The 47060-nt window shown below is 43.8% G+C and carries 35 protein-coding genes; 16 read left to right on the forward strand and 19 right to left on the reverse strand.

What is annotated here, in order from left to right; all coding sequences use genetic code 11:
* Positions 1-60 precede the first annotated feature (60 nt).
* From BY457_RS17540 to BY457_RS17555, 3 genes are all read right to left on the reverse strand, one after another.
* On the reverse strand, positions 61-468 hold the full coding sequence (locus tag BY457_RS17540; protein ID WP_258176787.1) for a polysaccharide deacetylase family protein: 408 nt from the start codon (positions 466-468) through the stop codon (positions 61-63).
* A gap of 44 nt (positions 469-512) precedes the next feature.
* Complete coding sequence (locus BY457_RS17545; RefSeq protein WP_106154634.1) at positions 513-2384, reverse strand: ATP-binding response regulator; 1872 nt, start codon at positions 2382-2384, stop codon at positions 513-515.
* Positions 2385-3230: 846 nt separating this feature from the next.
* On the reverse strand, positions 3231-3836 hold the full coding sequence (locus BY457_RS17555) for a riboflavin synthase (RefSeq protein ID WP_106154636.1): 606 nt from the start codon (positions 3834-3836) through the stop codon (positions 3231-3233).
* A 305-nt stretch (positions 3837-4141) separates the two neighbouring features.
* Here BY457_RS17555 and BY457_RS17560 point away from each other — a divergent pair, with 305 nt between their 5' ends.
* Genes BY457_RS17560 through BY457_RS17570 form a run of 3 tightly spaced genes read left to right on the forward strand, consistent with a single transcriptional unit; the run spans position 4142 to position 7963 of the window.
* A complete protein-coding gene (locus BY457_RS17560) occupies positions 4142-4549 on the forward strand; it encodes an OsmC family protein (protein ID WP_106154637.1) in 408 nt (135 codons plus the stop codon).
* An 18-nt stretch (positions 4550-4567) separates the two neighbouring features.
* Entirely contained in the window at positions 4568-5578 is a 1011-nt protein-coding gene (locus BY457_RS17565; RefSeq protein ID WP_106154638.1) for an NAD-dependent epimerase/dehydratase family protein, read from the forward strand.
* Between the two features lie 3 nt (positions 5579-5581).
* Entirely contained in the window at positions 5582-7963 is a 2382-nt protein-coding gene (locus BY457_RS17570; protein WP_106154639.1) for a penicillin-binding protein 1A, read from the forward strand.
* 72 nt (positions 7964-8035) lie between these two features.
* Here the strand turns inward: BY457_RS17570 and BY457_RS17575 are convergent, their stop codons facing one another.
* From BY457_RS17575 to BY457_RS17585, 3 genes are all read right to left on the reverse strand, one after another.
* Positions 8036-8386, reverse strand: a complete 351-nt coding sequence (locus BY457_RS17575) for an MmcQ/YjbR family DNA-binding protein (protein ID WP_106154640.1) — start codon at positions 8384-8386, stop codon at positions 8036-8038.
* A gap of 237 nt (positions 8387-8623) precedes the next feature.
* Complete coding sequence (locus tag BY457_RS17580; protein WP_106154641.1) at positions 8624-8992, reverse strand: YraN family protein; 369 nt, start codon at positions 8990-8992, stop codon at positions 8624-8626.
* A 347-nt stretch (positions 8993-9339) separates the two neighbouring features.
* Positions 9340-10251 (reverse strand): S66 peptidase family protein, encoded by a 912-nt coding sequence (locus BY457_RS17585; protein WP_106154642.1) that lies wholly within the window; start codon positions 10249-10251, stop codon positions 9340-9342.
* A gap of 161 nt (positions 10252-10412) precedes the next feature.
* Here BY457_RS17585 and metG point away from each other — a divergent pair, with 161 nt between their 5' ends.
* Complete coding sequence (metG, locus tag BY457_RS17590) at positions 10413-12446, forward strand: methionine--tRNA ligase (protein WP_106154643.1); 2034 nt, start codon at positions 10413-10415, stop codon at positions 12444-12446.
* Positions 12447-12491: 45 nt separating this feature from the next.
* On the opposite strand, the gene BY457_RS17595 is transcribed toward metG, so the two are convergent.
* Entirely contained in the window at positions 12492-13457 is a 966-nt protein-coding gene (locus BY457_RS17595; protein ID WP_106154644.1) for an HU domain-containing protein, read from the reverse strand.
* Positions 13458-13936: 479 nt separating this feature from the next.
* Here BY457_RS17595 and galE point away from each other — a divergent pair, with 479 nt between their 5' ends.
* Positions 13937-14965, forward strand: a complete 1029-nt coding sequence (gene galE / locus BY457_RS17600) for a UDP-glucose 4-epimerase GalE (protein WP_106154645.1) — start codon at positions 13937-13939, stop codon at positions 14963-14965.
* A gap of 2 nt (positions 14966-14967) precedes the next feature.
* On the forward strand, positions 14968-16023 hold the full coding sequence (rfbB, locus tag BY457_RS17605) for a dTDP-glucose 4,6-dehydratase (protein ID WP_106154646.1): 1056 nt from the start codon (positions 14968-14970) through the stop codon (positions 16021-16023).
* 64 nt (positions 16024-16087) lie between these two features.
* Here the strand turns inward: rfbB and glmS are convergent, their stop codons facing one another.
* The 11 genes from glmS to BY457_RS17660 form a co-directional block, all read right to left on the reverse strand.
* A complete protein-coding gene (gene glmS / locus BY457_RS17610) occupies positions 16088-17926 on the reverse strand; it encodes a glutamine--fructose-6-phosphate transaminase (isomerizing) (RefSeq protein ID WP_106154647.1) in 1839 nt (612 codons plus the stop codon).
* A 38-nt stretch (positions 17927-17964) separates the two neighbouring features.
* Complete coding sequence (locus BY457_RS17615; RefSeq protein WP_106154648.1) at positions 17965-19950, reverse strand: DUF4954 family protein; 1986 nt, start codon at positions 19948-19950, stop codon at positions 17965-17967.
* A gap of 214 nt (positions 19951-20164) precedes the next feature.
* Positions 20165-20617 carry a V-type ATP synthase subunit K gene (locus tag BY457_RS17620; RefSeq protein ID WP_106154649.1) on the reverse strand — a complete coding sequence of 151 codons (453 nt, stop codon included), beginning with the start codon at positions 20615-20617 and terminating at the stop codon, positions 20165-20167.
* Positions 20618-20655: 38 nt separating this feature from the next.
* Positions 20656-22482: a V-type ATP synthase subunit I gene (locus BY457_RS17625; RefSeq protein ID WP_106154650.1), complete on the reverse strand. Its 1827-nt coding sequence runs from the start codon at positions 22480-22482 to the stop codon at positions 20656-20658.
* The gene (locus BY457_RS17630) at positions 22479-23081 is read right to left on the reverse strand and encodes a V-type ATP synthase subunit D (RefSeq protein ID WP_106154651.1); all 603 of its coding nucleotides are present in this window, start codon (positions 23079-23081) and stop codon (positions 22479-22481) included. The genes BY457_RS17625 and BY457_RS17630 overlap by 4 nt, the downstream gene beginning before the upstream one ends.
* A gap of 99 nt (positions 23082-23180) precedes the next feature.
* Positions 23181-24500, reverse strand: coding sequence for a V-type ATP synthase subunit B (locus BY457_RS17635; protein WP_106154652.1), 1320 nt, complete (start codon positions 24498-24500; stop codon positions 23181-23183).
* Positions 24501-24596: 96 nt separating this feature from the next.
* Positions 24597-26390 (reverse strand): V-type ATP synthase subunit A, encoded by a 1794-nt coding sequence (locus BY457_RS17640; RefSeq protein WP_106154653.1) that lies wholly within the window; start codon positions 26388-26390, stop codon positions 24597-24599.
* Entirely contained in the window at positions 26374-27237 is an 864-nt protein-coding gene (locus BY457_RS17645) for a DUF2764 family protein (protein WP_106154654.1), read from the reverse strand. The genes BY457_RS17640 and BY457_RS17645 overlap by 17 nt, the downstream gene beginning before the upstream one ends.
* Before the next feature lie 2 nt (positions 27238-27239).
* Complete coding sequence (locus BY457_RS17650) at positions 27240-27851, reverse strand: V-type ATP synthase subunit E (RefSeq protein ID WP_106154655.1); 612 nt, start codon at positions 27849-27851, stop codon at positions 27240-27242.
* Positions 27852-28209: 358 nt separating this feature from the next.
* Entirely contained in the window at positions 28210-29670 is a 1461-nt protein-coding gene (locus BY457_RS17655) for a DUF4270 family protein (RefSeq protein ID WP_106154656.1), read from the reverse strand.
* 40 nt (positions 29671-29710) lie between these two features.
* Positions 29711-30511, reverse strand: coding sequence for a glycogen/starch synthase (locus tag BY457_RS17660; protein ID WP_106154657.1), 801 nt, complete (start codon positions 30509-30511; stop codon positions 29711-29713).
* A 452-nt stretch (positions 30512-30963) separates the two neighbouring features.
* On the opposite strand from BY457_RS17660, the gene panC reads away from it, so the two are divergent.
* The 3 genes from panC to radA all read left to right on the forward strand — a co-directional run bounded on the left by panC (position 30964) and on the right by radA (position 33831).
* Positions 30964-31818, forward strand: coding sequence for a pantoate--beta-alanine ligase (gene panC / locus BY457_RS17665; RefSeq protein WP_106154658.1), 855 nt, complete (start codon positions 30964-30966; stop codon positions 31816-31818).
* 197 nt (positions 31819-32015) lie between these two features.
* Positions 32016-32366 carry an aspartate 1-decarboxylase gene (gene panD / locus BY457_RS17670; RefSeq protein WP_106154659.1) on the forward strand — a complete coding sequence of 117 codons (351 nt, stop codon included), beginning with the start codon at positions 32016-32018 and terminating at the stop codon, positions 32364-32366.
* 94 nt (positions 32367-32460) lie between these two features.
* Positions 32461-33831, forward strand: a complete 1371-nt coding sequence (radA, locus tag BY457_RS17675; protein ID WP_106154660.1) for a DNA repair protein RadA — start codon at positions 32461-32463, stop codon at positions 33829-33831.
* Here radA and BY457_RS17680 read toward each other — a convergent pair.
* A complete protein-coding gene (locus tag BY457_RS17680) occupies positions 33828-36179 on the reverse strand; it encodes a transglycosylase domain-containing protein (RefSeq protein ID WP_106154661.1) in 2352 nt (783 codons plus the stop codon). The genes radA and BY457_RS17680 overlap by 4 nt on opposite strands.
* 719 nt (positions 36180-36898) lie before the next feature.
* On the opposite strand from BY457_RS17680, the gene topA reads away from it, so the two are divergent.
* From topA to porN, 7 genes are all read left to right on the forward strand, one after another.
* Complete coding sequence (gene topA / locus BY457_RS17685; protein WP_106154662.1) at positions 36899-39334, forward strand: type I DNA topoisomerase; 2436 nt, start codon at positions 36899-36901, stop codon at positions 39332-39334.
* A gap of 110 nt (positions 39335-39444) precedes the next feature.
* Positions 39445-40614, forward strand: coding sequence for an arginase family protein (locus BY457_RS17690; protein WP_106154663.1), 1170 nt, complete (start codon positions 39445-39447; stop codon positions 40612-40614).
* A gap of 234 nt (positions 40615-40848) precedes the next feature.
* A complete protein-coding gene (locus tag BY457_RS17695; RefSeq protein WP_106154664.1) occupies positions 40849-41919 on the forward strand; it encodes a PorP/SprF family type IX secretion system membrane protein in 1071 nt (356 codons plus the stop codon).
* A gap of 33 nt (positions 41920-41952) precedes the next feature.
* Entirely contained in the window at positions 41953-43281 is a 1329-nt protein-coding gene (gene porK, locus BY457_RS17700; RefSeq protein WP_106154665.1) for a type IX secretion system lipoprotein PorK/GldK, read from the forward strand.
* Between the two features lie 31 nt (positions 43282-43312).
* Positions 43313-44293, forward strand: a complete 981-nt coding sequence (gene porL / locus BY457_RS17705) for a type IX secretion system motor protein PorL/GldL (RefSeq protein ID WP_106154666.1) — start codon at positions 43313-43315, stop codon at positions 44291-44293.
* Positions 44294-44329: 36 nt separating this feature from the next.
* Positions 44330-45883, forward strand: a complete 1554-nt coding sequence (gene porM, locus BY457_RS17710; RefSeq protein WP_106154667.1) for a type IX secretion system motor protein PorM/GldM — start codon at positions 44330-44332, stop codon at positions 45881-45883.
* A 27-nt stretch (positions 45884-45910) separates the two neighbouring features.
* Entirely contained in the window at positions 45911-46813 is a 903-nt protein-coding gene (gene porN / locus BY457_RS17715; RefSeq protein ID WP_106154668.1) for a type IX secretion system ring protein PorN/GldN, read from the forward strand.
* Positions 46814-47060: the final 247 nt, after the last annotated feature.

Here is a 47060-nt window from a genome sequence, read left to right on the forward strand (position 1 = left end):
ATCCACATCACACCTGCCGAAAATTTCAAAGAACTTTTGCCGCAATTTATTGATAAAAAATTACTCCAGGAATAAGGTTTTGCTGGGGTGGATACCCTTAACTTTGTAAAACCACGGGTGATGCATGGTGTTGACAATGCCGGAAATGAGAAATATGGTAACGGGAACATGGTGTTTCTTCAGGATGGGAAATATCCCGAAGTTTTCGGCCCATCCGTCATCAAATGTGAGAACCAAAGCCCGTTCAGGGAGTTTAACTTCCTTGCTTTTAATCGATTCGAAGTATGTGGAAAGAGGAATGATGTTGTATCGTCTTTTCAGGGCAGTGATGGCTTTGTCGAAAAACTGCGACTCCGGTCGATGAAACATCAGGATGGTGGTTTTTTTTCTTTGAAGGGTATGTCTGATAACCCACGAAATCCCCATTGATCGGAGCCCCGGAGTCAGCAACTTACTTGTAAATGTCATAAATGCGACTGTTGATTTTGTCGGTAAAGATACTTCTTTTCTCGTCAGACCTCGTTGTTGAGCGGGAAAGAAACTTTAACGGAAGTCCCCTCGCCCCGGGTGGAGGAGAGTTCTATGGTGCCATTGAGCAGTAAAGCGATGCCCCGCGCGTTGGTAAGTCCAATGCCGGCGCCGTCATAAACACGGGTATTGGATTCCACGACTTTGCAGAATTTTCTGAATACCAAATCTGTTTTATCGTCAGAAATCCCGATGCCACTATCGGAGACAATTATTTCGAAATGATGATCCGTACTTCGGCACAACAATGTGACTCCTCCTTTGTCTGTAAACTTAAAGGCATTGTCGAGCAGGTATCGGATCATGCGTTTCAAAAGTGCAGGATCACTGTAAATGGTCATGTCACAATCATCCGACAATGTCCTGAAAAAAAGATCCGGCTTTTGTTTCCGACGAAATGATTCAAATTCCTGTTTAAGTTCCAGCAGGGCATCCTGAATTTTGAATTGACTCATCCTCACAGGGGCTTGCTCTTTTTCCAGCTGGGCGAATAGTAGCGTATCTTCTATAAATCTTACCAGTTGATTGCTGTTTTGAGCAATGTGCGAAAAGAAATCTTCCCGCTCCCTCTCAGTCGATGCGGGATCGGCCATTAGTTCCGAAAATCCCACAATGGCCATTAAGGGTGTTCGAACTTCATGACTCAGATTCTCTAGAAATGAGGATTTTAGACTGTCGGATTCCAGTGCCCGCTCTTTTTCACGGCTTAGTTTGTTTTGAGCTGACTTTAAGTCATTGAATGACTTCTGAAGTTCCTCCATCATTTTGTTGAAGTGGTCTCCCAACTCCTGCATTTCATCCTTTGTTTGTATGTTCGCTCTGGTATCTAAATCCCCATCAGCCGCTCGTCTGAACTTTCGAAGCAGGTATTTTACCGGTGATGTTACGTTTTTGCTGAAATAGAGTGCCAGCAGGATGGTAATGATAAAGCCTGATAGAAAAACTATGCCAAGATGAAACATGAGTTTGTTGGCATCGGTGAAAATCTCTTTTCTGGATACAGAAAGAACCACCGACCATCCATTTCGAAGTTGGCTCACTGAGTGTATAAAATTCTTACTGCCGGGGTGGGGCAGAAGTCTGCTGTCCGTGTTTTCAGGTAGCTGTTTGATGAGTTCAAGGGTCTCGTCAGGCAGAGGCTGACCCCCTGAGGATGAATAAACCAATTCATTTTTTTCATTCAAAAGAATCAGACATCCGGTATTGAAATTAAAAATGCTGTCGAGGTGATCCTCCAGTTCATGATAAAGAAAATCAGATCCCAGACATCCGATCAAGGTGGAATCCACATAAACGGCGCGTGAGTAACTGATGACTTCCATATTCCAGGTTTGCCAGTAGTAGGGGAGCGTCCATATTTCTCCCTGCGTTAGGGCCCGTGTCCACCAATTCATGGAAGGGTGAAAAAGATCTTTTTCCTGAATGCTGTATTCTTTGCTTCGGTGATAAACACCATTTCCCTTTTTGTCAAAGAAGCTGATGGTATGCCTTCCCTCAAAGTCTTCCGTGTTAAAAACAATCCACAAACTCATTGGGCGCATAAGGTGGAGGATTTCCCGTAGTTGCGGAGTGATTTTTTGTTTGTATCTATTTAGGGAAGCATCGTCCCTGAAGTCGGTTGATTTGTCGAAAGTACTTCTGATAACGGCCTCCAGAGCCATGGAAACTTCTTCAATGTGGGTGAATTGTTTTTCCACATCTGATGAGGCCAGCCGTGTAATTTGCTTCATGTGGGCCAGTGCATCATTATTGGCTTGTTGACGCGCAAAAAATATTCCCGGAACACCGGTAAGAAGCATCGCTGATGCCGTCAGTAAAAGCATCAATATGAGAAGTTTCTTTCTGAATCCGTACATTGGCACTATTTTGTTTTTAGTTAGGGGACGAATCTCTAATTTAATGCATTTTGTTTAAAAAAACTAATGATATTTAATGCCAGAAAGAAAAATCCGGGTTGCCTGGTGTGCTTAATAAGAAAGCGTCAAGTGCAAGCCTAACGCAGCAATTGGCGTTTTCTTTCAAGCACTTTATTATTGATGGAATGGTTTTAACTTTCTGCAATAAATTGTTAGAATTTTAGAATTTAGAAGTTAGTGACCAACGGGGAGAATTTTAAGAGGCAGAAGAAAAAATATTGACCCAAAAGCCATTTTTCAACATTCTGAAGAAAGTTTTGCCTGATAAGCAAAAATCTAACTGTATGCTATAATGTTTTGATATAAGACGACTTACAATTCAAGCTAGATAAAAGAAAAACCGTATGACATTGACATTCTGAATTCTATAAAAAATATTGGAACAGGTTCATATTACGTGTGGATGATTAGAGATTGCTTCGGGCTGAGCCCTCGCACTGTCAACGCCACGCTGCAGAGAAGAGGGGAAAAGGGGGCGGCGCTGCCGCCCCCTTTTCCCCTCTCTTTTGTCCAGTGCATTGTCATTGCGAGGGCAACGTCCGAAGCAATCTTAATCGTAAATGAGCAATTTGCTGGCAGCGTAACGATGCAAGTTGGACTTTATAGACAAACACTATTTAGTGCCTGTCTATAAACTAAGTAAATTCTGTTTTTAGAGCTGTTTCTGGTCAGAAAGTGCCAGTTGCAAGACTTGCGAAGTCCGAAAATACGGAGTTTACTCATCGTAAATGAGTAATTTTCGGATGAGCGTAACGCAGCAAATGGTACTTTATGGACAGAAACTACTTAGTCTCTGAAATGCAGTAATCTGCTGATGTATTTCCCAATGATATCAAACTCCAGATTTACCACACTTCCTTCCTTAATCTGGTGGAAGTTGGTGAATTCGTAAGTGTAAGGAATGATGGCCACCGAAAAGCGGTCGTCTTTACTGTTAACCACTGTCAGGCTTACTCCGTTTACGGTAACAGATCCTTTTTCAACCGTCATGTAACCTTGTCCTGCTTTCTCTTTATCCACATCGTACTGAAAAGTAAAATACCAGCTGCCATCTGCCTCTTTAACTTCCACACATTTTGCTGTCTGATCTACATGACCTTGCACGATGTGACCGTCCAGTCTGCCATTCATGGGCATGCTGCGCTCCAGATTCACTTTATCTCCGGGTTTCAGATGACCAAGGTTCGACTTTTCCAGCGTTTCACTGATGGCCGTTACGGTATAGGTATCTTCTTCTTTCTTTACAACCGTCAGACAAACACCGTTGTGAGAAATACTCTGGTCTATTTTAAGTTCATCGGTAAACGAACATTTTAATGTGAGATGCACATTTCCTTTTTCTTTTTCTACTGCTGTAACCGTGGCAGCTTCTTCAACTATTCCTGAAAACATAATATTCTTTTTAAATTTATTGAAACAGATATTGTCATGCGTTGTTTTGATATCAAATGAAATGCTAAATTAGAAACAATTTTTTCAGAACCCTAACCCGAACTATTCATAAATTATCTATTACGATGCCCAACCTTCTGCGAAATATGGACATTCTCAATAAAAATGATTTGAAAATAATTCACTATTTCCTTCATCATTTTTATTTGCGATTGTCACTATTTCTTGATGTTTGAACATCTCATCACGATTTTTCATGAATAGATCAGGCTAAATCGTTTAATCAGATTCGAAAAAAAGAACTTATGGATGTTACCGTAAAAAGCCGATACCTCGGTAATCTGAGGGTGGAAAGCACACATCTTCAGTCAGGAAATAAAATTATTACTGATGCTCCGGTGGACAACCGGGGCAAGGGAGAGGCTTTTTCTCCCACCGACCTTCTCGCAACTTCCCTTGGGAGTTGTATCACTACGATCATGGGAATAAAAGCGATGGACAATGGAATCGACATTGAAGGAACGGAGGTGGAAATTACTAAAATAATGGCCAGTGATCCCCGGCGGGTGGCAGAAGTAGTGGTGAAATTCTTTTTCCCGGACAAGGGGTATTCCGAAGAAGACAAGAAACTTATTGAAAGCGTGGCAGGGATAAGCCCGGTTCCCTTAAGTCTTTCCACCAATTTGAAACAGACTATTCACTTTCACTGGTAAAAAACTACCTTTGTTTTTATGATACTACTTACAGGAGCTACAGGACTGGTTGGTTCACACATCTTATACAGTCTAACAAAACAGGGTGAGCAGGTAAGAGCTACCTGTCGCCGGCAAAGCACCATCGGAGAGGTTGAGAAACTTTTTCGGTTTTATGAAAAGGGCGGCGCTGATGAATTGTTGCGACAAGTGGAATGGGTGGAGGCGGATCTTACCGATTATTATTCGCTTGAAGAAGCCCTGGAGGGAGTTCAATACGTAATTCATGCGGCGGCGATGGTCTCTTTTAATCCTAAAGAGGCACGGAAAATGCTTAAGGTCAATGCGGATGGAACGGCCAATCTTGTCAACGCATGTATTGAAAATAAAATTGAGAAATTTTGTTTTGTCAGCTCTATTTCTTCTTTGGGGCGTCATCCCGAGGGAAAGGAAGTGGATGAGCAGGTGGAGTGGCAGCCGGATGATAACCGTTCTGCTTATTCGCACAGTAAATTTCGTGCCGAGATGGAGGTGTGGAGAGCTTCCAAGGAGGGATTGCCTGTGATTATTGTTAATCCTTCAGTAATTATAGGACCGGTGGATTGGAAACGAAGCAGTGGCCGTCTGTTTTATTCCGTTCGTAAAGGAATGCCGTTTTACACTACCGGGGTAACCGGCTTTGTGGATGTTCGTGATGTGGCCGAAGCAGTTTCTTTACTCATCAGGAGCGATGTGGTTAATGAACGCTTTATTCTCAATGGGGAGAATATGAGCTTTAAAGATTTTTTCTCTCTGGTGGCACGGGCCTTAAATAAGCGTGCTCCTTTCCTTAAAGCTGGTTATGTTCTTACCGAAATGGGATGGCGAATCAATCATACACTTTGTGCTATTTTCGGGAAAGCTCCGGCCATTACTAAAGATACTGCCCGGGCTGCGCACAGCAGGGCTTATTATTCTAACCGTAAGTTTTCTGAAAAATTCAATTTTTCTTTTCGCACCGTTGACACTTCTGTAAAGGATACTGCCCGGTGGTTTCTTGAAAAAAAATGATAAATGAAGAAGAAAAATAATTCCGGCGGAAAGCGGGAGCAGGCAAAAAGTTCCGGCCGATTGCAGATAAAGGTTTTAAAATTTTTCCTTAAGCTGTTTCTGGCAGGAATTGCCTTTTTGGCCGTCTTTCTGTCATTGGTTTACATCGGTTTGTTTGGCCGCATTCCGGCAGAGGAGGAGTTGGCTAAAATAAAGAATTTTGATGCCTCCGAAGTGTATTCTGCCGATGGAAAGATGATCGGTAAGTATTATATTGAAAACCGACGGAATATTGAAAACAGCAATATTTCCGAGCACGTAATCAATGCTTTAGTGGCCACTGAAGACAGCCGGTTTTTTGAACACAAAGGGCTCGATTACATAAGTATGGGGAGAGTTTTGGTGCATTCTGTTCTTATGGGCGACAAGGCCCAGGGAGGTGGCAGTACCATTAGTCAGCAGCTTGCTAAAAACTTGTATCCCAGAAGAGATTACAAATTTTTGTCGCTGCCGGTGAACAAAGCGCGGGAAATGTTTACGGCAGCTCGTCTGGAGGGAATATACACCAAGGCTGAAATCCTGAATCTTTATCTGAATACTGTTCCCTTTGGGGAAAACATTTATGGTATTGAAGTTGCAGCCAATCGTTTTTTTAACAAATCTTCCTCCCGGTTGAAACCGCATGAGGCTGCAACCATTATCGGAATGTTGGCTGCCAATACATTATACAATCCCCGTCTTCATCCCGACCGCAGTATCGAGCGGCGAAATATTGTGCTTGACAGAATGGTAACTCAGGGGTTCTTAACTGAGCAGCAGGGCCGGGAATACCGGGAACTTCCATTGGGACTCAACTACCGCGTTTTGGATAAAAACAATGGCCCTGCACCTTATTTTATGGAGGTTGTGCGCCGAAGTGCTGAGAAAAAACTGGAAGAACTTTACGGGGATTCAATTAATCTTTACAGAGATGGCTTGCGAATCTATACCACTTTGAATGCGCAGTTGCAGGAATTTGCCAATGAGGCTGTTCAAAATCAAATGGTTCGTTTACAACAGGATTTTAACCGCCATTGGAAAAACAGAAATCCCTGGGAGGGGCATCCCGAAATTTATGTTACCGCTCTCAAGAATTCTTCCAGATATCAGGCCTTGAAAAAGCAAGGAAAGAACGAAGCGGAAATCATGGATGTCATGGAGACTCCGGTTAGTACGGTTATTCTTGAGGATGGAGAAGAGAGGACAATTAAGATGTCTCCTGCTGATTCAGTTGCCTGGGCCATCAGTCAGTTGCATGCAGGTTTTTTGGCAGTGAATCCTTCTGATGGTGCAATTTTGGCCTGGGTGGGAGGCACAAATTTCAAGTTTTTCCCGTATGATCATGTGTTGTCCAGGCGACAGGTGGGAAGTACTTTTAAGCCTTTTGTGTATGCGACTGCCATTGAAGAGGGCTATGAGCCTTGTGATTATATCAGTAATGAAAGACGTGTTTACCGGCAGTATGATGATTGGTCGCCCTCCAACAGTGATGGGGAACATGATGGTTTTTACTCCCTGCAGGGGGCACTGATTAATTCAGTAAATACGGTAGCGGCTGAATTAGGCGTGGAGACCGGACCTCATGATGTTATAGAGCTTGCTCATGATGCAGGTATCGATAGTGATATGCCTAATGTGCCGTCCGTGGCTCTGGGAACAGCCAATCTTTCATTATTTGAAATGATCAGGGCTTATACAGCATTTGCGAATTATGGAAACGGGATAGAACTGCAAAGTCTTTTGCGTATTGAAGATGCTGAGGGGAAGCTTCTTTATGAAGCAAAACCAGCTGAATTGCGCGATGCAGCTTTTGAGGAGAGAACTGCCCGGTATATGGTGCATATGTTGCAAGGGGTTGTTGAGCGTGGAACGGCTCGTTCTTTAAGAAGTGTTTATGGTTTAAAAACCGATCTTGCAGGGAAAACAGGAACCACCCAGGACAATGCTGATGGTTGGTTTATCGGGTTTTCTCCCGGCCTGGTAGCGGGTGCCTGGGTGGGGGCCGAAAGCCCCGGAATCAGATTTCGTACCACATCGATGGGACAGGGGGCTTATACCGCCCTGCCTGTTTTTGGACGATTTATGCAAAAGGTGGAGAACTCTTCGCTTTCGGTGGGTATTGGCAGACGGAGTTTCTATCCTCTGCCGGAAGAGTTGCTGGCTGAAGTGGATTGTCCCGATTTCTCTGAGGAAGATCCGGATATGAACTTTTTTGAACGCTTATTTGGCGGTGACAGGGATAAAAAAGAAAAAGATAAAGAAGAAGCAGCTTCAACAGATAGTACGGATGTGAAAAATGATGGGAGGAAGGATAAGAGCAAGTCGCTTCTCGACCGTATGAAAGATATCTTTCGGAAAAAGGAATAGCAGATTTTCAGGCCGAAGCAGCCGGCATCTCCGAGCCGGCTGCCTGCACCTGCTGCCTGATCGTTGTCGAAGTCAGCGGTCGATGCTTTCTCGTTCTTTCCTGGTCATACCTTTCACTACCAGGTCATACGAATCTTTGGTCCATTGGCGTATTAAATCATCGCTGACCGAACCATCCACTTCAATGGTGTTCCAGTGTTTTTTACTCATGTGATATCCGGGTCTTACTGCCGGGTGTTGTTCTCTCAACTCTATGGCCTTAGCCGGGTCGCATTTGAGATTTATCCAAAACGGCCCTTCCAGATCGGTTAGTGCAAACATTTTCTTTCCCACCTTAAAAACCAGTGATGTCTCGTCGAAGGGGAGGTCCTCGGAGGTCGCCGGTAGCGAAAGACAATACTCTCTGAATTCTTCAATATTCATGTAACCTGGTCTTTTTTTAAGTTTTCGTCCTGAGATGTTCAAGTACCAATAAATACGGGCAACCGCAAAGGAAATTGATGAAGGGGATAATAATTTATTCTCAGGTCAATTTTATTGAGGACGCCTGTATTTAGCCGGTAGTTGAATATTGTAATAGATAATTTATGAATAATTCAGATTAGGTCTGATTTATCGTTAAAGTCAATCAGGTTCGTTGTTGTCTGCAGGCACTGCAAGTTACGGTGTGGAGTGGAAGGCATCCACGATGTGTTCCATTTCCCACTCCTCATCTTTTTTATTGGGTAACCAACAAATCAGGTCAAACCGGGTTTCACAATCCAGTTCATTTTGCATGATGTAGGCTTCTGCGGCGTAAATAATCGCATTTATTTTTGTGGGTGTAAGGCTGTCTCTGGGGTGCTCGTGAATATCAGAGTCTCTTGTGCGCACCTCTACAATAACCAGTTGATCATCATCCCATGCAATGATGTCAATCTCTTTATGGTCGTAGCGGAAATTGCGTGCAGCCAGGCGGTAGCCATTGTCCAGCAGGTAGGCTGCTGCTTTATCTTCTCCTTTTTGTCCCAGTTTGTTGTGTCGGGCCATTGGTTTTTTTTGTTTTGGTGAATATGTTAAATTCTTGATAAACCTTAAGGGGGAACTCCGGTTTTAAACTTTGATTTTCCCTGAAACGAACTGATTCTCCGGCTTGTTTTTGGACTATATAGTTTCTGACCATAAACAGGCCTAAAAATAAATTTCTCCGACTTTTATAGACGGACTCTATATAGTCTGTCTATAAACTAAGTAAGTTTCTCAAGTTTGCTGTGTCTGTTAAGAAGGTTCCGTTTGCAAGGCTTGCCATTAGCGGAAATGCGGAATTTACTTGAGTAAATGAGCAATTTCCGCTAATGGCGTAACGCAGTAAACGGGACTTTATGGACAGAAACCATTTAAGATCGGATAAGCATGCCTCCTTCTCTATTAACCTGAATGTGGGTCTGAACACCCATCAGCAGGGGCTCATTAAGGTCTGCATGTCCTGTGGGGAAATCAAATATTACGGGGTAATCATAGTGTTGAACAGTTTCCATGATTATTTCATTTGCTGATAAACCAAAAGGTGTTGGTTTGTCGTTCATCTCGGTGAGCTGGCCGACAACCAGTCCGGAGAGGTTTTTAAGTTTTCCGGCCAGTTTCAAGTGTTGCATCATTCTGTCCAGATGGTAAAGTTGTTCTCCTACCTCTTCGATAAACAGAATTTTTCCATGCGGATCAAAATCATATTTTGTCCCTGTCAGTGTTGAAAGCAATGACAGATTACCCCCGGTAAGTAATCCACCTGCTGTTCCCCATCTGTTTAAGGGATGGGGTGGAGTGTTGATGGCAAAATCTTTTCCGCTTAGCAACTCCAAAAGGTGTCGGAAATCCTGTTGATTTTTGTCATTCGGTTGAAGGTTTACCGGCATTGGGCCATGTATGGATGCTACATTGTAAATGTTTTGCAGGGCTGCATGAAAAACGGTAATGTCGCTAAACCCTACAATCCACCTGGGTTTCCGGGGCATGGCAGAGAAATCCAGTCTTTCAATGATTCTGGAAGTTCCGTATCCGCCCCTGCAACACCATATTACATCAACTTCAGGATCATTCAGGAACGCCTGCATATCTGTTATTCGTTGTTCGTCCGTTCCTGAAAATTGGTGGTATTCGCAGGAGGCATATTTCCCTCTGCGGCTTCTGTGCCCGTTGGCTTCCAGAAATTTTTCGGCATCTTCCACCACTTTCAGATCGGTTTTTCCGGCAGGGGAAACCAGGCCGAAAAGAGCTCCTTTTTTTATGAAGGGAGGTATGGCAATTGACATATCTTACTGCTTTGTATATAAGTTTTTAACATCTTTGGTTATCTTTGTGAAGATAAATAAATCCCTTCAAAAGTACTTGCTGTTGTCCGGATTTTTGGAGAAAGTTACGATATAATATATTTGTTTTCAAGAAAATACACATACCAGAGATTGGAGAAATTATGAGTAATTTTAAACGAACACTTGTTACAACTGCCCTGCCGTATGCCAACGGCCCCGTTCATGTGGGTCATTTGGCCGGTGTTTATGTGCCTGCCGATATTTATGTGAGATACCTGAGGATGAAGGGTGAGGATGTATTGCATATCGGGGGTTCAGATGAGCACGGCGTTCCCATTACGCTTAAAGCCAGAAAGGAAGGGGTTACACCGCAGGATATTGTGGACAAGTATCACAATCTGATAAAGGACTCGTTTGAGAAATTCGGTATCAGTTTCGATATCTATTCGCGGACTACCAGTGAAATGCATCATAAAACAGCTTCCGAATTTTTTAAGAAGTTATACGACAACGGCGCTTTTGTGGAAAAGGAGACCGATCAGTATTATGATGAGGAGGCCAAACAGTTTCTTGCCGACCGTTACATCACAGGTACCTGTCCACATTGTAACAGCACCGGTGCTTATGGTGATCAGTGCGAGAGTTGCGGAACTTCTTTGAATGCTACCGACCTGGTAAACCCCAAGTCAATGATTTCCGGGAGTACCCCGGTAATGCGTAAAACCAAACACTGGTATCTTCCGCTTGATCAGCACCAGAAATTTTTGGAGAAATGGATTCTGGAAGACCATAAAGAGTGGAAACCCAATGTTTATGGTCAGTGTAAGTCATGGCTCGATTTGGGGTTACAACCCCGCGCCGTTAGCCGCGACCTTGACTGGGGAGTTCCTGTGCCGGTTGAAGGCGGTGAAGGAAAAGTGCTTTATGTGTGGTTCGATGCTCCAATCGGTTACATCTCTGCTACCCGTGAGTTAACACCCGACTGGGAAAAATACTGGAAAGATCCTGAAACACGGCTGATTCATTTTATCGGCAAGGACAATATTGTATTTCACTGTATTGTGTTTCCTTCTATGCTGAAAGCCGAAGGTTCTTTTAATCTTCCCGATAATGTACCGGCCAATGAGTTCCTGAATCTGGAAGGAGATAAGATTTCCACTTCCCGAAACTGGGCAGTATGGCTGCATGAGTATCTGGTTGATTTTAAAGACAAGCAGGATGTTTTACGTTATGTTTTAACGGCCAATGCTCCGGAAACCAAAGACAACGACTTTACCTGGAGGGATTTTCAGGCACGCAACAACAATGAATTGGTCGCCATCCTGGGGAATTTTGTGAACAGGGCGGTGGTACTTACCCATAAATATTATGATGGTCAGGTGCCTCTGATTGGCGAAACAGAGCCTTTCGACGTGGAGACGCTGGAGGAGATTCCTGCTTTGGTTACCCGGATCGAGAAGAGTCTGGATGCTTTTAAATTCCGCGAAGCTGTTCGGGAGGCAATGAATCTGGCTCGACTGGGAAATAAGTACCTGGCAGATACTGAGCCTTGGAAGCTTCAGAAAACAAATCCGGAGCGGGTAAAAACCATCATGAATATTGCTTTGCAAATCACAGCGAATCTGGCATTGGTTATGGAGCCTTTCCTGCCTTTTACTGCTCGCAAAATGCGTGAAATGCTCGCTATGGAGGATTTGTCATGGGACAGATGCGGAAAAACAGAATTGTTGAAACCTGCTCATAAAATTAATGAGGCTGAATTGTTGTTTGAGAAAATAGAAGATGCCCAGATTCAGGCCCAACTGGAACGTCTGGCAAAGACCAAAACCAGTAATGAGGCCGAAAATAAGGAAGCAGTACCCGCTAAAGCAGATATCACCTTCGATGATTTTACCAAAATGGACATACGGGTGGGTACGATTCTTGAAGCTGAGAAAGTGGCTAAAACCAAGAAGTTGCTGAAGATTAAAGTGGATACCGGAATAGATAAACGAACCGTTGTTTCGGGCATCGCTGAGTTTTTTGAACCTGAAAACATCGTAGGACGTCAGGTCTCTATTCTTGTAAATCTGGCAGCCCGAAAAATTAAGGGTATTGAGTCTCAGGGAATGATTCTGATGGCTGAAGATGCCGATGGCAGGTTGGATTTTGTAGCTCCCGGAACAAAAATAAAACCGGGATCGGAAGTAAGATAAAGACCAAAAAAAAGCCGCTTGCAAGCGGCTTTTTTTTGGTCTTTTTTATTCGGCTAATAGCCAGACATTTTTATAGGCGTCATCCTTGCGGAGAGCAAAAAGTTTTCGGGTTGCTTCTTCCCTGTCAGCAAACGAAAAGAGTGCTATCCGGTAGCGACCATTGGGGGAGTCCAGAATTTCCGCCTCTGCAAAGCCGTCTTTTTTAAATGCTTCCAGAGTTTGATCTGCTGGTGATTTGTACTTGAAGCTCGCCGCAATTAAATGAAAAGGTTTTGCATCCCCGGGGAATGTTTCTATCTGTTTGGCCTCCTGTGTCTGCTTGGTATTTGTTTCCTCAAACACCTCAGGGGCGGCTGTTGTTGTGCCTGTAATTCTAGTTGTTTCATTGCTTTTGGCCGATTCTGCGTTATCGGCCATTAATGAAATCATATTCGAAGTGTCCATTCGATGATGTTCAGGCATGTCAAGCTTAGGCGAGAAAAGCAACAGCCCTGCAATCATTGCAGCCACGGAAGTCCAGTAACGGGGAGAGCGACTTTGTAACAGTCGGCGCACAGGTTCTTCCTGCTTGCGTGTATCTGAGTGATTTCCTGTCAGTGGTTCAAAGTGGAAATCTCCCAGACCGAACGCTGAAGGTAACAGCTGGTTCCGCTCTATCGGGTTGAACTGCAGATTTCCTAAGGCATCCTTCCGAAAAGATCCAATGCCTTTTAATACCATTGTTTCTCCTTCATCAATCCGTGCCTGAAGATCGCTTACAAATTCACGGATAATTGTCGAGCCTTCATCCCAGGACTTTTGTTCCCGCTGGATGAGGTGATTGGTGAGAAGTCCATCGTTGTGAGACAAACTGCGGTTAAAGCCAATTTCTTTTTCCGGTGGCATGAAATGATTCCGCTCGTCCAAAATAGTGGCTGATTTGTAGTTGGCTACAAATCCTCCAAGACCCGGCACGATAACGCAGTCGTGCAGGCATAATAAATCCGATATGTGCTTTTCAATGTTCGCCATATTGCAAATTTAATGAATTTATACGCTAAGTGCCTACTTTTGTTTTAAACAGCTGTTAATAATCTGTTGAAAACTGTGGGCTTTTGATTAAAGTAGAAGGATGTATGCTTTTGGTGATGGCCCTTCAGCCTGTGTTTATGTTTTTAAAAGGCCGAAGGTCTTTAAGGGGGAATTGTACCCTCCTCTCTCTCATTATTGGTCGCGTCGCGACCAATAATGAGAGAGGGCGTGGGGGATACCTTAAACCCCAGGACGTTGCCCTGGGCTATTGCTATCAGGCTTTCAGCCTGTTTCCATTTTACCTGTCTTATTTATAAGGTAGGATAGAACATAAAATTGGAACAAAATAAAAAAAGGTACAATGAGCCTTTTGTGTTTAGAGGACAAAACATTTCTTACAAAATTAAATGTCGTCAATTGAATTGGTTTTGTTAATTTTACCTGCTTAAAGGAACCATAAAATAAAGAAAGGGAATCTTATGAGCAAAAAGGTTTTAGTAACCGGAGGAACCGGTTACATCGGCTCTCACACTGTAGTAGAGCTTCAGAATGAAGGTTTTGAAGTGATTATTGTGGACGATTTGTCCAACTCCAATATCGAAGTGCTTGATGCAATTGAGAAAATATCCGGGCAACGTCCTCAATTCGAGAAATTCAACCTGGCAGAGAGGGAGAAGACTGATGCTTTTTTTGAAAAATATAATCATATAGATGCCATTATTCATTTTGCAGCATTTAAGGCAGTTGGTGAGTCGGTGGAGAAACCATTGGAGTATTATCGGAACAACCTGGTATCTCTTATGAATCTGCTTGAAAATATGAAGAGGCACAATGTCCCGAGTCTGGTCTTTAGTTCCAGCTGTACGGTTTACGGACAACCGGATCAGTTGCCTGTTACAGAATCTACTCCACGCAAACCGGCAGAGTCACCCTATGGAAATACCAAAGCTGTGTCCGAAGATATCATGCGCGATTTCAGTCATGCCGCCGAAGGGCTTAACTGTATTGCCCTGCGCTATTTTAATCCCATTGGAGCACATCCTTCGGCATTGATTGGAGAATTTCCCGTTGGAGTTCCTAATAATCTGGTGCCTTTTATTACCCAGACGGCTGCAGGGTTAAGGGATGAATTGAAAATTTTCGGAGAGGATTATGATACTCCTGATGGGACTGCCATTCGCGATTATATTAATGTGGTGGACCTGGCAAAGGCTCACGTGGTTGCAATTAACCGTCTGATGGAGAAAAAGAATAAAGCTGCATACGAATTCTTTAATGTGGGTACCGGTAATGGTTATTCGGTAATGCAATTGGTGAAAACCTTTATGGAGGTAAACGGGGTAGAGGTAAAATACCAGATTACCGACCGCAGAGCAGGTGATATTGAAAAAATCTGGGCCGACACAACGCTTGCCAATGAAGAGCTGGGTTGGAAAGCAGAAAAAACGCTAGAGGAAACACTGGCAAGTGCCTGGGCCTGGGAGAAAAACGTCAGAAACATCAAATAGCTATGGAAAAAACCATTTTAATCACCGGAGGAGCCGGCTTTATCGGTTCTCATGTTGTTCGGCTTATGGTAAACAAATATCCCGGTTATAAGATCGTGAACCTGGATGCATTGACCTATGCCGGAAATTTGGAAAACCTCAAGGATGTTGAGTCAAAGTCGAACTATGCGTTTGTCAAGGCGGATATTACCAATGAGGCAGCTGTGAAAGAGGTCTTTGAGCAATACCAGCCTGACGGGGTTATTCATTTGGCTGCTGAATCGCATGTGGATCGATCTATAAGTGATCCGCTTGCCTTTATCAGGTCTAATGTGATGGGAACCGTGAATCTGCTTAATGCGGCCCGCGCTGCATGGGGAGACTATACCGAAGGCAAGCGTTTTTATCACATCTCTACGGATGAGGTTTACGGATCATTGGGGGCTACCGGATTTTTTACGGAAGAGACCGCCTATGACCCCAGAAGTCCCTATTCAGCATCAAAAGCCAGTAGTGACCATATGGTGCGTGCGTGGCATCATACCTATAATCTTCCGGTGGTTATTTCCAACTGCTCCAACAACTACGGGCCCAATCAGTTCCCCGAAAAACTGATTCCTCTGGCCATTAACAATATCAAACACAAAAAAGCGATTCCCATTTACGGAAAAGGGGAAAATGTTCGTGACTGGCTTTTTGTGGAGGATCACGCTGCAGCAATTGATTTGATTTTTCACAAAGGAGTTAACGGTGATACCTACAACATCGGAGGAAATAATGAGTGGACAAACATTGATCTGATTCGTAAGTTATGTGAGGTCATGGACAATGCTCTTGGGCGCGAAAAAGGTGAGTCTGAAAAGCTCATTACCTATGTAAAGGACAGGGCAGGGCACGATAAACGGTATGCCATTGACTCGGGAAAACTGATGAGTGAATTGGGATGGAAACCGTCATTGCAATTTGAAGAGGGCATTGAGAAAACCGTTGACTGGTATCTGAAGAATGAGGAGTGGCTGAACAATGTGCTTTCGGGTGATTATGCCAACTATTATTCGCAACAATACGATAATCGTTAATTCAGATTTTCTTGAAGACAAAAAAAGAGACGGTGCTTATGGGCCGTCTCTTTTTTTGAATCTACTATTCTACAGTTACCGATTTGGCAAGATTTCGGGGCTGATCCACATTACAACCTCTCATCACTGCTATCTGATAGGAGATGATCTGCAGGGGCACAACAGCCAGTAAAGGCGATAATGCCCTATGGCAACCGGGAATCTCAATCACGTCATCGGCAATTTTGCGGATGGTTTTTTCACCTTCGGTAACGATGGCAACGACCTTGCCGTTTCGGGCTTTAACCTCCTGAATGTTGCTGATAATCTTTTCATAGGAGTCATCCTTAATGGCCAAAACAAAAACAGGCATGTTTTCGTCAATCAGTGCAATTGGGCCATGTTTCATTTCAGCAGCCGGATACCCTTCGGCGTGGATGTAGGAAATTTCTTTTAGCTTGAGTGCCCCCTCCAACGCAACAGGATATAATACCCCTCGTCCCAAATAGAGCGCATTGGTTACATTGGTGTATTTGTTGGCCACATCTTTGATGAATCCTTCGTGCTTCAAAATTTCACGCATTTTTTCAGGAACCTGAGTCAATGCTTTTACCATTTGCACATAGTCACTGTCTGCAATGTGTTTCTTTCGGTGGCCCAGCAGGAATGCCATCATGGTAAGTACCGTTATCTGAGCAGTGAAGGCTTTTGTGGAGGCTACTCCGATTTCAATGCCTGCGTGGGTATAAACTCCTGCGTCAGTTTCCCTTGAAATCGAGGAGCCTGCAACATTGCAAATGCCCAAAATGGTGGCTTCCGACTGCTCTCTCACCATGCGAATGGCAGCCAGTGTATCAGCAGTTTCTCCACTCTGAGATATGGCAATTACCACATCGTCATCATAGATCAATGGTTTTCGATACCTGAATTCAGATGCATATTCTACTTCAACCGGAACACGGGCATATTCTTCGAAAAGATATTCACTTACAAGACCGGCATGCCAGGATGTACCGCAGGCAAGAATAATAATTCGTCGTGCTTCTATTAGTTTGGGCAGCACATCGAATATACCTCCCAGGAAAATTTTACTGTGATCCATGGATATTCGGCCGCGGAAGGTGTCTTCAATGGAAGTGGGCTGATCATGGATCTCTTTGAGCATGAAATGTTCATAATCGCCTTTGTCGATCTGTTCAATGCTCAGTTCAATCTTTTGAACCTGTGGCGTTTTTATGTCGTTTTTCAGGTTTTTCAGATCGAAATGATCATGGTCCATTACCGCGACTTCCTCATCATTCAGAAATACTACCTGGTCGGTGTATTCGATGATTGGGGTGGCATCAGAAGCCATGAAATATTCATTTTCACCGATTCCGATAACCAAAGGACTACCTTTGCGTGCAGCAATCAGACGTCCGGGTTCATCGGCACAGTAAATAACCAGTCCGTATGCTCCTACCACTTTTGTCAGTGCAAGGCGAACTGCCAGTTCTGCTGACACTTCCTGCTCGAGGTATATGTTCTCTATAAGATTGGCTAAAACTTCGGTGTCAGTTTCGCTTTTAAAGCTATAACCTCTGTTGGTAAGTTCTTTTTTGAGGTGACTGTAGTTCTCAATTATTCCGTTGTGTACCAGAATAAATTTTCCGTTCTCCGACTGGTGAGGGTGAGCATTTGTGTCATTGGGTTCACCGTGTGTGGCCCATCTGGTATGGCCGATCCCGATAGATCCTGAAATTTCTTGTCCTTTTACCAAACCTTCCAGATCCTTTACTTTTCCTTTGCACTTGTAAAGATGAGTTTGTTCATTCATCAGTGCTATCCCTGCCGAGTCGTATCCTCTGTACTCAAGTCTCTTCAGACCTTTAATCAATATCGGATAGGCGGTTCTTTCTCCTACATAAGCTACAATTCCACACATACTTTACTGGTTCTTGGTTGTTTAGGTGTTGTGAACTATTATATTTGATTTATTTTTTCTCTTATTTGGGTTGCCAGTTGCTGCTTTTTCTCAATATGGTCGAAAATGTCACGCACTGCGGGATGCTTTTCAAAGGCACCTCTGACCTGTTCAAAGTCGGTATGCCGTACATCATCTTCTCCGTCCATTCCAAAGCCGGTTTGAGCTTTCAGCGTAAATTCCTTGCGGGCATCTGTCAGCATCATCTCATCAAGAGAAACAACAGCATTTTTCCATTGATTGATGAAATCCAGCAATGCCTCCTTTTCAATGTTTTTAAGGTCAATTCCCATTTCTTCCCGGAATATTTTGACACTCCAGTTCCATACCCAACTGTAATAATTCTGATGCCATTTTTTATAGATGGCCTGTAGGTCATCGAATGCATTGAGAACGCCTGATTCAATTTTTTCAATCAGCAAAATTACTTCTTCTTTGGGTACCACCAGGCCGGCCATGTCCACCCAGTCTCCCGAGCCTTCTTCGGTGTCGGGTTTCAGCGTGTCCTGAATCTCCTTGATGTTTTGAAAATCACCTTTTTCCAGCTTCTTGAGCAATCCGTTTCCCAGGAACTTCAGAATGCCGATGTTGTACATGTTAATGCCCCGATCCAGTGCTTTGTCTTCAATTTTCACACTGTTGTACATAAAATACTCGGAGGTAATTCCTGAAGTCTTTTTGAGTGTCTGAAGGGTGTGTTTTCCCTTAATCATTTTCTCTACTGAGTAGGGACTGAGCAGATTGAAGGTGATAAAGTCGAGCTGGTGAGAATCTTTTCGCTTGTCACGTCCCGGCCATTTTCGCGCATCTCTCATTGTCCCGACACTGCGAAGGTTTACACCGGGGGCAAGATAACTTTCGTCATGATTCTCTATCAAATAGGAGAAGGGAAAGTTGGAGGTGTCCGGGTTGCGGTAATGACGGCCCATTACTAATGAAAAAGGACCAATCTTGGCGGGCCACAGGAGGTACGAATCGCTGGTTGTTTTACTTCCGCGTTCCACAACACCCTGGTGTACGGGCCCAAGCTTATACATGTGATTGCTCTGGTTCGATCCGCTTCCGGCGTTTAGAAATGAGTAATAACCGGCAATCAGTAAGGTTGATTTATGGTGCGAAACGGTGTAGGGACCTGCAAAAATGGAGCAGGCTTCCCCGTGAAATCCCTGACAGTTGGCGAAAAAGACCGAGTTCTCAGCCGAATAGTGTTTCCCAAGGCTACAGCCCTGCCCGATAAAACATTTGGAAATAAGGGTGGCGTCGGTAACTTCTGCCCCGCTGGTAGCAATGAAATCTTCGGCGATAACCCCGGGGCCGAAATAGGAGGGATGCTCCATCGAACTGTTGATGGTTCCGTTCACCAGTCTGTAAATGCCCTCAACAGTGGCACCCGGTCCTATGTTTACATTCAGAATGGTTCGTGAGTTGATAATCTTTGCATTTTCCGCAACGGTTCCTCTGTCCGATTTTATATTATGACAGTATTGTTCCACCATCCCGGTGAGTTTCTCAATAAGGGCAGGTCTGTGGCGATAAAAAGCCATCAGATAGGCCGTGTGTGCAGACAATTCATTGAAGATGGGAACTTCTCGCCCTCCCGCTTCATTCAAAACTGCCACTTTCTGCCCGTTTCCGAAGGTTGATTCGCCTTCAGTGGTGAGGGCATCCACATTTTCGATTACCACATTATTCCCGATGTTGTAATTGGCAATCTGATTTCTTACCTGGCTGATGTAAACATTGTTCCCGATGTTGGTATTGTGGATGGTAGCATAGGAGATGCCTGCATGTTTAACCACGCCTCCGGGGAAATTAAATTCCCGGTTAAAAGTTCCCAGCCGGTTTTTTCCGCTAAAATTGGTGTGCCGAATAAAGGAGGGGTTAAAACCATCCCTGACAAGGATGTCGGACCAATTTGCACAGTAGCAACCCTGTGCTTCCAGTTTTGTTATTTCTTCAGGTTGCAGGTTTCTGTATTCTGCCATAGTGTGGTGTTTAGTCAGGATATTTTACTGATTAATAAATGTTGTCAGAGGTTTATACAAAACAGATTCATGCTGCTTTGGCTATCTATTCGGGCTTTTTCACATCAACTTTTTGGTGTGTTTTATATGTGCGAATTTATGAAGAAAATGTCATAAATGCATAAAAAAAGCCTGAACCAAATATGGCCCAGGCTTTTGCTTGTTTTATTTTCATCTACAAAGTACCGCTAATCATAAAGGTGGCAGCAAATGCCAAAATTGCATACAATTCGGGGAATACGGCAAGTACCAGGGTACTTCCGAATACATCGTGTCCCGAACCGATTCCTGCAATGCCATTGGCGCAAACCTGTCCCTGACGAATTCCTGACAACAAACCTACCACACCCATGGCAATTCCTGCTCCTAAAACAGCAGCACCCTGAACGGCAGTGATGTCAGGACCTAATACACCCGTTCCCGAGATAACGAAGTATCCCGCAAAACCATAAAGTCCCTGCGTTCCCGGAAGGGCACTCAGGACCAGGTAGTTTCCGAATGCATCACTGTTCTTTTTCATTGCGCCCAAAGCGGCATTTCCACCATACGATACACCGTACGCACTGCCGGCTCCTGCCAGCGCAATCATAATACCAATGCCTATATAGGCCAACACAATTGGAGTCATATTATTCTAATTTAAAGGTTATTACTTTTAGTCTTAATTTACTGTACTTTTGAAAAAGGTTTGTATTCTTTGCCTCCTCCGATAAAACCTGCGTTTTTGTAAAATTCAACGAACGTCAGACGTAAGGGGTGTACAAATGATCCCAGCCCCGACATAAAGATGTTAATGCCGTGTCCGACCAGCAGGATAACCAGGGTTACCAAAATTCCCACGACCGGAACGTCCGGGGCCATGTCAAAGGCAAGCTGATTGAATACCTGCCCCAAAATGGCACTTGCCAGTCCTAACGCAAAAAGACGGATGTAGGACAATAAATCTCCGACAACACCAGTGACCATGTTGTAAGTGTCCCACAGACCGGCACCGATATTTACAAAAACGTTGCGCTTGGGATGGTTAAATACCAGAATCCCCATGGCCGACAAAACCACAAAGCCCAGGTGAAGGGTCCCGAAAAACAGTTCCTCGCCCGGGTTTTGCTGATCAAGGAGGTAAAATACTCCTGATGAAACGATGAGTGTAAACCATCCCCAGGTTGCCAGTGAGTAGCCTATCCCGTGCTGAATAATCTGGTTGATCCCCTTCAGAATCATACCAAAGAGAATCTGAACAGCACCGAAAATTAACGCCAGGTTGAACATCTGATCGTTGTCCAGAAACATACTTTTGGCATCGGCCATGAATGCCGGAGGATTTTCAATCAGGTTCATACCAAAGAAAGTACCGGTTATGGCACCGAACAACACCGTAGCCAATCCCAGAAACTGTACAAGTGATAAAATGGGCCGCATCTTTTTATCGGCTTTGGGTTTGTAAAGCGTTGCTGCTAAAACCAGCAATAAGCCATATCCGGCATCACCCAGGCAGAAACCAAAGAACATCATGAAAAATGGAGCAAAAAACGGCGTCATATCCAGCTCTACATAAGCAGGTAGAGAGAATAGCCTGCTCACAGGCTCAAACAATCGTGCAAAGCGGTTGTTCCTGAGCATGATGGGCGGCTTCTCATGGTTTCTGGCTGCCTCCTTGATGTAATAGATCTCCTGTTGGTCCACCTGGTCTTCCAGTTCCCGGCTTTTTACTTCGGGCACCCAGGCTTCCACCAGTCTTATTTTTCCTTCTACTTCGTCAACGGTCTGAAATCTTACATTCAATTCTGCAACCTGATCTTCCAGTTCTTCCTGATATCGGGCAATGAGATTCAGACCTCCTGTCGCAATTCCGTTGAGCTCCTCTTCCAGCGCATCAATTTCCTGTTGTGTGGAGGCAAGCTCTTTTCTTACCTCTTCCAGAGTGCTTTCCGGAAGTGTAATCTCATCTACTTCCGTCATCTCTTCCGGAAGCTGCTGATCCTGCTCATCAGTTATCCAGACGAAAAAGCTGTATCCTTCGTCTTCCGAAATCAACTCCACAGGATATTTCTCCATCCAGGATTTATCAAATTTTGTTTCGGCACAAACCAGGTGACGAATGTTGATGCCTGCTTCCGAGAGTTTCCGTATGTTTTCCCGTGAAAAATCCCCCCACGGTTTCAGTTGTTTTTCCTCTTTTTGAAGCGCAGAGAGGTGTTGACGGGTTTGTTCCAGTTTGTTTTCAATTTCCCGGATGCGTTCGTTGAGTTTCTCTCCCGAAGTTTCAGTGATTTTTCCTGATTTTTCTGAGTCTGCATTTTTTTTGCGGACTTCCAGGTTTTTTAGGGTTTTGGATAAATCGCTGATTTTCCGGTACAGATTCTGCATCTCGGTGGTGGGTTCTTCCTGATGTTCTACGATGTGTGCGACTCCCAGTTCTTTGAGTTGCTTCAGAAAATCATCGTAGTCAGCATGAAAGACCAGAAACGAATATTTGAACATTGGTACTATCATGACGCCACCTCCATATTTTCCTGTCTTGTTTTAACAATTTTCTGCGCGGCTTTCGAAAGGTTCTCTTCATCCTCCAGGAATCTTTTGATTTTCCGGATGGCATCCTGAAAGCCGGGAATCTGAACTTTCTCGTAGAGGTTAACCTTTTGTGTCGTCTTTTTCCGGGCAAAATCCAGTAAATCCATTTTGCGTTCAAAGACTTCACTTTCCAGGGCTATTTCCACCAGCTTTTTCAGAATGGCTATTCCGTCAGGAAACCAGCTTGGCCGCTCAAACATATTGTAATCACGTACTTCAAAATTTACCTTATCCAGAATGGGTGTCTGAACACCGGCAATTTTTTTGGACGAAAGTTCCACGTCGCTGATGGCAATAAGTGAAGGGTCAAATTCTCCCCACAAACGCATCATGTCATCGTAGAGACTGAGCTCTTTTTTCAGTTCTTTTTCCAGTTCAGCTGCTTTGTCCTTGGCTTTTTTTACCTCCACACGCAGGGCCGACTCTTTGTTTTTGAGGGTGGGCAATGCGCGTTCACGGACTTTCAGCTGCTTGGCAAGTAACTGTTGCGATGTTTTATTATATTGAAATTTTATGGCCACGTTACTCCTTTTTTTAGGGAATTGTTACTCAGATGTAACTGGGCAGTCTTCTCTACTTCCGGCTGCCAATTACTCAGATTTACCAATTCACCGGTTCGCTTACTCTTTCCAATACTTATCGACCATCTCTTTTTTGAGGCCTACTTCAGCTTTTGAGAAATGTTTGCCAAAAAGTTCCCAACCAATGTCGAGCATGGTATCGGTATCAACATTTACATCTATTGCCAGCAGTTTCTCGGAGTACGCTTTTGCAAAGTCCAGCGTTCGCTCATCGTAATCTGTCAGGTCAAAACCGTTTTCCAGTTTTGTGCGGGCGTTTGCGGCATCCGCATAAAGGCGTACCGCGGCATTCATAACCTGTGGGTGATCCTCACGGGTTTGTTCGCCAATTACCAGCTGTTTCAGACGCGAGAGAGAGCGGAACGGATCCACAATAACTTTTCCGATATCGGTGTCACGACGGAGGAAAAGCTGTCCTTCGGTAATGTACCCTGTATTATCGGGAATTGCATGTGTGATATCCCCTCCCGAAAGGGTGGTTACTGCTACGATGGTGATGGATCCTCCCGATGGAAACTGCACCGCTTTTTCGTAAATGCGGGCAAGGTCGGAATAAAGTGACCCCGGCATACTGTCTTTCGAAGGAATCTGATCCATCCGGTTGGATACAATACTCAATGCATCGGCAAAAAGCGTCATATCGGTAAGCAGCACCAGTACGCTTTCGTTTTTATCCACGGCGAAATATTCAGCTGCTGTCAATGCCATATCGGGCACCAGCAGTCGCTCTACCGGCGGATCTTCTGTGGTGTTTACGAAACTTACAATTCGGTCAAGTGCTCCTGCATTGTCGAATACCTGCTTGAAAAACAGGTAATCGTCATTTGATAGCCCCATTCCGCCCAGAATGATTTTGTCTGCTTTGGCACGCAAAGCTACATTTGCCATTACCTGGTTGTAAGGCTGGTCACTATCGGCAAAGAATGGAATCTTCTGGCCGGAAACAAGGCTGTTGTTCAGGTCGATGCCTGCAATTCCCGTAGCGATAAGGTGGGAGGGCTGTTCGCGTCGCACCGGGTTTACCGATGGTCCGCCAATTTCACGGATTTCACCTTCAATTTCCGGCCCCCCGTCAATTGGATGGCCATACGCGTTGAAGAATCTTCCGGACAATTCGTCGCTTACTTTTAGCTGTGGCGGGTTTCCAAGAAATGTCACCTCCGCATTAGTTGGGATTCCTTCCGTTCCGGAAAAAATCTGTAAAACCACTTGCTCGCCCACAATTTTTACTACCTGGGCCATCCGGCCATGTACCACAGCCATCTCGTCGTAACCTACATCTTTTGCAGTTAGCGAAACAGTGGCCTTGGTAATATTGGTCAGTTTGGTATATACTTTTTGAAATGCCTGACTGCTCATATTTTTTAATCTGAATTGTTTTTAATTAGTACCTTCAGGAAACTTTCTCATCTCTGTTTTTGGAGAGATATTGTACTGACTCCTGGTAAAAAAGAATCAGACTGCCTGTGCTTCCTTTTTGGTTTCAACGGCAAACTCCCCGAGCATTTCTTCCAGCTCCTTTTCGTAGGTTTTGAATTTTTCTGAATCAAACTCAGAATAATTCATCTGCTTCAGTTGGTTAATCAGGCGCTTGAAGAATTCGCCTACCTGTTCAAAGTTCTTGAATTCGAAGTCAGTGTCTGCTATGTTGAGCACCTTCTCCAACATATATTTCTGACGTTCCAGTGGTGTGGATGCGTCAATCTTATCAAAAGCATCCTGCTGCAGCACCACAAAGTCAATTAACTCCGCTTTCCAAAAACGCTGGTGAAAATCAATGGGCACTCCGTCGTCACCAAGGATATTGATCTGTTCATCGGCTTCTTTTCCGCTGAATAATATGTCCTTGGTTTTGAGTACATTTTCCAGCCAGTGTTCGCCCATGTTTTTCTCAAGAGATTCCTGAAGCTCCGGGTATTCCAGATATTTTGAATAACTATCGATGGGGTCGATGGCCGGGTAGCGCTTGCTGTCTGCTCTGTCCTGTGACAACCCGTAGAAACAGCGTGCTGCTTTGCGGGTATTTTCGGTTACCGGTTCTTTCAGGTTACCTCCTGCAGGCGAAACGGTTCCGATAAATGTGATGGAGCCGGTTTGCTCATTGTTCAGATATACAAATCCTGCCCGTGAGTAGAAATTGGAAATAATGGCCGACAAATCCATGGGGAATGCGTCGGGCCCCGGAAGTTCTTCCAGTCTGTTGGACATCTCCCGAAGTGCTTGTGCCCAACGTGATGTGGAGTCGGCCATCAGCAACACCTTAAGGCCCATTGCCCGGTAATACTCTCCCAGCGTCATGGCTGTGTAAACTGATGCTTCCCGTGCGGCTACCGGCATATTGGAGGTGTTGGCAATGATGGTGGTTCGTTCTATCAGCTTACGTCCTGTTCTCGGGTCATCCAGTTCGGGGAATTCCTTGAAAATTTCCACAACCTCGTTTGCTCGTTCTCCACATGCGGCAATAATAACGATGTCAGCTTCGGCCTGCTTGGAAATGGCGTGCTGAAGCACGGTTTTTCCGGTTCCAAAAGGTCCGGGGATAAATCCGGTACCTCCTTCGGTAATGGGGTTGAGGGTATCAATACACCGAACCCCTGTTTCAAGCAATTTGAAAGGACGTGGTTTTTCTTTATGGGTTTTAATGGGCACTTTTACAGGCCATTTTTGTACCATGTTCACCGAAACGGAATTGCCATCTTTATCCTCAAGAACAGCAATTTCATCATCTACCGTGTATTCTCCTTCTTTCGCAATAGACTTTATAGTGAAGGTGCCTTCCAGCTTAAACGGAACCATGATGCGGTGAGGCATCTGGTTTTCTTCAACTTCACCCAACCAGTCACCGGCGATTACTTCGGCACCTTTTTCTAACAATGGTTTGAAGTTCCACTTTTGCTCACGGTTCAGTGGATCGGTATAGTCTCCTCTTTTTAGAAAGACGCCTTCCATCTTATCCAGGTCATTCTGCAATCCGTCGTAGTTGCGGGAGAGCATTCCCGGTCCCAGCGTTACTTCGAGCATGTGCCCCTCAAAATCAACCTTGCTGCCGGGTCTTAATCCCCGGGTACTTTCAAATACCTGCACATAGGCCTGATCTCCGGTCACCTTAATGACTTCTGCCATCAATCGCTCTTTCCCGTGGGTGATGAAGCAAATCTCATTTTGTCCCACCGGTCCGTCCACATCCACCACTACCAGGTTGGCAATGATGCCGGATACTGTTCCGGTTGTCTTATCGTTTTTTTCCATAGGTCAATGTGTATTCTTCGGGGAATTCAAATCCCGACTTCAATTCACTAAATAATTTTTCAAACATTTCACGGCCTTTCTCTGGATCCAGATTTATCCATCGCTCAGCAATGAAAAGCTTCTGAACAAAGGCCAGTACTTTTTCAATGGTAAAATAGTTGAAGAAGGTTTCTTCTTCCACAAAATGCCATTTTTGAATATCCAGCTTTAACTCACGATCGGTGATGTTATCCATCTCGAAAATCTGGAGGAGATCCTCAATGTGTTCTACCTCCGATTTCAGGCCGAAATCTCTGGACCGGCTTTTTTTGAGAGCTTCAGTGACTTCATTGTTTCCAATGAGTGCCTGTTCAAATTGTAGCTCGTGTTTTCGCCCGTTAAGTGCGGTGAGTACGTTGGCGGTATCTTGTTGATATTTTGTCAGTTGCCGGACGAAAGTGTTGGAGTTTTGGTGTAGATGTTCATAGTATTCGGCACTGAGTTGCCGGGCTGCTTCCACTCTGCTTCCGGGAGCGTCCTCTCCGTGCATCGTAAGTACAAATTCGTAAAGGTAATGAGGCAGTTCTTCAGTGTCTGCGGATTGTGCCAGCTTTCTGTCTGCCAGTGGTTCCAGTTCTTCTTTACTGAAATTGCCGCGGGAATCCCACTCTTTATCCTCTTCAAAGAAGAGATTGAGCAGGTTTTCGTGGTCGAAAGGCAGATAGAATAGCTTTAATAAAGCATAATCTTTGTTGGTTAACTCATCTGCCATCATATCTCTGAAATCGGTGGAGGTAAAAGAGAGTTTCTTTTCCTCCGGAACCAAATCAGGTAGTCCGGCGACAAGATAGTAGTATCCTTTCGACATATTTATTTCTTTTCAAACAACAATTCAGTGGATTTGGGACGTAGATAGGCTTTAAAGAAGTTGTTGAAGTCTTCATCGGTAAAGCTTATGACATAGCTTCCATCGGCCGGACCTACCTTAAATCCTGATTTCATGTTTTTAGAAAAGGAAAGTTGGAGACCTTTGTTTAAATGGTTGGCCAGTTGCTTTTTGAAATGGTCCTCCATCTCTTTGCGCTGACTTTCCGGAAGAATGACTTCGAGATCCATACTCTCTTTCTTGATCCATCCGTCAATGGTTTTTTCAATCAGATTTCCCAGGTATTTCTTGTCTGAAAAAAGTTCTTTGGTAGAGGGCTCCACTGCCTCCATGGTAACCAAACCTGCAATGTCTTGTTTGAGGGCTGCCATCGATTGCTCCAGAGCCATCTTCATCTCCGATTCCACATGCTTTTTTATTTCTTCGGCTTTCTTTTCAGCATCTTCTATGGTTTGTCCGGCTTTCTTTTTGGCCTCCTTTTCTATTGCAGAAGCCTTCTCACGAGCTTCCTTCAGGATGGCTTCTGCTTCCTCATTGGCTTTCTGGACCCCTTCGTTGTATATCTTTTCGGTAAGGTCCTGAAGTTTTTTTGTCATAGTTTCAATTTTTATGGTGAAGAAACGACTTTTGTTCCAATAGTTTTTGCGTTTTTTAATTCCTCTAAAATAGGTTTTTTAGAAATATCATACAAGTCCTGACATGGGGGGGTGTTTTGGTTTTTTTCACAGGACAAAACAGTAAGTGTTTGCAGGATAAGGGTTTGAGCTTAGGGAAGTTTCTGTATATGTAAAAGTAAGCATTTCTGCTGAAATTACTGAGGTGTCAAAAATCGATGCTGAAAGGGTTGTGGCTGTCGGAAACAAAAAAAGCCTTGAGTCGGGGAGGTGACGCAAGGCTTTTTATATGAATTTAAGAGTTTATGTTTTTACAAAATCTTAACAAACATTCAGGGTTTTAAAGGGTGTCAATGCTGACTTCCTTAATTCTGATTTTAGGATTGGGATTTTCCGGATCATCAGAGTTCTTTAATAAAACTTTCCAGGGATATGATGCCGGATCAGGTGTGGAAAGATAGTAAGGACCTCTTAAGTCTTCTTTTTCCACCATCATTCGGAACGATTCCTGGTACATACGGAAAGTGTATGTTCCGGTTTCCTCCTCAAAATCTCCACCGGTAAAAGCCGGTGACCATTCACTGGTATCAGAGATATTGTAACTATAGCCTGGTTGTACATATTGATCATCCTCCTTTTTGTACAACCTCAGGGCTTGAGCTGCCGGAGAGAAAAAGTTCTCATCTTTATAATACTGACTTGTGGTATCTGCTTCAAATATTATGTCCACTGCACTGATTCCGCTGTATTCATTGTTTTTCTCAGTATCCAGTTTTTCTTTCCAATGACTGAAAAGGTTTACCGGGTCTCCGTCTTCATTGACTACTGTGATGTCGTTAAAGTCAATTTCAACCATACTTCCGGCCATTCCCTGTGCAATCAGGTGTTCGGCTTCCTTATCGTTAAATGTTACCGCTTCCTGATTGTTGTGCGTAAATCGGTTGACCCTGACACACTCCAGGTTAATCGGGAAGGTGTAGGATGTTTGAACAGTGTCCACCACTTCATTGGCATTGTCAGCCGTGTCGATAACATAATATGAATAATACATTTTCATATTTGAAAGGTCATCGGTAAGGCTTAATTCAATTAAGGAACCGGGTGATTCCGGGTCGGCCGGTTCGGACTGGATAAACAAACTTCCGAAAGTTTCTCTGAAAGCCTTGCGGTCAGTCATTATTGAATCATTGAGCTCAAAGACTTCATTGGCAACTTCGTCATCAAGTCTAAACTGCCACACATTGGCATAATCGTTTTGAACCCATGAGGTATCTGCCAGTCCGTCGTTGGCACTCTTCACAATGGTGGCAATCGGTGTTTCATCATAAAGACCATCTACCGGCATGTCGGAATAATAGGTTTCCGTCATTGATAATGGTGCGTTAAATCTATGCACACTTATTTCGTGCTTTGCTTCCTTGTACCCGATCCACCATTCTTTGTAGTAAGCGAGGTTGAGTACCAGGGAGTCAATGAAGTACTCTCTTATTTCGCTGCTTTTATTTAGTTTGCCAATTCGTTCCCCCAGATTAATTTCCGTAATGAAGGAAGCTTCCGTAGGGCCGGTGAACGGATCATTGACAGAGCCCAGTATCGAATAGCCGGGATCGCTTGAGATTAGTTTGACCGGATCATAATTTTGTCCCATAAGGCGCGAAGTGGCATCGGTTCCGGTGAAGATATCCTCCGTGGGTAAAACATCCAGCCCAAGGGTTCCTGATTCTTCTTTACAGGACGAGAAAATAGCAAGTGTTGCCAGAATTATGGGCGTGAATTGCCGGAGACTTCTTTTGTTCAGCATAAAAATCCAGTCTGTTTTGGTCATTTAAAATTATCGAACGTTACAATTGGTCATAAAACTCATTGTAGGCATCCATGTATTTGTCCTCGGGCTGATATTCCAGGAATGGTTTGCCCGACTCTTTGATGTATTTTTCAATTTCCGGGTTTATCTTTTCCGATCCCTGAATGATGGCATCTGAATTGTCTATTGCCAGTTTTGTAAGGGTAACAAAGTTGGCGGTATCCAGAACCTTTACATCATCATCCGTTATACCATCAAGTTTTGCTTTTTCCTTAATTTTTGGATCCAGGTCATTGGTGAAATCATCATCAAAAACGGAATAGACTACTTTGGAATTTGCAAAGTAGGGATCGTCATTCATGGTCTTTTTGATGTAAAGTGGTGCCAGTGCAGTAAACCAGCCCTGACAGTGCACGACATCCGGCGCCCATCTTAATTTCTTGGTGGTTTCCAAAACCCCGCGGGCGAAAAAGATGATGCGCTCATCGTTATCTTCAAATTCCTTGCCATCATCGTCAATGATGGTATTTTTTCTCGAGAAATAATCTTCATTGTCGATAAAATACACCTGCATGCGGGCTGCCTGAATAGAGGCTACCTTGATAATGAGCGGGTGATCGGTGTCATCGATAATCAGATTCATCCCTGAGAGACGTATCACTTCATGGAGTTGATTGCGTCGCTCATTGATGTTGCCAAAACGTGGCATGAAAGTTCTGATTTGTTTTCCTCTTTCCTGAATGCCCTGAGGTAGATTCCTGCAAAGTGCCGACATTGTGTTTTCGGGCAGATAAGGGGTTATTTCCTGTGAGATGAATAAGACCTTGTTATTTTCCATTTTTTCAAGGATATATTAAGATAAATATTTTACAAAAGTACAAAAAATATGCTATCCCCCCAAAGTTGTTTGTGGGGGTAGAATCGCTTTTGCTCTGGTTTTCAGGGAAACACATTTTTGTTGGGCCGGATTGCTGAATGATCTTCTATTATTTTTGAATTGTTTGGTTTAGCTGTGGTTAAGTTGGTCAGCGTCACCATTTAAGATGAATGCATAGGAGGCTGGAGTGGTTGCTGACAGGCCGGTTTTGAATCTGAGTTTTCGAATAATGTAATTGTTTATCAGGTGGTTGGATGCCTGAGGATAATATTTGAGGATTTATGCAGTTTAGGTTGGGAATTATTATTTAATTTGCTCCTTTTTTGGGAAAAATCGGAATTAGTATCGACCGGGCCGCTTCAGGCAGGCAAGCTTAATAAGAAAGGTATTGCCGGGTTTATATTTTATGTGATATGGAGCTGATAAAAACAAAACAGGAACTGAATATTAAAATTGCTCAGCTGAGAAAAAAGAATAAAACCATCGGCTTTGTTCCTACTATGGGGGCATTGCATCAGGGGCATTTGTCATTGGTTGAGTCCGCAGGCAAGCATTGTGATGTGGTGGTGGTAAGTATTTTTGTTAATCCGAACCAATTTAACGACCCAGGCGACCTGGAACGCTATCCGCGTGACCTGGAAAAGGATATGGGCCTTTTGGAAAATACGGCATGTGAACTTCTGTTTGCCCCGGCTGTTGAAGAAGTGTATCCTGAATCGGATGAAAGGGTTTTTGATTTTGGAGAGCTGGACAAAGTAATGGAAGGAGAGCACCGGCCCGGGCATTTTAATGGTGTGGCCCAGGTGGTAAGCCGGCTTTTTGAGATGGTGAAGCCGGATAAAGCGTTTTTTGGTCAGAAAGACTTTCAGCAACTGGCCATTGTTCGGGAGATGGAGCGTCAGTTGAATTTAGGCATTGAAATTGTAGCTTGTCCTATTGTACGTGAATCTGACGGACTTGCAATGAGCAGCCGAAATACGCTTTTAACAAAAAAACACAGAAAAAGTGCCCCCTTGATAGCCAAAACTTTAAAGGAATCTTGTAATTTTGACCCCTTTAAAGATATTGCTGAAGTAAAAGAATATGTTATCAGGAATATCAATGGGGATGAAAACCTTGAAGTTGAGTATTTTGACATAGTGGACGGCGATACCTTAAAGGCGGTTGACAGATGGGCGGATAGCCCTTATATTGTAGGGTGTATTGCGGTTTTTGCAGGGGAAATCAGATTGATTGACAATATAATTTATAAGAATCCGGAAGCATGAAATGGTGCTGTTGTCATCGCTTTCAGAGATCCGGGTCAGGACAGCTAACCGGTTGATCGATTGCTTTTGACAAAGGTTGGAAGTTTTCCGGTTTGGTGATTGAGAGAGAAATTGGTATTTTTCTGATTAATGGGCTTTGGGAGTTTTTGTTTAAAGAAAGAAGAGACTTCCTGCCCGGTAAAGTAAATTGAATTCAGATGAACGTTGAGGTTGTAAAATCTAAACTGCACAATGTAACGGTTACCGAAGCCAATCTTAATTATGTTGGTAGTATCACCATCGACTCAGAATTGATGGAGGCTGCCAATATTATTGAGAATGAGAAGGTACAGGTGGTTAACAATAACAATGGGGAGCGCCTGGAGACTTATGTCATTAAAGGTGAACCCGGTTCGGGTGTGATTTGCCTGAATGGAGCAGCAGCCCGGAAAGTGGCTGTTGGTGATATTGTTATTATCATCACTTATGCTTCCATGCCGTTGGATGAAGCAAAAGCTTACAAGCCGGTGTTTGTTTTTCCGGACACGGCTACCAATAAGCTGATTTGACAGAGAAATCTTTTATGTAGAATATGAAACCCCGGGAGACCGGGGTTTTTTATTGGCTGAAAATTTTTAAGTTTGTTTCAAAATATGAATGATCATGGCCAAGACTAAAACTGTTTTTGTTTGTCAGAATTGTGGTGCAGAATCGCCCAAATGGGTGGGTAAATGTTATGCCTGTGGCGAATGGAATACCTACGTGGAAGAGATATCCATTACCGGGAAAACCAAAGATAAACGTTTGTCGCTTTCATTGGGTAATGATAAACAGAAGCCGGTGTCGGTTTCCTCTGTTACGGTGAGTGATATCCCTCGTATTGATACGGGCATTGTGGAGCTCAACCGGGTGCTGGGGGGTGGCATTGTGCCAGGGTCCCTGGTGCTGCTTGGCGGAGAGCCCGGTATCGGGAAATCCACACTGGTGCTGCAGATGGCCATGAAACTTTCAAGCCAGAAGATTCTCTATGTTTCGGGAGAAGAAAGCCCCCAGCAAATAAAGCTTCGTGCCGACAGATTAAGTGACCTGAACGGCGATCATTGCCTTTTGGTCGGAGAGACTTCTCTGGAGCAGATTTTGATGCACATAGAGAATGTAAATCCTGGCTTTGTGGTCATTGATAGTATTCAGACTATGGAACGTGAGGCAATTGAATCGGCTCCCGGAAGTGTATCCCAGATTAGGGAATGTACTGCCGCCATTCTTAAAGTTGCCAAAGAGAAAAATATCCCTGTTTTGTTGATTGGACACATTAATAAAGAGGGGAATCTTGCCGGGCCAAAGGTGCTGGAGCACATTGTGGATGTGGTACTGCAATTTGAGGGCGACCGACAGTATATGTACCGGATATTACGCTCTGTGAAGAATCGGTTTGGCTCAACTTCCGAAATAGGGATTTTTGAAATGCAGAGTGACGGACTCAGGGAGGTGAGTAATCCATCGGAAATGCTTTTGGCCCAACATGAGGAAGATATGAGCGGAATCGCCATTTCGGCGGCCATGGAAGGAATCCGTCCTTTTATGATTGAGGTGCAGGCTCTGGCAAGTACGGCTGCCTATGGAACACCGCAGCGTTCTTCCACAGGGTTCGATCTCAGACGGTTGAATATGTTGCTTGCCGTTTTAGAAAAGCGTGCCGGATTTAAACTGGCGGCCAAAGATGTCTTTTTAAATATTGCCGGGGGCCTCAAGGTGAGTGACCCTGCCATTGATCTTGCCGTGGTGACATCTGTGTTATCTTCCAATACAGATCTGACTGTCCCGCGTGGCGTTTGCCTGACGGGAGAGGTGGGCCTGTCAGGAGAGATAAGGCCTGTAACCCGCATTGAGCAACGGGTGAGTGAGGCTGAAAAGCTCGGCTTTAAGTCTATTGTGGTGCCCCGGTACAATAGAGGTTTTAATCCGGAAGCTTATGGGATAAAGGTGGTGCAGGCCTCCAAAATTGAGGAGGCCTTCAGGTTTCTTTTTGCTTAGAAAAATTCGTCTTCCGGAACGATTGAGTCTCCACCTTCCAGCGCCTCTTCGTCAGCGGTTATGTTTTCATCCGGACAGTCCAGATTTATGTTGAAATTGACCGGTTCTTCAAATTTGTCTTCCTGTGTAATCGGGATTTCTTCGTCTTCGTAAACTTTATTCATGTAAAGGGCCCATATTGGTAATGCAGTGTTGGCTCCCTGTCCCATACCAATATTGTCGAAGTGAATATCCCGGTCCTCGCCTCCTACCCAAACGCCGGTTACCAGATTGGGGGTAACCCCCATGAACCAGCCGTCGGAGTGATTTTGTGTGGTGCCTGTTTTTCCTCCGATCTGGGCATCAAACTGATACCTGAACCGAAGTCTTCGACCGGTTCCCTGGTTGATAACTCCTTCCAGTAAATTAATCATCAGGTAAGCAGTCTCTTCGCTCAGGACCTCTTCTTTGCGTGGTGAGAAATTGGCCACCACATTTCCATACCGGTCTTCTATCCGGGTTACCAACAGGGGTTTTACGTTTACCCCTTTATTGGCGTAGGTACAATATCCCGATACCATTTCATCCAGACCGAACTCGGGAACTCCCAACACAATTGATGGTACCGGATCCATGGGGCTTTGGATGCCCAGATCATGAATGATGTTTACCACTGCCTGGGGGTTGAACTGTTTCAATATCCAGGCGGTAATGTTGTTGTTTGAGTTGGCCAGTCCCCACTTGAGAGAGACCATCTCTCCGGCACGGCTCGACCCCGAATTTCTGGGGGTCCAGGTCTGGCCTGTGATGAGGTTAAATGTTTGGGGGATATTGGGGACCATATCGCAGGGGGTTAGTCCTTCCTGCATGGCCAATGTATAGACAAACGGCTTGATGGTGGAACCCACCTGACGTTTTCCCTGAGACACCATATCATATTTGAAATGCTGATAATTGGGGCCTCCGATGTAGGCTTTTACGTGTCCTGATTGGGGATCCATGGAAAGCAGACTGGCTCTGAGAAATGACTTATAATAATGTATGGAGTCCAAAGGAGACATAACAGTATCAATATTGCCCTGCCAGCTGAAAACCTCCATCTCCACAGGTTCTTCAAAGGCTTGACGGATCGAATCTGTGCTAAAACCTGCATTTTTCAGATTCCGGTAACGATCCGAGTTTCTCATGGCGCGGTCGATGATGTTCTCGTATTGTTCCTGCGTAATCTTGCTGGTAAAAGGGGCTCTTGACCGGCCTTCTTTTTCTTTAAAAAACAGCGGTTGGATTTCTTCCCCGATATGCTGTTTTACGGCATTTTCCGCATAAGTCTGAAGGCGGCTGTCGATGGTTGTGTAGATTTTAAGTCCGTCGCTGTAGATGTTGTATTTGGTTCCATCGGCTTTCAGGTTTTTATTGGTCCATCCGAAAAGAGGGTCTTCCAGCCATGCAATGCTGTCTTCAATGAATTGTTGTTCCTGCCAGGATGCATAGTTCTCCCGCTCCGGCTTCTCAGCAGATAGCTTTAATCTCAGATGTTCCCTGAAGTAAGGAGCCAGGCCATGAATGTGATCATCACGCTGAAAGCGGATGTTCAGGGGCAGGGTTTTCAGACTGTCAAATTCCTCGGGGGTGATGTGGCTGGCTTTCTGCATCTGCGAAAGCACAATGTTTCTTCTGTTTTGCGTGATGTCAGGTCTCCTCAACGGATTATAGAGTGAGGGGTTTTGCAACATCCCAATGAGGGTTGCTGCTTCTTCCACACGAATGGAGTCCATGGGCTTGCTGAAAAAAGTATGTGCGGCGGATTCAATACCATAGGCTCCGTATATGAACGGAGCTTTGTTGAGGTACATGGTAAGGATTTCCGGCTTGGTATAACTTCGTTCGAGTTTTACCGCTATAACCCACTCTTTGAGCTTTTGAAGACTTCTTTGCCAAAGATTACTGGCCGGATCGTGAAACAAAAGTTTGGCCAGCTGCTGCGTTATTGTACTACCTCCTCCGGAGCTTTTCTCTCCCATGAGAATAGTGCGGAATAGTACCCTCGCAAGCCCGCGGGAGTCTATCCCGGAATGTTTGTAAAACCGGATGTCCTCAGTTGCAATCAATGCATTTATGACGTTTGGATTCAGATCATTGTAGTTGACATTGGTCCGGTTTTCATGAAAGAATTTTCCCAAAACTTCCTGATCTGACGAATAGAGAATGGTAGCCAGGTTGCTTTTGGGGTTTTCCAATTCCTCAAAGCTGGGCATAAACCCGAGTGCCCCTTTGGATATCAAAAAGAAAAGTAAAACAACAAAAACCACGGCCCCAATGAATAGACCGTACAACCAGCGTAACGTTTTTTTTAACCCACCTTGTGCCATCTGATATTTTATATTTTAATTTCTGAAGTAATTTGTTCAATTTCTTAACCTGGTTTCTTTATGAGATGTTTAAATGCTAATAAATTCGGACAACCGCAGAGAAAATTGATGAAGGAAATAGTGAACTATTTTCAAGTCAATTTTTTGAGGACGCCTGAACTTAGCAGGTAGTTGAACATCGCAATAGATAATTTATGAATAATCCAGGTTATTACCTGCAAAACTTATTCCGTTTTGGATTGGCTGTAAAAGTACGAAAAAAGACGGAATCAAAATGTTTGAGACACTATATTAGAGGCTGGCTTATGAACAGACCCTATTTAGTGCCTGGCAATAAAGTCGGGAGAATGGTAATTGGAGCTGTGTCGATTCAGAAAGTTGTGTTTGCAAGGCCTGGCATTCCCTGAAATGCGAAGTTTACCTGAGTAAATGAGGAATTTTCGGGCAGGCGTAACGCAGTAAATGATACTTTATGGACAAACTTTTTTAGCGAACGTACCACCTGTGGGGTTATCTTGCCCTTAATAACGGAGATGTATCCGGATTAATTGAGATTCGGAAAAAATATTTATATGTGTGTAAGTGTGTTGTTGGTCAGTGTTTTGAGTGTTTTTATGTTGTGGAGCAGTCGTGAGTCGCTTGATTGCTGTTAACAATATTTTATAAATTTGGCCCCAAGTTTTATTATAATGCGTCGCATTAGAACCAAATAATCGAAGATGGCGAAAAAAGAGAAGACAACAGAAGAGAATCTGGTTATTGTAGAGTCGCCTGCAAAGGCCAAGACGATAGAGAAGTTTCTGGGAAAGGGGTTTATGGTGAAATCCAGTTTTGGTCACATACGTGATTTGGCAAAGAAAGATTTTGGTATTGATCTTAATCATAATTATCAGCCTCAATACATCGTTTCGGAAGATAAAAAGGAAGTGGTTCGGGAACTGAAATCACTGGCCAAAAATGCTGATACGGTGTGGCTTGCTTCCGATGAAGACCGCGAGGGAGAGGCAATTGCATGGCATCTTAGTGAGGTGCTGGAGTTGTCTCAGGAGAAAACACGAAGGATTGTGTTTCATGAAATAACAAAGGAGGCTATCCTTTCGGCCATTGAATCTCCCAGGGCTATCGACGATAATCTGGTGAATGCGCAGCAGGCCCGCAGGGTACTGGACCGACTGGTAGGGTTTGAGCTTTCTCCGGTGCTGTGGAAAAAAGTAAAACCTTCCTTGTCAGCGGGTAGAGTTCAGTCGGTGGCTGTAAGACTCCTGGTGGAGCGCGAAAGAGAAATCTTCGACTTTAACGCAGAATCAGCATTTCGGGTGTCTGCCATTTTCACCATCGATGAAGGAGGGAAGAAGAGTGATTTTAAAGCTGAACTGAATCATCGGTTTAAGACACTGGAAGAGGCAAAAGCTTTTTTGAATAGTTGTGCGGGAGCTGACTTTAAGGTAAATTCTGTTGTTAAGAAACCTTCAACAAAAACTCCGGCTGCGCCTTTTACTACTTCCACACTGCAACAGGAAGCTGCCCGGAAGCTCGGTTTTAGCGTGGGACAAACCATGTCGGTGGCTCAAAAGCTTTATGAGGCAGGTAAGATTACTTACATGAGAACGGATTCGGTAAATCTTGCCAAATCGGCTGTTAGTGCTGTTGCATCTGCCATAACTTCTGAGTTCGGAGAGAAGTATGTGAAGGTTCGGCAATATCGAACCAAATCGAAGGGAGCCCAGGAAGCGCACGAGGCCATCAGGCCAACCTATCCTGACAATCCATCGGTTAGCGGGTCTGCCCAGGAACAGAAACTATATGATTTAATATATAAACGTACAATGGCTTCTCAGATGAGTGATGCTCTTATAGAGAAGACTACTGTTAATATAGGTGTTGGCGCAGAGAAACATCAGTTCGTCGCCACCGGAGAGGTTGTGAAGTTTGATGGTTTTCTGAAGGTATATATTGAATCGTCTGATCAGGAAGAGGACGAAGAGTCTGCAACTTTTTTGCCGGCCACGAAGGAAAACGATGCACTGACCCTGAAAAAACTGGAGTCGCGTCAAAGGTTTTCCCAGAAACCACCCCGATATTCCGAAGCAAGTTTGGTGCGTAAGCTCGAAGAGCTGGGGATTGGACGTCCTTCCACCTATGCACCAACCATCAGTACCATTCAGCAAAGGGGGTATGTGGTCAAGGAAGATCGTCCCGGCACCCCACGTGCTTATCAATTCTTGTGGCTTGAAGGGGGAGCAGTAAAGCATGAGGAAAGATCGGAGATGGCCAATGCAGAAAGAAATAAACTTTTCCCTACCGATATAGCCATGGTTGTAAACGACTTCCTGGTTAGCTATTTCCCTAATGTCGTTAGCTATGATTTTACTGCCAGAGTGGAGCAGGAATTTGATGAAATAGCCCTGGGAAATCTGGGTTGGCAGAAGGCCATTGATGAGTTTTACAAGCCTTTTCATCAGCAGGTGGAAGAGACACTGGAAAAATCGGATCGAACAACCGGAGAACGGGTATTGGGAACCGACCCTAAAACAGGAAAACCTATCAGTGTTCGTATCGGACGGTTTGGGCCAATGGCTCAGCTGGGGAGTTCCGATGATGAGGAAAAACCACGATATGCACCTCTCACCCGCGAGCAGCACCTTGAAACAATAACGTTGGAGGAGGCTGTTAAGTTGTTTGATCTTCCACGGGATCTGGGCACTTATGAAGATAAGAAAGTAGTGGTTGGTGTTGGTCGTTTTGGTCCGTATGTCCGGCACGACGGGAAATTTGCCTCTTTGAAGAAAGGGGTGGACGATCCGATGACCATTGATCTGGATCGGGCCATCGAACTTATTGAAGAGAAAAGGGAACGAGACAATAAAAAATACATTAAATCGTTTGAAGAGGACAAGGATCTTCAGGTGCTTAACGGTCGATGGGGACCTTATATCAGTTACAAGAAGAAAAACTATAAAATTCCTAAGGACACCGAGGCTGCCGATCTGAGTTATGATGATTGCCTAAAGCTTATTGCAGAGGGAGATAAAACAAAAAAAACGAAGAAAGGGAAAACTTCAAAAACTTCCGGCACAAAGAAAACAACTAAAAGTGCTTCGGCGGGTAAAAAGAAGGGTTCTTCAACTTCGAAAACGACAAAAAAAGCTAAGTAGTTTCTGTCCAGAGACAGGACTAAAAATAAATTTTGCTTAGTTTATGAACAGACTTTAAGTAGAGCAACCGTGCAATCTGAAAGTATTAATTTTAAATATTAAATTGTCTGGTGGAAATCAGTAATTACATAGAGCCTGTTAAATTGAACAGGGTTTCTTATCAAGGGATTGCTGACGAGGAAACACTGGGAAATGACATATTGTTTTTTGATGGAACGGCCCAATGGTTTTTGGATAAAAAATTTGACGTAGCCATACTGGGTGTTCCCGAAACCAGAAATTGCCAACGGGCAGTTTCTTCTGAAGCCCCCGGTATTATTCGCAGATGGCTGTACGGGATGAGGAAAATTTCTTCCGGAGATGTCATTGCTGATTTGGGCAATGTTAAAGGAAATAGTCTTAAGGATCGTTACATTGCGCTTCAAGAGGTTGCCGAGTATCTGGAACAGCAGAATGTTGTGGTTTTAGTTCTCGGAGGTTCTCAGGATTTGACGGTTCCTCTTTGCGGGGTTTTTCCAAAAACGGCAAGGAAGTTTAACCTTACAGTGGTTGATTCGTTTATCGATCTGGTGCCGGCAGACGACGATTATTCAGAAGAAACCTTTCTGAATAAGCTGATTGCTGATTATGGCCCCGAAAATATAGAGGATTTGAGCCTGTTGGGATGCCAGAATTATTATTGCAGCAGCCGGCAGGAGCAGGTTTTGAGCGACCATTATTTTCGGTTGGCCCGATTAAAGGAGCTCAGAAATGAGAACATTGAAACGGTTGAAGTATTTTTGAGACAGTCAGATGTTTTGAGTTTCGATTTTTCGGCGATCAGGGAAATGCCGGTGCTGCCGGGAGGAAATAAAATGCCAAACGGATTTTCTGAACTTGATGCTTGTCGGATCTTATGGTATGCCGGAGCTTCTGATGTTCTGAAGATTACAGGACTTTTTAATTTGCCGGCAGGAAATTCTGAAGGCGAGGAGTACGGGCCGCTGGGAGCGCAGATGTGTTGGCATTTTTTGGAAGGAAGGGGCGCCAGGTGCGGGGATTACCCGCTAAGGTCTTTTCAGGATTATGAATTAAAGGCAGTTTACCTGGAGGAGTTTGATGCTTCTTTGAAATTTTACCATAATCCGGCTAACGGCAGATGGTGGTTGATGATACCGTACGGCGACAATGAGCGGTTGATCCCATGTTCCGGGAAAGACTATAAGGATGCTGTAGCTAAAGAATTACCTGCCTTGTGGTGGCATTTCTTTATGAAGAACTCTAACCTGGATTATTCATAAATTATCTATTGCGATGTTCAACTTCCTTCTAAATTCAGGCGTCCTCAAAAAATTGATTCGAAAATAGTTCACTATTTCCTGTATCAATTTTATCTGCGGTAACCTAAATTTATTGGCATTTAAACATCTCTTAACGATAACTGATGAAGAAGCCAGGTTAAGAATGGAAATAAATAGAAGAATTATTTTAGTTTCTTAATGAAAAACGAAACCTTTACCGGCCAAATATAGTATATGGACTTAGCTTTTTGCGTAGATAATATACGTTCTTTTGATGGAGACAAGGGCCTGTCAAGTAAGCAAATAGGGGTTTTGCGTGGAGGTGGTAAGAAAACAGTGTCACCTATTTTTAACAAAATAAAAAGTAGGAGTTTTGTTTTTTTTCTTTTATTTTGCATTTCCTCCGGACTTTACGCCCAATTTGACCCCATGTTTAGTCAGAACATGTTTAACCATTTGAACACCAACCCGGGATATGCCGGGAACAGTGGAAAGATGAATGTTGTTTTGATGAACCGCAATCAATGGACGGGATTGGAAGGAGCTCCGGTTACAACGGTAGCAGGTGCTGATGCAGCCTTGAATTTATTTGGCAAAAAGGTTGGTGTCGGACTGGAAGTGATGAATGATGACATCGGCTTTTTTAACAACCTGATGATCAGATTGTCATTCGCACGAAGATATTTACTGGGAGAAGGAGAGTTAGGTATTGGAATTTCAACGGGAATTCTAAGTCAGAGTTTTGATGGCTCCGGAATTGAAATCCCCGAAAGCGATTACCATGATCCCAATGATCCGATGGTGCCTTCTGAAAAAATCAGCGGGTTTGCACCGGATTTTGGATTAGGAGCCTTTTACCAGGGGCCCGGATGGTATGCAGGAGCTGGAGTTCAACATTTATTTTCTCCTGAACCAAACTTTCAGGATGATTTTTACGTATATGTGCATCGTTCTCTGTTTTTAACGGGAGGATACCTGATAAATCTGGAAGAACGAAACTTTGATCTGGAACCTTCCATCTTTTTCAGACAGGGTGGAGGAAGCTGGCAGGCAGATTTGAATCTGAATTTGCACTTCCGGGAAAAGTATTGGGCCGGACTGACCTATCGATATCAGGATGCAGTGGTTTTATTGGCCGGTCTGAATTTGAAAAATGGAATAAGAGCCGGATACAGTTACGATATTACCACATCGAAACTGTCAAATACCGGAAGCAGCGGATCGCATGAAATAATGATAGGTTATTCTTTTGATTTGAATATCAATAAGAAACAAAAAAGATATAAGAGTGTCAGATTTTTGTAGAAAATTAGAACAAAATAGATTATCCGAAATACTATGAAGAAAGTACTTGCCCTGAGTGTCATCGTAGTCACAGTTTTAAGCGGATGTGGTCAGTCCGGCGGCGGAGAGTTGGTCGGAGTATCCAGAAAAGCGGCTTTTTATGAGCCTGATCCTTATGGTATGCTATTTATACCGCAAGGCAGTTTCAATATGGGCCCGGCAGACGAAGACCTCGCTTATACTATGAGTTCCCAGAAACGGACCATGTCGGTTCCGTCATTCTGGATGGACGAAACCGAGATTACCAACTCCGAGTATCGTCAGTTTGTTTATTGGGTTCGGGATTCCTTAGCCCGCCGATTGTTAGGCGAGCAGTTCGAAGAATTCATTATTGCCGAGGATGAGTTTGGTAATCCAATTGATCCTCCATTCCTGAATTGGGATGAGCCTATTGACTGGCGAAATGAAGAGTATTCTGCCATTTTGGAAGAGATGTTTCTTCCTGAGAATGAGCGCTTCTTCCGTCGGAAGGAGATCGATACCCGGAAGTTGGTCTATGACTACCAGTGGGTTGATCTTCAGCAGGCAGCTAAAAAAACCAACCGGTACAACTATGAAACCAAGGAGTATGAGGGGATGGCTTACGATAAGGATGGGCGTGAACGTGAAATCACCGATCGCTCCGCTTTTATCATGAGCGACCAGGTTCTGGTATATCCCGATACACTCGTGTGGGTGGCTGACTTTACCTATTCGTTCAATGAACCATTGACCGAAAAGTATTTCTGGCATCCCGGATTCGATGAGTATCCTGTGGTTGGGGTTACCTGGAAGCAAGCAACTGCTTTTGCCATCTGGCGCACCAACCTGCTTAACGATTATCTGATCAGTAAAGGGGAGCCTGTGGTAAGTAACTATCGTTTGCCCAGTGAAGCTGAGTGGGAATATGCTTCCCGAGGCGGTCTGGATCAGAACAAATATCCCTGGGGAGGATACTATACCCGTAATAATCAGGGGTGTTTTCTTGCCAACTTTAAGCCGCTCAGGGGACGTTATGGCGATGATGGTGGAATGTACACCATGTCTGTAGCCAACTTTGCTCCCAACGATTTTGGACTGTTCGATATGGCCGGAAACGTTGCCGAATGGACGTCAAGTGCTTATGACGAGTCATCTTACGGATTTATGCATGACATGAGTCCTACCTATAAATATAATGCCCGCCCGGAAGATCCTGAAGTGATGAAGAGAAAAGTTATCAGAGGTGGATCCTGGAAAGATATCGGGTATTATCTGCAGAATGGTATTCGCACTTATGAATATCAGGATTCAGCAAAGTCATATATCGGTTTCCGATGTGTGCGTGATTTTATCGGAGGTTAAATTTTAGGATTGGAAAAGAAAAAATATTGTTATGGGTCTTTCGGAATTTGTACAAAGTCCTGCCTATAAAAAGGTAATGGGTAAAGTTTACGGATGGGGTGCTGCACTTGTACTGGCTGGTGCCTTGTTTAAAATTCAGCACTATCCGGGTGCCGGACCGATGCTGTTGGTTGGAATGGGAACAGAAATTGTAATCTTCTTTCTTTCAGCATTTGAACCACCGCATGAAATGCCCGACTGGAGTTTGGTTTATCCCGAACTTGTAGGTCTTGAGCCCAACGAAGATCGTGGAAGACACAGAGGTGGCTCCGGTGGTGGTGGAGGAAGCGATTTGGCTGCTCTTATCGAAAGCGGAACGCTCGAGCCAGAAATTGTAGAGAAATTAAGCCAGGGTATAAAGAAGCTTTCTGCCACTACAGGTCAGTTGGCCGATTTGAGTGATGCTTCACTGGCTACCGAGAGTTATTTGCAGAGCATGAAGATGGCATCTGAGTCGGTATCCAAATTGTCCAATTCTCAGGCAAAAAGTGCTCAGGAACTTGAATCATTGAGTTCGAGCTATGGGGAAACAGCCCAAAAAATATCTACCGGAGGTCAACAGTTGGCAGATGGAATGGCCGCGGCAGGAAATAATCTTGTGAAGGATATTGAATCATCAGGTCAGGCCTTGGTTAGCTCTTATCAGTCCCTGAGTAAATCGATGAATGAAAATGCCGGTCAATTGGCAACAAACTCAGAAAGTTATAAAGAGCAATTGAGTGAAGCAAATAAACAGCTGGCGGCTATTAATTCTGTTTATGAAATGCAATTAAAAAGTATTTCCGAACAGATGGAAGCTTCTAAAAGCGTTACTACCCAGCTGGGAAGTATTGATCAGGAATTCAGGAAATCAGTTGAAGAAGCCAAAACTTACCAGGAAGAATTGGGTAAGTTGAATCAGAATATTTCTGAACTCAATACCATTTATGGCAATATGCTGAGCGCCATGAATATGGGGAGTAAACAAAATTAATCAGGAAAGTAATAACCTTAAAGACCTATTTGTGATATGAGTGGTGGTAACTGTCCTGAAACGCCGAGACAAAAGATGATCGGAATGATGTATCTTTTCCTGACGGCAATGTTGGCTCTCAATGTTTCAGGAGAACTTCTTCAGGCTTTTCAACTGGTAGATAGCAGTATCAGAAAAACCATCGAAACGATGGAGAATAAAAACAGTCTGTTATATTCTGATTTTGAAAGTGCATATGCCACTAACGAGAAGAAAGTTAGTGATCAATATCATAATGCTCTTGAAGTAAAGGCGGAAGCTGACAGTTTATTTAAACATATACAGGATTTAAAAACGTTAATTGTCCAGACAGCTGATGGTCCTGAGGCAACTCCTACACAATATACTTCTTTGGATAATCAGGATATTGCTGCACAGTTAATGATTACCGAAAGAGGCGGGGCCAGAAGTAAAGAGTTGAAAGAACATTTGATTCACTATCGTGACCTTTTGAGTGAAATGGTTGACCCCGCGGATACAGCCCTTCTTAATGCTCTTGAAAGAACACTGACTCCTAAAGATCCTCCGCGATCGGAAGGAGAAGGTCGCAGTTGGGAGAGTGAAAAGTTCGAGCATTTGCCAATGTCTGCAGTTATGGCTCTTATGAGTCAGCTTCAAAGTGAAGTCAGGAATATGGAGTCAGATATGATTAGGTATCTGTATGGCAAAATTGATGAAGGTTCCTTCAAATTTAACAGTGTGGAGGCTATCGTGATACCTCGTTCGGAGTATGTGATTCGCGGTGATGAATATTATGCGGAAATTATGCTTGCGGCTAGAGATACCACTCAACCGCCAATTGTGACTGTGAATGGTGAAGAGTTGCCCATTAATAATGGTCGTGGAATTTTAAGAATTCCAGCAAATTCCACCGGCGAAAAGGAATGGAGCGGCGAGATTGCCGTAATGGGACCTGATGGAACTTATACGCGACGACATGTGACCGGATCTTATCTGGTGTCGCAACCGGGTGTGGTTATTTCACCAACTAAGATGAATGTATTCTATGTTGGAGTTGAGAACCCTGTAGAGGTTTCTGTTCCAGGGGTTCCTAGTGAAAACCTGAATGTTAGAATTACCAATGCAAGAATGAGAAAGGTTCGAGGGAATGAATTTTCCGTATCTCCGAATGCGAATTCAGCAGGGAAGCAAGCCATTGTAAGTGTGAGTACCACCTTAAACGGGCAAACGCAAAACCTGGGGAGTCAACCTTTCCGTATTAAACGGGTTCCTGACCCTGTTGCAACAGTTGCAGGGATGCGTGGAGGTGGTATCGGCAAAAACCTTTTGCTGGCTCAACGAGCAGTTATAGCCAAGATGGATAATTTTGATTTCGATCTTAGATTTAATATTACTAATTTTAGAATTTCTACAATCAGAGATGGATATCTTCAGTTTGTGGATAGTGAAAGTGGAGTAATTACCACTGAACAAAAAGATTTGATTCAAGGCGTCGGAATTGGGGGTGTTGTTCTGTTTAACAACATACAGGCCAAAGGGCCTGACGGCTCTACACGTGACCTTGGATCGCTTAGTTTTACAATTCAATAAGAATTTGAATAGAAAAAATATCTTACGATGAGAAAACAGCTTCTTATAATGTTTTTGCTTGGAGCTTTTGGATTTGGATCTCTGAATCTTTCGGCTCAAAGGAATGATGACAATCTTCCTATTGACGGGTTGTTTGAGAAACAACATGTGGTGAACAGAAAACCTGTTCCATATCCCAGTATCAGGGAAGCTGATGTGTTGTGGGCCAAAAAGATCTGGAGAATCATTGATCTGCGGGAAAAAATGAACTTGCCATTGTACTATCCAACCACTCCTATGGATGATCGTTACAGTTTGATTGATCTGATGCTCAAAGGTGTGGTAGGTGAAGTAGGAGATGGCCAGCTTGGCGATATTACCGCTTTTTCTGCCTTCTCAGAAGATGAATTTAAAGTTCCTTTAGAAAGCGAGGATGACATTCTGAAGAACCTGGGTGCCGGTACCCGCACCGTTATGATTGAACAGGAAGACGGTACTATGGCCGAACAAACGGTTGTTGAGGGTGCTAAAACCTATGAAGTGAAGCAGATTATGGTTAAGGAAATCTGGTATTTTGATCGTAACTACTCACGCCTTGATGTGCGAATTCTTGGACTTTGTCCTATTCGGGAGTCCCTGAATGAAGATTTGGGGGAAGCTGCAGGTGCTGAAGGAGGTGTAGTTAAAAACAAAGCATTCTGGGTTTATTTTCCTGAAATAAGGGATCTTTTTGCGCAATACGAAGTGTTTAATCCAATGAACGATGCACAGCGCAGAAGTTTTGACGATATATTTATTAAGAGATATTTCGGTAGTTATGTTGTGCAGGAAGCTAACGTATTTGATAACAGAACGATTGAGTCTTATACTGTAGGAAAAGAAGCTGTCCTTGAGTCTAAGCGAATTGAAAATGAAATTTTCCAGTGGGAACATGATCTTTGGAAATTCTAAAAAGATATTCTCATCCTAATAAAAAACCCGGATTGTTTAAGTCCGGGTTTTTTTGTGTTTTGTTATCTGATGTTTATAGATTATTCTCTTCCAAATTCTGTTTTGATATCGTTTGTGAATTGTCTGATTTGCTGCTCATTTTCTTTGGGACACCTGAGTTCCGCACTTTTTTTCATGTAAAAAACTTAACTTTCATTAAATCAAATTTTTAATGTATTTTTAGGTGTAAATTTGGGTGTCCCAGAGG

Origin of the sequence: Marinilabilia salmonicolor (assembly GCF_003003035.1) — a bacterium.
In the GTDB taxonomy this organism is placed as follows: Bacteria; Bacteroidota; Bacteroidia; order Bacteroidales; family Marinilabiliaceae; genus Marinilabilia; species Marinilabilia salmonicolor_A.

Coding starts and splice junctions, on each gene's coding strand:
- BY457_RS17540 (WP_258176787.1), bottom strand. CDS start 468: ATGACATTTACAAGTAAGTTGCTGACTCCGGGGCTCCGATCAATGGGG.
- BY457_RS17545 (WP_106154634.1), bottom strand. CDS start 2,384: ATGTACGGATTCAGAAAGAAACTTCTCATATTGATGCTTTTACTGACG.
- BY457_RS17555 (WP_106154636.1), bottom strand. CDS start 3,836: ATGTTTTCAGGAATAGTTGAAGAAGCTGCCACGGTTACAGCAGTAGAA.
- BY457_RS17560 (WP_106154637.1), top strand. CDS start 4,142: ATGGATGTTACCGTAAAAAGCCGATACCTCGGTAATCTGAGGGTGGAA.
- BY457_RS17565 (WP_106154638.1), top strand. CDS start 4,568: ATGATACTACTTACAGGAGCTACAGGACTGGTTGGTTCACACATCTTA.
- BY457_RS17570 (WP_106154639.1), top strand. CDS start 5,582: ATGAAGAAGAAAAATAATTCCGGCGGAAAGCGGGAGCAGGCAAAAAGT.
- BY457_RS17575 (WP_106154640.1), bottom strand. CDS start 8,386: ATGAATATTGAAGAATTCAGAGAGTATTGTCTTTCGCTACCGGCGACC.
- BY457_RS17580 (WP_106154641.1), bottom strand. CDS start 8,992: ATGGCCCGACACAACAAACTGGGACAAAAAGGAGAAGATAAAGCAGCA.
- BY457_RS17585 (WP_106154642.1), bottom strand. CDS start 10,251: ATGTCAATTGCCATACCTCCCTTCATAAAAAAAGGAGCTCTTTTCGGC.
- metG (WP_106154643.1), top strand. CDS start 10,413: ATGAGTAATTTTAAACGAACACTTGTTACAACTGCCCTGCCGTATGCC.
- BY457_RS17595 (WP_106154644.1), bottom strand. CDS start 13,457: ATGGCGAACATTGAAAAGCACATATCGGATTTATTATGCCTGCACGAC.
- galE (WP_106154645.1), top strand. CDS start 13,937: ATGAGCAAAAAGGTTTTAGTAACCGGAGGAACCGGTTACATCGGCTCT.
- rfbB (WP_106154646.1), top strand. CDS start 14,968: ATGGAAAAAACCATTTTAATCACCGGAGGAGCCGGCTTTATCGGTTCT.
- glmS (WP_106154647.1), bottom strand. CDS start 17,926: ATGTGTGGAATTGTAGCTTATGTAGGAGAAAGAACCGCCTATCCGATA.
- BY457_RS17615 (WP_106154648.1), bottom strand. CDS start 19,950: ATGGCAGAATACAGAAACCTGCAACCTGAAGAAATAACAAAACTGGAA.
- BY457_RS17620 (WP_106154649.1), bottom strand. CDS start 20,617: ATGACTCCAATTGTGTTGGCCTATATAGGCATTGGTATTATGATTGCG.
- BY457_RS17625 (WP_106154650.1), bottom strand. CDS start 22,482: ATGATAGTACCAATGTTCAAATATTCGTTTCTGGTCTTTCATGCTGAC.
- BY457_RS17635 (WP_106154652.1), bottom strand. CDS start 24,500: ATGAGCAGTCAGGCATTTCAAAAAGTATATACCAAACTGACCAATATT.
- BY457_RS17640 (WP_106154653.1), bottom strand. CDS start 26,390: ATGGAAAAAAACGATAAGACAACCGGAACAGTATCCGGCATCATTGCC.
- BY457_RS17645 (WP_106154654.1), bottom strand. CDS start 27,237: ATGTCGAAAGGATACTACTATCTTGTCGCCGGACTACCTGATTTGGTT.
- BY457_RS17650 (WP_106154655.1), bottom strand. CDS start 27,851: ATGACAAAAAAACTTCAGGACCTTACCGAAAAGATATACAACGAAGGG.
- BY457_RS17655 (WP_106154656.1), bottom strand. CDS start 29,670: ATGCTGAACAAAAGAAGTCTCCGGCAATTCACGCCCATAATTCTGGCA.
- BY457_RS17660 (WP_106154657.1), bottom strand. CDS start 30,511: ATGGAAAATAACAAGGTCTTATTCATCTCACAGGAAATAACCCCTTAT.
- panC (WP_106154658.1), top strand. CDS start 30,964: ATGGAGCTGATAAAAACAAAACAGGAACTGAATATTAAAATTGCTCAG.
- panD (WP_106154659.1), top strand. CDS start 32,016: ATGAACGTTGAGGTTGTAAAATCTAAACTGCACAATGTAACGGTTACC.
- radA (WP_106154660.1), top strand. CDS start 32,461: ATGGCCAAGACTAAAACTGTTTTTGTTTGTCAGAATTGTGGTGCAGAA.
- BY457_RS17680 (WP_106154661.1), bottom strand. CDS start 36,179: ATGGCACAAGGTGGGTTAAAAAAAACGTTACGCTGGTTGTACGGTCTA.
- topA (WP_106154662.1), top strand. CDS start 36,899: ATGGCGAAAAAAGAGAAGACAACAGAAGAGAATCTGGTTATTGTAGAG.
- BY457_RS17695 (WP_106154664.1), top strand. CDS start 40,849: ATGGACTTAGCTTTTTGCGTAGATAATATACGTTCTTTTGATGGAGAC.
- porK (WP_106154665.1), top strand. CDS start 41,953: ATGAAGAAAGTACTTGCCCTGAGTGTCATCGTAGTCACAGTTTTAAGC.
- porL (WP_106154666.1), top strand. CDS start 43,313: ATGGGTCTTTCGGAATTTGTACAAAGTCCTGCCTATAAAAAGGTAATG.
- porM (WP_106154667.1), top strand. CDS start 44,330: ATGAGTGGTGGTAACTGTCCTGAAACGCCGAGACAAAAGATGATCGGA.
- porN (WP_106154668.1), top strand. CDS start 45,911: ATGAGAAAACAGCTTCTTATAATGTTTTTGCTTGGAGCTTTTGGATTT.